General features: G+C 45.3%; 68 protein-coding genes and 1 riboswitch (2 of these 69 only partly in view). Of the genes, 45 read left to right on the forward strand and 23 right to left on the reverse strand.

Going from position 1 to position 54336, the window contains the following annotated elements:
• The 31 genes from tuf to rplQ form a co-directional block, all read left to right on the forward strand.
• Positions 1 to 992 carry the 3' portion of an elongation factor Tu gene (gene tuf, locus MSG34_RS20040; RefSeq protein WP_010435158.1) on the forward strand. Its footprint begins 193 nt before the window's first position, so only the last 992 of its 1185 coding nucleotides appear in the window; its start codon lies beyond the left edge, outside the window; the stop codon is at positions 990 to 992.
• A 314-nt stretch (positions 993 to 1306) separates the two neighbouring features.
• The gene (locus MSG34_RS20045; protein ID WP_017629804.1) at positions 1307 to 1495 is read left to right on the forward strand and encodes a bacterioferritin-associated ferredoxin; all 189 of its coding nucleotides are present in this window, start codon (positions 1307 to 1309) and stop codon (positions 1493 to 1495) included.
• An 81-nt stretch (positions 1496 to 1576) separates the two neighbouring features.
• A complete protein-coding gene (bfr, locus tag MSG34_RS20050) occupies positions 1577 to 2059 on the forward strand; it encodes a bacterioferritin (RefSeq protein WP_048605981.1) in 483 nt (160 codons plus the stop codon).
• 424 nt (positions 2060 to 2483) lie between these two features.
• On the forward strand, positions 2484 to 2795 hold the full coding sequence (rpsJ, locus tag MSG34_RS20055; RefSeq protein WP_004736761.1) for a 30S ribosomal protein S10: 312 nt from the start codon (positions 2484 to 2486) through the stop codon (positions 2793 to 2795).
• Positions 2796 to 2809: 14 nt separating this feature from the next.
• A complete protein-coding gene (rplC, locus tag MSG34_RS20060) occupies positions 2810 to 3439 on the forward strand; it encodes a 50S ribosomal protein L3 (RefSeq protein ID WP_004736763.1) in 630 nt (209 codons plus the stop codon).
• A gap of 16 nt (positions 3440 to 3455) precedes the next feature.
• Positions 3456 to 4058, forward strand: a complete 603-nt coding sequence (gene rplD / locus MSG34_RS20065) for a 50S ribosomal protein L4 (protein ID WP_004738803.1) — start codon at positions 3456 to 3458, stop codon at positions 4056 to 4058.
• Positions 4055 to 4357 (forward strand): 50S ribosomal protein L23, encoded by a 303-nt coding sequence (gene rplW / locus MSG34_RS20070; protein WP_004736765.1) that lies wholly within the window; start codon positions 4055 to 4057, stop codon positions 4355 to 4357. The genes rplD and rplW overlap by 4 nt, the downstream gene beginning before the upstream one ends.
• Before the next feature lie 14 nt (positions 4358 to 4371).
• Positions 4372 to 5196 (forward strand): 50S ribosomal protein L2, encoded by an 825-nt coding sequence (rplB, locus tag MSG34_RS20075; RefSeq protein ID WP_017076297.1) that lies wholly within the window; start codon positions 4372 to 4374, stop codon positions 5194 to 5196.
• Positions 5197 to 5215: 19 nt separating this feature from the next.
• Positions 5216 to 5494 carry a 30S ribosomal protein S19 gene (gene rpsS / locus MSG34_RS20080; RefSeq protein ID WP_004736729.1) on the forward strand — a complete coding sequence of 93 codons (279 nt, stop codon included), beginning with the start codon at positions 5216 to 5218 and terminating at the stop codon, positions 5492 to 5494.
• Between the two features lie 10 nt (positions 5495 to 5504).
• Positions 5505 to 5837 (forward strand): 50S ribosomal protein L22, encoded by a 333-nt coding sequence (rplV, locus tag MSG34_RS20085; RefSeq protein ID WP_004736732.1) that lies wholly within the window; start codon positions 5505 to 5507, stop codon positions 5835 to 5837.
• An 18-nt stretch (positions 5838 to 5855) separates the two neighbouring features.
• The gene (rpsC, locus tag MSG34_RS20090) at positions 5856 to 6554 is read left to right on the forward strand and encodes a 30S ribosomal protein S3 (protein WP_004736734.1); all 699 of its coding nucleotides are present in this window, start codon (positions 5856 to 5858) and stop codon (positions 6552 to 6554) included.
• Between the two features lie 11 nt (positions 6555 to 6565).
• Complete coding sequence (rplP, locus tag MSG34_RS20095) at positions 6566 to 6976, forward strand: 50S ribosomal protein L16 (protein ID WP_004736736.1); 411 nt, start codon at positions 6566 to 6568, stop codon at positions 6974 to 6976.
• Complete coding sequence (gene rpmC / locus MSG34_RS20100; RefSeq protein WP_004736737.1) at positions 6976 to 7167, forward strand: 50S ribosomal protein L29; 192 nt, start codon at positions 6976 to 6978, stop codon at positions 7165 to 7167. The genes rplP and rpmC overlap by 1 nt, the downstream gene beginning before the upstream one ends.
• Entirely contained in the window at positions 7167 to 7421 is a 255-nt protein-coding gene (gene rpsQ / locus MSG34_RS20105; protein ID WP_004736739.1) for a 30S ribosomal protein S17, read from the forward strand. Before rpmC ends, rpsQ begins: the two co-directional genes overlap by 1 nt.
• Positions 7422 to 7583: 162 nt before the next feature.
• The gene (gene rplN, locus MSG34_RS20110; protein WP_004736740.1) at positions 7584 to 7955 is read left to right on the forward strand and encodes a 50S ribosomal protein L14; all 372 of its coding nucleotides are present in this window, start codon (positions 7584 to 7586) and stop codon (positions 7953 to 7955) included.
• Between the two features lie 11 nt (positions 7956 to 7966).
• Positions 7967 to 8284, forward strand: a complete 318-nt coding sequence (rplX, locus tag MSG34_RS20115) for a 50S ribosomal protein L24 (protein WP_004738792.1) — start codon at positions 7967 to 7969, stop codon at positions 8282 to 8284.
• Positions 8285 to 8308: 24 nt separating this feature from the next.
• Entirely contained in the window at positions 8309 to 8848 is a 540-nt protein-coding gene (gene rplE, locus MSG34_RS20120) for a 50S ribosomal protein L5 (RefSeq protein WP_004738790.1), read from the forward strand.
• A 16-nt stretch (positions 8849 to 8864) separates the two neighbouring features.
• Positions 8865 to 9170: a 30S ribosomal protein S14 gene (rpsN, locus tag MSG34_RS20125; RefSeq protein ID WP_004738789.1), complete on the forward strand. Its 306-nt coding sequence runs from the start codon at positions 8865 to 8867 to the stop codon at positions 9168 to 9170.
• A gap of 29 nt (positions 9171 to 9199) precedes the next feature.
• Positions 9200 to 9592, forward strand: coding sequence for a 30S ribosomal protein S8 (gene rpsH, locus MSG34_RS20130; RefSeq protein WP_017061309.1), 393 nt, complete (start codon positions 9200 to 9202; stop codon positions 9590 to 9592).
• A 10-nt stretch (positions 9593 to 9602) separates the two neighbouring features.
• On the forward strand, positions 9603 to 10136 hold the full coding sequence (rplF, locus tag MSG34_RS20135) for a 50S ribosomal protein L6 (RefSeq protein WP_017063712.1): 534 nt from the start codon (positions 9603 to 9605) through the stop codon (positions 10134 to 10136).
• Positions 10137 to 10145: 9 nt separating this feature from the next.
• Entirely contained in the window at positions 10146 to 10499 is a 354-nt protein-coding gene (gene rplR, locus MSG34_RS20140; protein WP_048605977.1) for a 50S ribosomal protein L18, read from the forward strand.
• 14 nt (positions 10500 to 10513) lie between these two features.
• Complete coding sequence (rpsE, locus tag MSG34_RS20145; RefSeq protein WP_004736754.1) at positions 10514 to 11014, forward strand: 30S ribosomal protein S5; 501 nt, start codon at positions 10514 to 10516, stop codon at positions 11012 to 11014.
• Positions 11015 to 11021: 7 nt separating this feature from the next.
• Positions 11022 to 11198, forward strand: a complete 177-nt coding sequence (gene rpmD, locus MSG34_RS20150) for a 50S ribosomal protein L30 (RefSeq protein WP_004736756.1) — start codon at positions 11022 to 11024, stop codon at positions 11196 to 11198.
• A 5-nt stretch (positions 11199 to 11203) separates the two neighbouring features.
• Positions 11204 to 11638 carry a 50S ribosomal protein L15 gene (rplO, locus tag MSG34_RS20155; RefSeq protein ID WP_004736758.1) on the forward strand — a complete coding sequence of 145 codons (435 nt, stop codon included), beginning with the start codon at positions 11204 to 11206 and terminating at the stop codon, positions 11636 to 11638.
• Positions 11639 to 11658: 20 nt separating this feature from the next.
• Positions 11659 to 12993, forward strand: coding sequence for a preprotein translocase subunit SecY (gene secY, locus MSG34_RS20160; RefSeq protein ID WP_004738781.1), 1335 nt, complete (start codon positions 11659 to 11661; stop codon positions 12991 to 12993).
• A 41-nt stretch (positions 12994 to 13034) separates the two neighbouring features.
• Positions 13035 to 13148 carry a 50S ribosomal protein L36 gene (rpmJ, locus tag MSG34_RS20165; protein WP_000868186.1) on the forward strand — a complete coding sequence of 38 codons (114 nt, stop codon included), beginning with the start codon at positions 13035 to 13037 and terminating at the stop codon, positions 13146 to 13148.
• Between the two features lie 148 nt (positions 13149 to 13296).
• On the forward strand, positions 13297 to 13653 hold the full coding sequence (rpsM, locus tag MSG34_RS20170) for a 30S ribosomal protein S13 (RefSeq protein ID WP_004738779.1): 357 nt from the start codon (positions 13297 to 13299) through the stop codon (positions 13651 to 13653).
• Positions 13654 to 13672: 19 nt separating this feature from the next.
• Positions 13673 to 14062, forward strand: a complete 390-nt coding sequence (rpsK, locus tag MSG34_RS20175) for a 30S ribosomal protein S11 (protein WP_004738778.1) — start codon at positions 13673 to 13675, stop codon at positions 14060 to 14062.
• A 31-nt stretch (positions 14063 to 14093) separates the two neighbouring features.
• Positions 14094 to 14714 carry a 30S ribosomal protein S4 gene (rpsD, locus tag MSG34_RS20180; RefSeq protein ID WP_004738777.1) on the forward strand — a complete coding sequence of 207 codons (621 nt, stop codon included), beginning with the start codon at positions 14094 to 14096 and terminating at the stop codon, positions 14712 to 14714.
• A 22-nt stretch (positions 14715 to 14736) separates the two neighbouring features.
• Entirely contained in the window at positions 14737 to 15729 is a 993-nt protein-coding gene (rpoA, locus tag MSG34_RS20185) for a DNA-directed RNA polymerase subunit alpha (RefSeq protein ID WP_004729813.1), read from the forward strand.
• Between the two features lie 24 nt (positions 15730 to 15753).
• On the forward strand, positions 15754 to 16134 hold the full coding sequence (gene rplQ / locus MSG34_RS20190; RefSeq protein WP_248339174.1) for a 50S ribosomal protein L17: 381 nt from the start codon (positions 15754 to 15756) through the stop codon (positions 16132 to 16134).
• Between the two features lie 299 nt (positions 16135 to 16433).
• On the opposite strand, the gene MSG34_RS20195 is transcribed toward rplQ, so the two are convergent.
• Positions 16434 to 16928, reverse strand: coding sequence for a DUF2780 domain-containing protein (locus tag MSG34_RS20195; RefSeq protein WP_017058875.1), 495 nt, complete (start codon positions 16926 to 16928; stop codon positions 16434 to 16436).
• Positions 16929 to 17062: 134 nt separating this feature from the next.
• Positions 17063 to 17683 carry an FKBP-type peptidyl-prolyl cis-trans isomerase gene (locus tag MSG34_RS20200; RefSeq protein ID WP_008220519.1) on the reverse strand — a complete coding sequence of 207 codons (621 nt, stop codon included), beginning with the start codon at positions 17681 to 17683 and terminating at the stop codon, positions 17063 to 17065.
• A 213-nt stretch (positions 17684 to 17896) separates the two neighbouring features.
• Between MSG34_RS20200 and MSG34_RS20205 the strand changes: the two genes are divergently transcribed.
• Positions 17897 to 18481 carry a LysM-like peptidoglycan-binding domain-containing protein gene (locus tag MSG34_RS20205; protein ID WP_248339175.1) on the forward strand — a complete coding sequence of 195 codons (585 nt, stop codon included), beginning with the start codon at positions 17897 to 17899 and terminating at the stop codon, positions 18479 to 18481.
• Between the two features lie 60 nt (positions 18482 to 18541).
• Here MSG34_RS20205 and MSG34_RS20210 read toward each other — a convergent pair whose 3' ends face one another.
• The 11 genes from MSG34_RS20210 to MSG34_RS20260 all read right to left on the reverse strand — a co-directional run bounded on the left by MSG34_RS20210 (position 18542) and on the right by MSG34_RS20260 (position 28488).
• Positions 18542 to 19390, reverse strand: coding sequence for a DMT family transporter (locus tag MSG34_RS20210; protein WP_248339176.1), 849 nt, complete (start codon positions 19388 to 19390; stop codon positions 18542 to 18544).
• Positions 19390 to 19842, reverse strand: coding sequence for a GNAT family N-acetyltransferase (locus tag MSG34_RS20215; protein WP_048618609.1), 453 nt, complete (start codon positions 19840 to 19842; stop codon positions 19390 to 19392). The genes MSG34_RS20210 and MSG34_RS20215 overlap by 1 nt, the downstream gene beginning before the upstream one ends.
• A 57-nt stretch (positions 19843 to 19899) precedes the next feature.
• Positions 19900 to 20466: a Crp/Fnr family transcriptional regulator gene (locus MSG34_RS20220; RefSeq protein ID WP_248339177.1), complete on the reverse strand. Its 567-nt coding sequence runs from the start codon at positions 20464 to 20466 to the stop codon at positions 19900 to 19902.
• 71 nt (positions 20467 to 20537) lie between these two features.
• Positions 20538 to 22292: a lysophospholipid acyltransferase family protein gene (locus tag MSG34_RS20225; RefSeq protein WP_248339178.1), complete on the reverse strand. Its 1755-nt coding sequence runs from the start codon at positions 22290 to 22292 to the stop codon at positions 20538 to 20540.
• 12 nt (positions 22293 to 22304) lie between these two features.
• Complete coding sequence (locus MSG34_RS20230; RefSeq protein WP_248339179.1) at positions 22305 to 22748, reverse strand: hypothetical protein; 444 nt, start codon at positions 22746 to 22748, stop codon at positions 22305 to 22307.
• A 10-nt stretch (positions 22749 to 22758) separates the two neighbouring features.
• Positions 22759 to 23196 carry a YHS domain-containing (seleno)protein gene (locus tag MSG34_RS20235; RefSeq protein WP_248339180.1) on the reverse strand — a complete coding sequence of 146 codons (438 nt, stop codon included), beginning with the start codon at positions 23194 to 23196 and terminating at the stop codon, positions 22759 to 22761.
• Between the two features lie 12 nt (positions 23197 to 23208).
• On the reverse strand, positions 23209 to 23958 hold the full coding sequence (locus tag MSG34_RS20240; protein ID WP_248339181.1) for an NRDE family protein: 750 nt from the start codon (positions 23956 to 23958) through the stop codon (positions 23209 to 23211).
• Between the two features lie 2 nt (positions 23959 to 23960).
• Complete coding sequence (locus tag MSG34_RS20245; protein WP_048618622.1) at positions 23961 to 24503, reverse strand: hypothetical protein; 543 nt, start codon at positions 24501 to 24503, stop codon at positions 23961 to 23963.
• Positions 24504 to 24522: 19 nt separating this feature from the next.
• Positions 24523 to 25656, reverse strand: coding sequence for an ATP-grasp domain-containing protein (locus MSG34_RS20250; protein WP_248339184.1), 1134 nt, complete (start codon positions 25654 to 25656; stop codon positions 24523 to 24525).
• Positions 25653 to 26240: a DedA family protein gene (locus MSG34_RS20255; RefSeq protein ID WP_248339185.1), complete on the reverse strand. Its 588-nt coding sequence runs from the start codon at positions 26238 to 26240 to the stop codon at positions 25653 to 25655. The genes MSG34_RS20250 and MSG34_RS20255 overlap by 4 nt, the downstream gene beginning before the upstream one ends.
• 271 nt (positions 26241 to 26511) lie before the next feature.
• Positions 26512 to 28488: a bifunctional 2',3'-cyclic-nucleotide 2'-phosphodiesterase/3'-nucleotidase gene (locus tag MSG34_RS20260; RefSeq protein WP_248339186.1), complete on the reverse strand. Its 1977-nt coding sequence runs from the start codon at positions 28486 to 28488 to the stop codon at positions 26512 to 26514.
• 414 nt (positions 28489 to 28902) lie between these two features.
• On the opposite strand from MSG34_RS20260, the gene cysD reads away from it, so the two are divergent.
• From cysD to cysC, 4 genes are all read left to right on the forward strand, one after another.
• Complete coding sequence (gene cysD / locus MSG34_RS20265; RefSeq protein ID WP_258954156.1) at positions 28903 to 29847, forward strand: sulfate adenylyltransferase subunit CysD; 945 nt, start codon at positions 28903 to 28905, stop codon at positions 29845 to 29847.
• Between the two features lie 18 nt (positions 29848 to 29865).
• Entirely contained in the window at positions 29866 to 31296 is a 1431-nt protein-coding gene (cysN, locus tag MSG34_RS20270) for a sulfate adenylyltransferase subunit CysN (protein WP_017058887.1), read from the forward strand.
• Between the two features lie 65 nt (positions 31297 to 31361).
• A complete protein-coding gene (locus MSG34_RS20275) occupies positions 31362 to 33086 on the forward strand; it encodes an SLC13 family permease (protein ID WP_248339187.1) in 1725 nt (574 codons plus the stop codon).
• A gap of 24 nt (positions 33087 to 33110) precedes the next feature.
• Positions 33111 to 33731 carry an adenylyl-sulfate kinase gene (gene cysC / locus MSG34_RS20280; protein ID WP_248339188.1) on the forward strand — a complete coding sequence of 207 codons (621 nt, stop codon included), beginning with the start codon at positions 33111 to 33113 and terminating at the stop codon, positions 33729 to 33731.
• A 181-nt stretch (positions 33732 to 33912) separates the two neighbouring features.
• Here cysC and MSG34_RS20285 read toward each other — a convergent pair whose 3' ends face one another.
• From MSG34_RS20285 to MSG34_RS20315, 7 genes are all read right to left on the reverse strand, one after another.
• Positions 33913 to 34821 carry a TIGR03899 family protein gene (locus tag MSG34_RS20285; RefSeq protein ID WP_248339189.1) on the reverse strand — a complete coding sequence of 303 codons (909 nt, stop codon included), beginning with the start codon at positions 34819 to 34821 and terminating at the stop codon, positions 33913 to 33915.
• A 514-nt stretch (positions 34822 to 35335) separates the two neighbouring features.
• Entirely contained in the window at positions 35336 to 35851 is a 516-nt protein-coding gene (locus MSG34_RS20290) for a DUF3299 domain-containing protein (RefSeq protein WP_017058892.1), read from the reverse strand.
• 14 nt (positions 35852 to 35865) lie between these two features.
• On the reverse strand, positions 35866 to 37125 hold the full coding sequence (locus tag MSG34_RS20295; RefSeq protein WP_122082841.1) for an ABC transporter permease: 1260 nt from the start codon (positions 37123 to 37125) through the stop codon (positions 35866 to 35868).
• Positions 37122 to 37838 (reverse strand): ABC transporter ATP-binding protein, encoded by a 717-nt coding sequence (locus MSG34_RS20300; RefSeq protein WP_248339190.1) that lies wholly within the window; start codon positions 37836 to 37838, stop codon positions 37122 to 37124. Before MSG34_RS20300 ends, MSG34_RS20295 begins: the two co-directional genes overlap by 4 nt.
• Before the next feature lie 140 nt (positions 37839 to 37978).
• Entirely contained in the window at positions 37979 to 38716 is a 738-nt protein-coding gene (locus MSG34_RS20305; RefSeq protein WP_248339191.1) for a DUF2796 domain-containing protein, read from the reverse strand.
• A gap of 41 nt (positions 38717 to 38757) precedes the next feature.
• Positions 38758 to 39048 carry a DUF2607 family protein gene (locus MSG34_RS20310; protein WP_017063722.1) on the reverse strand — a complete coding sequence of 97 codons (291 nt, stop codon included), beginning with the start codon at positions 39046 to 39048 and terminating at the stop codon, positions 38758 to 38760.
• A gap of 90 nt (positions 39049 to 39138) precedes the next feature.
• Positions 39139 to 39690 carry a YtfJ family protein gene (locus MSG34_RS20315; RefSeq protein ID WP_048605931.1) on the reverse strand — a complete coding sequence of 184 codons (552 nt, stop codon included), beginning with the start codon at positions 39688 to 39690 and terminating at the stop codon, positions 39139 to 39141.
• 253 nt (positions 39691 to 39943) lie between these two features.
• On the opposite strand from MSG34_RS20315, the gene MSG34_RS20320 reads away from it, so the two are divergent.
• Entirely contained in the window at positions 39944 to 40144 is a 201-nt protein-coding gene (locus MSG34_RS20320) for a DUF1107 family protein (protein ID WP_019821424.1), read from the forward strand.
• A 109-nt stretch (positions 40145 to 40253) separates the two neighbouring features.
• On the opposite strand, the gene msrA is transcribed toward MSG34_RS20320, so the two are convergent.
• Positions 40254 to 40883 (reverse strand): peptide-methionine (S)-S-oxide reductase MsrA, encoded by a 630-nt coding sequence (gene msrA / locus MSG34_RS20325; RefSeq protein ID WP_017058899.1) that lies wholly within the window; start codon positions 40881 to 40883, stop codon positions 40254 to 40256.
• A 195-nt stretch (positions 40884 to 41078) separates the two neighbouring features.
• Here msrA and MSG34_RS20330 point away from each other — a divergent pair, with 195 nt between their 5' ends.
• The 3 genes from MSG34_RS20330 to MSG34_RS20340 are packed head-to-tail and all read left to right on the forward strand — an operon-like array spanning position 41079 to position 46917.
• The gene (locus tag MSG34_RS20330) at positions 41079 to 42791 is read left to right on the forward strand and encodes an autotransporter assembly complex family protein (RefSeq protein ID WP_048605926.1); all 1713 of its coding nucleotides are present in this window, start codon (positions 41079 to 41081) and stop codon (positions 42789 to 42791) included.
• The gene (locus MSG34_RS20335) at positions 42788 to 46546 is read left to right on the forward strand and encodes a translocation/assembly module TamB domain-containing protein (protein ID WP_248339193.1); all 3759 of its coding nucleotides are present in this window, start codon (positions 42788 to 42790) and stop codon (positions 46544 to 46546) included. The genes MSG34_RS20330 and MSG34_RS20335 overlap by 4 nt, the downstream gene beginning before the upstream one ends.
• A 17-nt stretch (positions 46547 to 46563) precedes the next feature.
• Entirely contained in the window at positions 46564 to 46917 is a 354-nt protein-coding gene (locus tag MSG34_RS20340; protein ID WP_248339195.1) for a gamma-glutamylcyclotransferase, read from the forward strand.
• An 89-nt stretch (positions 46918 to 47006) separates the two neighbouring features.
• Here MSG34_RS20340 and fbp read toward each other — a convergent pair whose 3' ends face one another.
• Positions 47007 to 48017, reverse strand: a complete 1011-nt coding sequence (fbp, locus tag MSG34_RS20345; protein ID WP_017097551.1) for a class 1 fructose-bisphosphatase — start codon at positions 48015 to 48017, stop codon at positions 47007 to 47009.
• A 270-nt stretch (positions 48018 to 48287) separates the two neighbouring features.
• Between fbp and mpl the strand changes: the two genes are divergently transcribed.
• The 5 genes from mpl (at position 48288) to thiQ (ending at position 53927) form a co-directional block, all read left to right on the forward strand.
• A complete protein-coding gene (mpl, locus tag MSG34_RS20350; protein ID WP_172380808.1) occupies positions 48288 to 49646 on the forward strand; it encodes a UDP-N-acetylmuramate:L-alanyl-gamma-D-glutamyl-meso-diaminopimelate ligase in 1359 nt (452 codons plus the stop codon).
• Positions 49647 to 49684: 38 nt separating this feature from the next.
• On the forward strand, positions 49685 to 50308 hold the full coding sequence (locus tag MSG34_RS20355) for a flavin prenyltransferase UbiX (protein WP_248339197.1): 624 nt from the start codon (positions 49685 to 49687) through the stop codon (positions 50306 to 50308).
• A 43-nt stretch (positions 50309 to 50351) separates the two neighbouring features.
• A riboswitch (TPP riboswitch) is annotated at positions 50352 to 50471 on the forward strand.
• Between the two features lie 53 nt (positions 50472 to 50524).
• Positions 50525 to 51517 (forward strand): thiamine ABC transporter substrate binding subunit, encoded by a 993-nt coding sequence (gene thiB / locus MSG34_RS20360; protein WP_248339199.1) that lies wholly within the window; start codon positions 50525 to 50527, stop codon positions 51515 to 51517.
• 92 nt (positions 51518 to 51609) lie between these two features.
• Entirely contained in the window at positions 51610 to 53223 is a 1614-nt protein-coding gene (gene thiP / locus MSG34_RS20365; RefSeq protein ID WP_248339201.1) for a thiamine/thiamine pyrophosphate ABC transporter permease ThiP, read from the forward strand.
• Entirely contained in the window at positions 53223 to 53927 is a 705-nt protein-coding gene (thiQ, locus tag MSG34_RS20370; RefSeq protein ID WP_248339202.1) for a thiamine ABC transporter ATP-binding protein, read from the forward strand. The genes thiP and thiQ overlap by 1 nt, the downstream gene beginning before the upstream one ends.
• 108 nt (positions 53928 to 54035) lie before the next feature.
• On the opposite strand, the gene yjgA is transcribed toward thiQ, so the two are convergent.
• Positions 54036 to 54336, reverse strand: the 3' portion of a protein-coding gene (gene yjgA / locus MSG34_RS20375) for a ribosome biogenesis factor YjgA (RefSeq protein WP_017058909.1). 224 nt of this gene lie beyond the right edge of the window; the window shows 301 of its 525 coding nt (coding positions 225–525); its start codon lies beyond the right edge, outside the window; it ends in the stop codon at positions 54036 to 54038.

The raw sequence follows: 54336 nt of genomic DNA on the forward strand, positions 1-54336 counted from the left end.
CTTCTCACGTTGAGTACGACACTCCAGCACGTCACTACGCACACGTAGACTGTCCAGGACACGCGGATTATGTTAAAAACATGATCACTGGTGCTGCACAAATGGACGGCGGTATCCTAGTTGTTGCTGCGACTGACGGCCCTATGCCTCAAACTCGTGAGCACATCCTACTTGGTCGTCAAGTTGGTATCCCTTACATCATCGTATTCATGAACAAATGTGACATGGTAGATGACGAAGAGCTACTTGAGCTAGTTGAGATGGAAGTTCGTGAACTTCTTTCTGAATACGACTTCCCAGGTGATGACCTACCAGTTATCCAAGGTTCTGCACTTGGCGCACTAAACGGCGAGAAGCAGTGGGAAGATAAGATCGTTGAGCTTGCAGAAGCACTAGATTCTTACATTCCTGAGCCAGAGCGTGCAGTTGACCAACCGTTCCTACTACCAATTGAAGATGTATTCTCAATCCAAGGTCGTGGTACTGTTGTAACTGGTCGTATCGAGCGCGGTATCCTACGTGTAGGTGACGAAGTAGAAATCGTTGGTATCAAAGAGACTACTCTTACTACTTGTACTGGTGTTGAAATGTTCCGTAAACTGCTTGACGAAGGTCGTGCAGGTGAGAACGTTGGTGCACTTCTACGTGGTACTAAGCGTGATGACGTTGAACGTGGTCAAGTACTTTCTGCGAAAGGTTCTATCAACCCACACACTAAGTTTGAGTCTGAAGTATACGTACTTTCTAAAGACGAAGGCGGCCGTCACACTCCTTTCTTCAAAGGTTACCGTCCACAGTTCTACTTCCGTACAACTGACGTAACAGGCGACATCACTCTACCAGAAGGCGTAGAAATGGTAATGCCAGGTGACAACGTTCAAATGACTGTTGAGCTAATCGCTCCAATCGCAATGGACGAAGGTCTACGTTTCGCAATCCGCGAAGGTGGCCGTACAGTTGGTGCTGGTGTTGTAGCTAAAATCTTCGCTTAATAGCATTTAGATTTTTGCACACTCTTCATTAGAAGAGCACGCATCTGAAAAGGGGAGCTTCGGCTTCCCTTTTTTATTTTGGTTATAAGGGAAATTCATCGCACTTTATAACAGTTAACTATATTCCAATTTAAATACAGTTATTTACTGACCCACCTTGATCACGCATTTCCGTTATACAACCTTCACAGCCAATTTTTCCAATTACTCGCAAAACACTATAACCAATCGATATAACCAAACAGTAAATATGACTGGTAATAAGAATGATTCCTTTTTATATTTAAGCCTAAGTTAAAGGTTTAGGTTTTAGTATGTACATTTGTTTATGCCATGGGGTTTCGGATAAAAAAATCCGCAAGCTCGTGATAGAAGAGGGCATTACTGACATCAAAGGAATTAAAAAATGTACAGCACTTGGCAGTCAATGCGGCAAGTGTGTACGTTCAGCAAAAGAAGTCATTAACGATACTGCGAAAGACCTGTTCAAACAGGCAAGCTAGTTTTGCCCCAAGGGCATTAGCTTTTTTGACACTTCTCGATTTGGTTCTACAGTTAGAAGAGCCAAAGAGGAGGGCTATGTCATGAAAGGCGATCCAATCATCATTCAACATCTCAATAAAATTCTTGGTAACGAACTCGTCGCGATAAACCAATACTTCTTGCATGCTCGCATGTACAAAGATTGGGGTTTAAAGCATCTGGCCGATAAGGAATACCACGAATCTATCGACGAAATGAAACATGCTGACCATTTAATTGAACGCATACTATTTTTAGAAGGCCTCCCAAACCTTCAAGATTTGGGTAAGTTGAAAATTGGTGAAGATACTGAAGAGATGCTTCAGTGTGATTTATCTCTTGAGATGGAAGCTATACCTGATTTGAAAAATGCCATCGCGTACGCAGAAGATATTCACGACTATGTATCGCGAGATCTATTTCAAGACATCTTAGAAGACGAGGAAGATCACGTCGATTGGTTAGAAACTCAACTTGGTTTAATCAAAATGACTGGGATCCAAAATTATCTACAAGCTCAATATGTGGATGAAGATGACGGTTAAAATACCATAAATAAAAGAGGTAACAGCTGAGGCTTAACCGAGCTGTTACCTTGCTTTCAATTTCCAGCGGTAGGGCACTACCGCACAATACAAACTCCCCAGTTGTCCCCGTAAATAGATTCTGCGTTTATTTTTCAAACACCGCTTGCAACTTAAAGTGTGATCTGTATAATGCATCGCACTGGCTAACGCTGGTTGTGAACCAATGAGCACTGAGGAGTAGGTCTTACCTAGTAATGTATACTCAGCTTATGTTCGCGGTTAATAAAAATAGTAAACTTCTTGTTTGCTTCAAAAGTTAACTGACAATGCGTCCTAATTTTGGATGCTACGGTTTCACATAAATCAATCGGCATTCTCTCGTTTTATCGGGTTTGAGTGGCGATATTGTTTGTGTAATTTTTAATAATTGGAGCTCTGTCTCATGCAGAACCAACGTATTCGTATCCGCCTTAAAGCGTTTGATTACAAGCTAATCGATGCTTCAACTGCGGAAATCGTTGAAACAGCAAAACGTACTGGCGCACAGGTTCGTGGTCCTATTCCACTACCTACTCGTAAAGAGCGTTTCACTGTTCTTACCTCTCCACACGTCAACAAAGATGCACGTGACCAGTACGAAATTCGTACTCACAAGCGTTTGATCGACATCGTTGAGCCAACAGATAAAACTGTTGATGCTCTAATGCGTCTTGATCTTGCAGCTGGCGTTGATGTTCAAATCAGCCTAGGTTAAGGGAGATAAGAATAATGATTGGTCTAGTCGGACGTAAAGTGGGTATGACCCGCGTATTTACTGAAGAAGGCGTTTCTATCCCAGTAACTGTTGTTGAGGTTGAAGCGAACCGTATTTCTCAAGTTAAAACTCTTGAGACTGATGGCTACGCAGCAATCCAAGTAACTACTGGTGCTAAGAAAGCTAACCGTGTAACTAAACCTGAAGCTGGTCACTTCGCGAAAGCGGGTGTAGAAGCAGGTCGCGGTCTTTGGGAATTCCGTTTAGAAAACGGCGAAGAGTTTGAAGTTGGCGCTGAGCTAAACGTAGAACTTTTCAACGAAATTAAAAAAGTAGACGTTACTGGTACATCTAAAGGTAAAGGCTTCCAAGGCGCTATCAAGCGTTGGAACTTCTCTACTCAAGATATGACTCACGGTAACTCTTTGTCTCACCGCGCACCGGGTTCAATTGGCCAATGTCAAACTCCAGGCCGCGTGTTTAAAGGCAAGAAAATGGCAGGTCACATGGGTGCTGAGCGTGTAACGACTCAAAACCTAGAGATCGTACGTGTTGACGCTGAGCGCAATCTACTCCTTATTAAAGGTGCAGTACCGGGCTCAACAGGCGGAAACGTGATCGTAAAACCTGCTGTTAAAGCATAACGTCTAGGAGTAAGTAATGGAATTGATGGTTAAAGGTGCTGATGCACTAACTGTTTCCGAGACTACTTTCGGACGTGACTTCAACGAAGCTCTTGTACACCAAGTAGTTGTTGCATATGCAGCAGGTGCTCGTCAAGGTACTCGTGCTCAAAAGACTCGTTCTGAAGTATCTGGCGGTGGCGCTAAGCCATGGCGTCAAAAAGGTACTGGCCGCGCACGTGCTGGTACAATTCGTAGCCCAATCTGGCGTACAGGTGGTGTTACTTTTGCTGCGAAACCACAAGATCACAGCCAAAAAGTAAACAAAAAAATGTACCGCGGTGCTATGAAGAGCATTCTTTCTGAGCTAGTTCGTCAAGAGCGTTTAATCGTTGTTGATAACTTCTCTGTAGAAGCACCAAAAACAAAAGAACTTGTAGCTAAGCTTAAAGAGCTTGAGCTAAGCGACGTTCTGATTGTGACTGGCGAAGTAGATGAAAATCTATTCTTAGCTGCTCGTAACCTATACAAAGTAGATGCACGTGATGTTGCTGGTGTTGATCCAGTATCACTAATCGCTTTCGACAAGGTTCTAATGACTGCTGACGCAGTTAAGCAAGTTGAGGAGATGCTAGCATGATCACTGAAGAGCGTATCTTAAAAGTTCTACGTGCTCCGCACATCTCTGAAAAAGCAACTATGGCAGCTGAGAAAGCGAACACTATCGTTTTCAAAGTAGCTAAAGATGCAACTAAGAAAGAGATCAAAGCAGCTGTAGAAAAGCTATTTGAAGTTGAAGTTAAGTCTGTAAATACTCTTGTATTAAAGGGTAAGACCAAACGTCAAGGTATGCGTGAAGGCCGTCGTTCAGACGTTAAGAAAGCCTACGTTACTTTGAAAGAAGGTCAAGATCTTGACTTCGTTGGCGGCGCGGAATAACAGGAGTAGTAAAAATGGCTATTGTTAAATGTAAGCCGACTTCCCCTGGTCGTCGTCACGTCGTTAAAGTTGTTAACGCTGACCTACACAAGGGTAAGCCATACGCACCACTTCTAGAGAAAAACTCTAAGAACGGTGGTCGTAACAACAACGGTCGTATTACAGTACGTCACATCGGTGGTGGTCATAAGCACCATTACCGTCTGATTGACTTCAAACGTACTAAAGATGGCATCCCAGCGAAAGTTGAGCGTCTAGAATACGATCCAAACCGTAGTGCTAACATCGCTCTAGTTCTGTACGCAGACGGTGAGCGTCGTTACATCATTGCACCTAAAGGTGTTAACGCAGGCGACCAGATTCAATCTGGCGTAGATGCTGCAATCAAAGCAGGTAACACTCTGCCGATGCGCAACATCCCAGTAGGTTCTACTGTACACTGTGTTGAACTTAAGCCTGGTAAAGGTGCTCAACTAGCTCGTTCGGCTGGTGCTTATGCTCAAATCATCGCTCGCGATGGTGCATACGTAACTATCCGTCTACGTTCTGGTGAGATGCGCAAAGTTCTTTCTGAAGGTCGTGCAACGATCGGTGAAGTTGGTAACTCTGAGCATATGCTACGTGAACTTGGTAAAGCTGGTGCTTCACGCTGGCGCGGCGTACGTCCAACCGTACGTGGTGTAGTAATGAACCCGGTGGATCACCCACATGGTGGTGGTGAAGGCCGCACATCTGGTGGTCGTCACCCAGTTTCTCCTTGGGGCGTTCCTACTAAGGGCTTCAAGACTCGTAAGAACAAGCGCACTGACAAGTACATCGTACGTCGTCGCACTAAATAATTTATAAAGAGGAATCGCCATGCCACGTTCTCTCAAGAAAGGTCCTTTTATTGACCTACACTTGCTGAAGAAGGTAGAGAAAGCGGTGGAAAGCGGAGACAAAAAGCCTATTAAGACTTGGTCCCGTCGCTCAATGATCATCCCAACAATGATTGGTTTGACCATCGCTGTCCATAATGGTCGTCAGCACGTTCCAGTTTTCGTTACCGAAGAAATGATCGGTCACAAACTGGGCGAATTTGCACCAACTCGTACTTATCGCGGTCATGCTGCAGATAAGAAAGCTAAGAAGAAATAAGGAGTAGATGATGGAAGCTTTAGCTAAACATAACTTTGCTCGTATTTCTCCACAGAAAGCTCGCTTAGTTGCAGACCAAATTCGCGGTAAGTCGGTAGACCAAGCTCTAGAAATTCTAACTTTCAGCAACAAAAAAGCTGCTGTATTAGTTAAGAAGGTTCTTGAGTCAGCTATCGCTAACGCGGAACATAACGAAGGTGCAGATATCGACGATCTAAATGTCGCTAAAATCTTCGTAGATGAGGGCCCTATCATGAAGCGTATTATGCCTCGTGCTAAAGGTCGTGCGGATCGTATCTTGAAGCGTTCAAGCCACATCACTATTGTTGTAGCAGATCGCTAAAGACTAGGAGAGTAAGCAATGGGTCAGAAAGTACATCCTAATGGTATTCGTCTTGGCATCGTTAAGCCTTGGAATGCTACATGGTTTGCTAATACCAACGAATTCGCTGACAACCTAGACGGCGACTTCAAGGTACGTCAGTTCCTTACAAAGGAACTACAAAAAGCATCATTATCTCGTATCGTTATTGAGCGTCCAGCTAAGAGCATCCGTGTGACTATTCACACTGCTCGTCCTGGCGTTGTTATCGGTAAGAAAGGTGAAGACGTAGAGAAGCTACGCGCAGCTGTAGCTAAAATCGCAGGTGTACCAGCGCAAATTAACATCGCTGAAGTACGTAAGCCTGAGCTAGATGGTCAGCTTGTAGCTGATAGCATCGCGTCTCAACTAGAGCGTCGTGTTATGTTCCGTCGTGCAATGAAGCGTGCGGTACAAAATGCTATGCGTCTAGGCGCTAAAGGCATCAAAGTACAAGTAGGCGGCCGTCTTGGCGGTGCTGAAATCGCACGTTCTGAGTGGTACCGTGAAGGCCGTGTGCCTCTACACACTCTACGTGCAGACATTGATTACGCAACTTCTTCGGCTCACACTCAATACGGTGTGATCGGCATTAAAGTTTGGATCTTCAAAGGTGAGATTCTAGGCGGTATGCCAGCTGCTAACGCAGTAGAGCCAAAAGGCGATAAGCCTAAGAAGCAGCGTAAAGGCCGTAAGTAAGGAGTCGAACGATGCTACAACCAAAACGTACTAAGTTCCGCAAGGTTATGACTGGTCGTAACCGTGGTCTAGCTAAAGGTACTGAAGTAAGCTTCGGCGAATTCGGTCTTAAAGCTGTTGGCCGTGGTCGTCTGACTGCACGTCAAATCGAAGCGGCACGTCGTGCTATGACACGTCACATTAAGCGTCAAGGTCAAATCTGGATCCGTGTATTCCCAGACAAGCCGATTACTGAAAAGCCTCTTGAAGTTCGTCAAGGTAAAGGTAAAGGTTCAGTTGCGTACTGGGTTGCTCAAATCCAACCAGGCAAAGTTATGTACGAGATGAATGGCGTACCTGAAGAGTTGGCACGTGAAGCGTTCCGCCTAGCGGCACGTAAACTGCCTGTTAAAACTACTTTTGTAACTAAGCAGGTGATGTGATGAAAGCACAAGATCTACGCGAAAAGAACGTTGAAGAGCTTAACGCTGAGCTATTGAATTTGCTACGTGAACAGTTCAACTTGCGCATGCAAGCTGCAACTGGTCAACTACAGCAAACTCATACTCTAAAAGCTGTACGCCGTGACATCGCACGTGTGAAAACTGTTTTGACTGAAAAGGCAGGCGCATAATGAGCGAAACTAACCGCATCCAGCAAGGCCGTGTAGTAAGTGACAAGATGGACAAGTCTATCGTTGTTGCTATTGAGCGCACTGTAAAACACCCAATTTACGGTAAGTTCATCAAACGCACGACTAAAGTACACGCACACGACGAAGACAACACTTGTGGCCTAGGCGACAAAGTTGAAATCGCTGAGTGTCGTCCTCTGTCTAAGACTAAGTCTTGGACATTGGTTAAAGTTCTAGAAAAAGCGAAGATTTAATCTTTGTAATTCTATAACTTATAAGCGGCTCCAAATAATTTTTTGGAGCCGCTTGTTTTTTGTCTACCCAATTTAAAAAAAGGGTGGTACAATTCGCGTCCCTTTTAAAGAGGCAGCCCGACCCGAGAGGGTCTAGTTTTAATATTTAGCGGAGCACTAACAATGATCCAGATGCAAAGTACACTTGACGCAGCAGATAACTCTGGCGCGCGCAAGGTAATGTGTATTAAGGTTCTGGGTGGCTCTCACCGCCGTTATGCACATATCGGTGACGTCATCAAGGTTACAGTGAAGGAAGCGATTCCTCGCGGTAAAGTAAAGAAAGGTGATGTTCTGAAGGCGGTAGTAGTGCGCACCCGTAAAGGCGTTCGTCGCCCAGACGGTTCTGTCATTCGCTTCGACAGTAATGCTTGTGTATTGTTAAATGACACTACTGAGCAACCAGTCGGCACACGTATCTTTGGTCCTGTGACTCGTGAACTTCGTAACGCGAAATTCATGAAGATTGTATCACTAGCACCTGAAGTTCTGTAAGGAGCGGCAACATGGCAGCTAAAATCCGTCGTAATGACGAAGTAATCATTCTTGCTGGTAAAGATAAAGGCAAGAAAGGTAAAGTAACTAAGGTTCTGACAACTGGTAAAGTTATCGTTGAAGGCATCAACCTTGTTAAGAAACACCAAAAGCCGGTTCCGGCTCTAGGTCAACAAGGTGGCATCGTTGAACAAGAAGCAGCTATTGATGCTTCTAACGTTGCTGTTTTTAACGCGGCTACTGGTAAAGCAGACCGTATCGGTTTCCGTATCGAAGATGGCAAGAAAGTTCGTTTCTTCAAATCTAACGGCGAAACTGTTTCTAACTAATTAGAAGTAATTTGGAGTTCTACTATGGCGAAACTGCATGATTACTACAAGTCGTCTGTAGTCGCTGAGCTTACCAAAGAGTTCAGCTACACAAGCGTCATGCAAGTCCCTAGGATTGAGAAAATCACCCTAAACATGGGCGTTGGTGAAGCAATCAACGATAAGAAACTGCTAGAAAACGCAGCAGCTGATATGGCAACGATCTCTGGTCAAAAGCCTCTTATCACTAAAGCGCGTAAATCTGTAGCTGGTTTCAAAATTCGTGAAGGCTACCCAATTGGTTGTAAAGTAACCTTGCGTGGTGAGCGCATGTGGGAATTTTTAGAGCGTTTAATCTCTATCGCACTTCCACGTGTACGTGATTTCCGTGGTGTTAGCGCTAAGTCTTTTGACGGTCGCGGTAACTACAGCATGGGCGTTCGCGAGCAAATCATCTTTCCGGAAATCGACTACGATAAAGTCGATCGCGTCCGCGGTCTTGATATCACTATCACGACTTCTGCGGGTTCCGATGAGGAAGGCCGAGCTCTGCTGGCTGCCTTTAACTTCCCATTCCGTAAGTAAGGGTAGGGTTACTGTTATGGCTAAACAATCAATGAAAGCACGTGAAGCTAAACGTGCAAAACTAGTAGCTAAGTTCGCTGAAAAGCGTTCTGCGCTAAAAGTTATCATTAGCGATGTAAACGCATCTGAAGAAGATCGTTGGAATGCGGTTCTTAAACTGCAATCTCTTCCACGTGATTCAAGTGCATCACGTCAGCGCAACCGTTGCAACCAAACTGGTCGTCCACACGGTTACCTACGTAAATTCGGTCTAAGCCGTATTAAGGTTCGTGAAGCTTGCATGAAAGGCGAGATTCCGGGTCTTCGTAAGGCTAGCTGGTAATTGCCACTTAATCATTTGGAGTAAATCTTATGAGCATGCAAGATCCGATTTCGGATATGCTGACCCGAGTTCGTAACGGTCAGGCAGCAAACAAAGTTGCTGTAAAAATGCCTTCTTCAAAGCTTAAAGTTGCAATTGCTGCATTACTTAAAGCTGAAGGTTACATCGTAGACTTCGCTGTTAACAGCGAAGCAAAACCTGAGCTAGAAGTTACTCTTAAGTACTTCCAAGCTAAACCTGTAATCGAGCAAATCAAGCGTGTATCACGTCCTGGTCTAAGAGTTTATAAAAATAAAGACTCTTTACCTACAGTGATGGGTGGTCTTGGTATTGCAGTTGTTTCTACTTCCAAGGGTCTGATGTCTGACCGTGCTGCTCGTAAAGCAGGTCTTGGCGGTGAAATCATCTGTTACGTAGCTTAAGGAGTAGATTATGTCTCGTGTTGCTAAAGCACCTGTCGCTATTCCAGCTGGCGTAGAGGTGAAACTAAACGGCCAAGAAGTTACTGTAAAAGGTAGCAAAGGTGAGCTTACTCGCGTTCTTAACAGCGCCGTAGTTATTGCACAGGAAGAAACCAACCTAACTTTCGGTCCGAAAGAAGGTGTTACTAACGCATGGGCACAAGCTGGTACAGCTCGCGCTCTAGTTAATAACATGGTTGTGGGTGTTACTGAGGGCTTCACTAAGAAGCTAACTCTTAAGGGTGTTGGTTACCGTGCTGCTATGAAAGGCAACTCTGTAGCTCTAACACTTGGTTTTTCTCACCCAGTAGAGCACGCTCTACCTGAAGGTATTAAAGCTGAGTGCCCTAGCCAAACTGAGATCATCATTACTGGTTGCGATAAGCAAGTAGTAGGTCAAGTTGCGGCTGACATTCGTTCTTACCGTGCTCCTGAGCCTTACAAAGGCAAAGGTGTTCGTTACGCAGATGAAAATGTGCGTACTAAAGAAGCTAAGAAGAAGTAAGGTATCACTATGGATAAGAAAGCATCTCGCATCCGTCGTGCTACACGTGCACGTCGTAAGATTGCAGAACTTGGTGCAACTCGCCTGGTAGTACACCGTACTCCTCGCCATGTTTACGCACAAGTTATCGCGGCAAACGGCTCTGAGGTTATCGCAGCTGCTTCTACTGTAGAAAAAGCGATCCGTGAGCAAGTTAAGAACACTGGTAACGTTGATGCAGCTAAAGCAGTTGGTAAAGCTGTTGCTGAGCGCGCTCTTGAAAAAGGCGTAGCTTCAGTTGCATTCGATCGTTCTGGTTTCCAATACCACGGTCGAGTAGCGGCGCTAGCAGATTCTGCTCGCGAAGCTGGTCTGAAATTCTAAGGTAGGGTTGGAAGATGGCTAAAGAACAACAACAAGCTAATGATTTGCAAGAAAAGCTGATCGCAGTTAACCGTGTATCTAAGACGGTTAAAGGTGGTCGAATCATGAGCTTCACTGCACTAACAGTAGTTGGTGACGGTAATGGTCGTGTAGGTTTCGGTTACGGCAAAGCTCGTGAAGTACCTGCTGCGATTCAAAAAGCAATGGAAAAAGCGCGTCGTAACATGGTTACTGTTGCGCTTAACGAAGGCACTCTTCACCACCCGGTGAAAGGTCGTCATTCGGGCTCTAAAGTTTACATGCAGCCAGCTGCTGAAGGTACAGGTGTTATTGCCGGTGGTGCAATGCGTGCCGTACTTGAAGTTGCAGGCGTACATAACGTACTTTCTAAAGCATACGGTTCAACGAACCCTATCAACGTTGTTCGCGCAACGATTGGTGCTCTAGTAGACGTTAAGTCACCAGAAATGGTTGCTGCTAAACGTGGTCTAACTGTTGAATCTATTTCGGAGTAAGCACACGATGGCAACTATTAAAGTAACTCAAACTAAAAGCTCAATTGGTCGCCTACCTAAGCACAAAGCGTGTCTTAAAGGTCTAGGTCTTCGTCGCATCAACCATACAGTAGAACTTGAAGATACACCGTGCGTACGCGGTATGATCAACAAGGTTTACTACATGGTTAAGATTGAGGAGTAATCAGAATGCGTTTGAATACTCTATCACCGGCTGCTGGCTCTAAACCTTCTAAGAAGCGTGTAGGTCGTGGTATCGGTTCTGGCCTTGGTAAAACAGGTGGCCGCGGTCACAAAGGTCAAAAGTCACGTTCTGGCGGCTCTGTTCGTCCAGGTTTTGAAGGCGGTCAAATGCCTCTAAAACAACGTCTACCTAAATTCGGTTTCACTTCTCGTAAGAGCCTAGTGTCTGCTGAAGTTCGTCTAGCTGAGCTAGCGAAAGTAACAGGTGACGTAGTTGATCTTAACAGCCTTAAAGCTGCTAACGTTATCACTAAGAACATCGAGTTTGTTAAGATCGTTCTTTCTGGTGACCTAAGCAAAGCTGTGACTGTTAAAGGTCTACGCGTGACTAAAGGCGCTAAAGCTGCAATCGAAGCTGCAGGCGGTAAAATCGAGGAATAATCTCGAGGAACGAGGTACAGATGGCTAAGAAACCAGGACAAGATTTTCGTAGTGCTCAGAGCGGCTTAAGTGAACTAAAGTCGCGCTTATTATTCGTAATTGGTGCACTTTTAGTATTCCGAGCCGGCTCTTTTGTGCCGATCCCTGGTATTGACGCAGCTGTACTTGCCGATTTGTTCGATCAGCAAAAAGGTACCATCGTAGAAATGTTTAACATGTTCTCCGGTGGTGCTCTTGAGCGTGCATCTATATTAGCATTGGGTATCATGCCGTACATTTCGGCATCGATCGTAGTCCAATTGCTAACTGTAGTTCATCCAGCGTTAGCGGAACTCAAGAAAGAGGGTGAAGCAGGCCGTCGTAAGATAAGCCAATATACACGCTACGGCACGCTTGTACTTGCAACATTCCAAGCTATTGGTATCGCAACAGGCTTACCAAACATGGTCGACAATCTGGTTGTTATCAACCAAACCATGTTTACGCTTATTGCTACCGTGAGTTTAGTAACTGGTACCATGTTCTTAATGTGGTTAGGTGAACAAATCACTGAGCGAGGAATCGGTAATGGTATTTCCATTCTGATTTTTGCAGGTATTGTTGCTGGATTGCCTTCTGCAATCGGTCAAACAATCGAGCAAGCGCGTCAAGGTGAATTGCATGTGCTTCTTCTGCTGTTGATTGCTGTATTGTCTTTTGCTGTTATTTACTTCGTAGTTTTCATGGAACGTGGTCAACGTCGTATCGTCGTTAACTATGCGAAACGTCAACAAGGTCGTAAAGTTTTTGCAGCACAAAGCTCTCACTTGCCTCTTAAGATTAATATGGCAGGTGTTATTCCAGCGATTTTCGCATCAAGTATTATTTTGTTCCCAGGAACATTAGCGCAGTGGTTTGGTCAAAATGGTGAAAGCAGCGCGTTCGGTTGGTTAACTGACGTGTCATTAGCTCTTAGCCCAGGTCAACCTTTGTATGTAATGCTTTATGCAGCAGCTATAATCTTCTTCTGTTTCTTCTATACAGCGTTGGTGTTTAACCCACGTGAAACAGCTGATAACTTGAAGAAGTCTGGTGCATTCGTACCCGGTATCCGCCCAGGTGAGCAGACAGCGAAATATATCGATAAAGTGATGACTAGACTAACCCTTGCGGGCGCTCTATACATTACTTTTATATGTCTGATTCCTGAGTTCATGATGGTCGCGTGGAACGTTCGTTTCTACTTTGGCGGCACATCACTACTAATCGTAGTGGTAGTTATCATGGATTTCATGGCACAGGTACAGACTCATCTGATGTCACAACAGTATGATTCTGTGTTAAAGAAAGCGAATCTGAAGGGTTACGGCCGTTAATTCGGTGGTAACAATTTCGATTCCATTTACGGAGTTTAGCAATGAAAGTTCGTGCTTCCGTTAAAAAAATCTGCCGTAACTGTAAAGTTATCAAGCGTAACGGTGTCGTTCGCGTGATTTGCAGTGAGCCAAAGCATAAGCAACGCCAAGGCTAATTAGCAGAAATTTTTACTTGAAATACAAGGTAGAGTCGAGTATATTCCTCGGCCTACCTTTTGCGTGCAAAAGAAGTAGTATGCCGCAGCGTATCCATAACGGGCTTTGCTGCGGATAATTCTTTTATGAACCCCTTAGGAGTGAATAATGGCCCGTATAGCCGGCATTAACATTCCTGATCATAAGCATTCTGTAATTGCACTTACTGCAATCTACGGTATCGGTAAAACTCGCTCTCAAGCTATTCTAGCTGAAGTGGGTATTGCTGAAGATGCTAAGATCAGTGAACTAACTGAAGAGCAGATCGATCAACTGCGTGATGGTGTAGCTAAGTACACTGTAGAAGGTGATCTACGTCGTGAAGTATCGATGAACATCAAGCGTCTTATGGACCTTGGCTGTTACCGCGGTCTTCGTCATCGTCGCAGTCTACCACTACGTGGACAGCGTACTAAAACCAACGCTCGCACCCGTAAGGGTCCGCGCAAGCCGATCAAGAAATAGTCGGATAAGGTAGAGTACAATGGCAAAACAACCAACTCGCGCGCGTAAGCGCGTACGCAAGCAAGTAGCTGATGGCGTAGCGCACATTCATGCTTCTTTCAACAACACAATCGTAACTATCACTGACCGTCAAGGCAACGCTCTTGCATGGGCTACAGCAGGTGGTTCAGGTTTCCGTGGTTCTCGTAAATCTACTCCGTTCGCAGCACAAGTTGCAGCTGAGCGTTGTGGTGAAATGGCTAAAGAATATGGCCTAAAGAACTTGGAAGTTATGGTTAAGGGTCCAGGTCCAGGTCGCGAATCTACTGTTCGTGCACTGAACGCTGCTGGTTTCCGTATCACTAACATTGTTGATGCGACACCAATCCCTCATAACGGTTGTCGTCCACCTAAGAAACGTCGCGTTTAAGTTTCGTTTCTAGGAATATTGGAGAAAGATCATGGCAAGATATTTGGGTCCTAAGCTGAAGCTTAGCCGTCGCGAAGGTACTGACTTATTCCTTAAGTCTGGTGTCCGTGCGATCGATACCAAGTGTAAAATTGATAACGCACCAGGTGTACACGGCGCTCGTCGCGGTCGTCTATCTGAGTATGGCGTTCAGCTTCGTGAGAAGCAAAAAGTTCGTCGTATCTACGGCGTTCTAGAAAAACAATTCCGCAACTACTACAAAGAAGCTGCACGTCTTAAAGGCAACACAGGTGCAAACCTGCTTCAGCTTCTTGAAGGTCGTCTTGATAACGTAGTTTACCGTATGGGCTTTGGCGCTACTCGTGCTGAATCTCGTCAACTAGTTAGCCACAAGTCTATTCTAGTTAACGGTAAAGTTGTAAACGTTCCTTCTTTCAAAGTAGCGGCAAACGACGTTGTTTCTATCCGCGAGAAAGCTAAACAGCAATCTCGTATTAAAGCGGCTCTAGAAGTTGCTGAACAACGTGAAAAGCCAACTTGGATTGAAGTAGATGCTGGCAAAATGGAAGGTACATTCAAGCGTATGCCTGAGCGTTCTGACCTATCAGCTGACATCAATGAACACTTGATCGTCGAACTTTACTCTAAGTAAGGTTAAAAAAAGAGAGGACACAATGCAGGGTTCTGTAACAGAATTTCTTAAGCCGCGTCTTGTTGACATTGAACAGATCAATACGACACACGCGAAAGTAACTCTTGAGCCATTAGAGCGCGGTTTCGGCCACACTCTAGGTAATGCTCTTCGCCGCATTCTTCTATCTTCTATGCCGGGTTGTGCCGTAACAGAAGTTGAAATTGAAGGTGTGCTACACGAATACAGCACTAAAGAAGGCGTTCAGGAAGATATCCTGGAAATCCTTCTAAACCTTAAAGGTTTGGCTGTACGCGTTGCTGAAGGCAAAGATGAAGTGTTTATTACACTGAACAAATCAGGCTCAGGCCCTGTTGTTGCAGGTGACATCACCCACGATGGTGATGTAGAGATCGCTAACCCTGAGCACGTAATTTGTCACCTAACGGATGACAACGCTGAGATCGCTATGCGTATCAAAGTAGAACGTGGTCGTGGTTACGTTCCAGCTTCAGCTCGTATCCATACTGAAGAAGATGAGCGTCCTATCGGTCGTCTACTAGTTGACGCTACTTACAGCCCGGTTGATAAAATCGCTTACGCTGTAGAAGCGGCACGTGTAGAACAACGTACTGATTTAGACAAGCTTGTTATCGATATGGAAACGAACGGTACTCTAGAACCTGAGGAAGCAATCCGTCGTGCAGCTACAATTTTAGCTGAACAACTGGATGCGTTCGTAGATCTTCGTGATGTACGTGTACCTGAGGAGAAGGAAGAGAAGCCAGAATTCGATCCTATCCTACTACGTCCTGTAGACGATCTTGAACTAACAGTTCGCTCTGCTAACTGTTTGAAAGCAGAAGCGATTCACTACATCGGTGATCTTGTACAGCGCACTGAGGTTGAGCTACTTAAAACGCCAAACCTTGGTAAGAAATCTCTTACAGAGATTAAAGATGTGCTTGCTTCACGTGGTCTTTCTCTAGGCATGCGCCTAGAAAACTGGCCACCAGCGTCAATCGCTGAAGATTAATCGAAAAGTTAGAAGGATTAGGTCATGCGCCATCGTAAAAGTGGTCGTCAACTCAACCGCAACAGCAGTCATCGCAAAGCGATGTTCAGCAACATGGCTAGCTCTCTTGTTCGTCACGAAGTTATTAAAACTACCGTGCCTAAAGCAAAAGAACTACGTCGCGTAATTGAGCCATTGATTACCCTAGCTAAGACAGACAGTGTTGCTAACCGTCGTCTTGCATTTGCTCGCACTCGTGATAACGAAGTTGTGGCAAAACTATTTAATGAACTAGGCCCGCGTTTCGCGGCTCGCCAAGGTGGTTACACTCGCATTCTTAAATGTGGTTTCCGTACTGGTGATAAAGCTCCAATGGCTTACATTGAGCTTGTAGACCGCCCAGCTGTTGAAGAAGCTGCTGAGTAATCTATACTAGATTCTTAATACAAAAGCCGAGCATTAGCTCGGCTTTTTTGTGTCTGTAGAACACGGAATAGATAATCGAAATTGCACCATGATGTTTGGCACTTTTTGCTTGTCTTATCTGCTCTATTTTTCAAAAATATCTCGTATCTCGTATCTCGTATCTCGTATCTCGTATCTCGTATCTCGTATCTCGTATCTCGTATCTCGTATCTCGTATCTCAAATATCTTTTCTTCCACGCACAAAAAAGAGCACCGAAGTGCCCTTATCAAATTTTAAGCTAGCTATTAATACTAACGATTATTGCCATATAGCTGAAAGTGAATCCATCAGGCCGCTCGTTGCACCTTGTGACTGCAGTGCTTGAAGAATGATGGGTGCAAATGTTGTAACCATTGATGGATCCATACCTAATCCAGAAAACGCACTTTCAACGGCACCTTGTGAGCTTAATAGCGATGATAGACCTGTAGACTCAAGGCTCGACATACCCGGAATTAGCGTTGCGAGTTCTTTGTTGTCAGCAGTGCCAAGTGAGTTTTGTGCAAGGGCCAGCATTGAACCAATACCGCCAACTGCTTGGTCGCTGGTAACAGAAGCTTGGTCAGCTACCGTATCCACAAGCGGTGTTGTTTCGTTCTGCTGAGACCACATATTCACTGCTGCCATCAGTGCAGTTTGGGATAGTTGGGAATAGTTGGTATCTGATGATGAACTGGTTTGTTCAGAGTCGCTAGTGCTAGCGCAAGAGACAACAGCAAGGCTGCTTAAAACTGTGATGAGTACTTTCTTCATTATTCGTCCTTAAGTAATAAAGTAATTTACTCTTTCACTATAAACGAAAAACGGCGATGTAGTCACATCGCCGTTGGATTATTTCAATTTTATTTGCCTATAGTATTTTGTTTTACTAAAGGTTTTTATAAAAATTAAAGAATAGCTAGAAGTTCTACTTCAAATACTAGAGCAGCAAATGGTGGGATTGCAGCACCTGCGCCACGCTCACCGTATGCTAGATCTTGAGGGATGTATAGCTTCCACTTAGAGCCAACAGGCATCATTTGTAGAGCTTGTACCCAACCTTGAATTACGCCAGTTACTGGGAATTCAGCAGGTTGACCGCGAGATACAGAGCTGTCGAAAACAGTACCGTCAGTTAGTTCGCCGTGGTAGTGAACACGTACTTGCTTGTCTGCAGTTGGGATTTCGCCAGTACCTTCAGTTAGTACTTCGTACTGAAGACCAGACTCAAGAACCGTTACTTCTGAACGAAGAGCGTTGTCAGCTAGGAAAGCTTCGCCGTCAGCAGCAGCAGCTTTAGCTAGTTCTTGACGTGCAGCTTCACCACGAGTGTGTAGCTCTTGTAGTGCGTTGTTGATTTCGTCAACTTCGATAGCTGGCATGTCGCCAACTAGAGCTGTTGCGATACCAGCAGCGATTGCGTCAACGTTTAGGCCTTCAAGACCAGAACCAGCAAGTTGTTGGCCCATTTGTAGACCGATACCGTAGCTAGCTTTTTGCTCTACAGTTTCAAATTTTACTTCAGACATGAAAAGTCACTCTTTTTGTCAGTACGAAAAGGGTAAGAATACCAGTATTAGCAGCGTGAAGAAACGGCTAGTCCCTGATCACTTGCGCTTTACCGTGCCCAAATCACAGCCATGTCAATTTTCTCGCTTTGGGCCTTGTTGTGACGGAAAGATCTATACTGTTGGTACTTTGGTTTTTATACTGTAGTTATTCAATGTATAGGACGCAGTGGTATGAATCGTCGTCAAAAGAAAAAACAGAAAGTTGACCACTTAGCAGAATTCAAGGATCGACTGAATCAGGTCAAAGAGAAATTGAGTTCGATCGATGTGAAGAAAATGAAAACCTCAACAGCGCAAACTTGGGGTTCATTGCCGAAGTTACACCAAAGACTATTGATGGTGATTTCTCCGATCGTACTGATATTACTTTTTGTGCCGCTACCAGAACCAAAAGTAGACGCAGCTCCAACAACATCGCGCGTTGAGCTTGAAATAAACACAGTTGGCTTAAGCGAACAGCAAAATGCCAAGAGCAGTTCATCAGAACAGAGCAACAAAAATTGGCAGGAGTACCTTGTTAAGCAAGGGGATACGTTAGCGCAGGTTTTTCGAAACAACGATTTACCATTGTCTGACTTGAATGCGTTAGTGCGTATTGAAGGTGCAGATAAGCCACTTAGTCAGATTCGTAAAGGCCAGCTGGTTCGTTTCAAACTTGCTGAGACTGGGCAGTTGGACATTCTTCAGCTAGAGAAAGGTGACACTTCGGTGATGTTCTTCCGCTTATCCGATGGTGGCTTCGGTCGCAGTAAGTAGATGAACAGTAAGCCTGAGTTAAAAGCACTTCACCATACACAGATAAACGATAGAAAAGAGCTAAGCATTAGCTCTTTTTTTTGGTCGCTTGAAAGGGGCGAGTGGCAAGATGATAAGCATGATTCCGATAAAGGTTAATGTATCCGGAATCTCATCGAACCATATTGCACCTATTAGCGCGACAAACACCAATCCTGAATACTCAGCCAAGGCAATTTGGCTAGAGTGTGCTTTTTGATAGGCAGCAACCGCAAGGCCGTTGTAGCTTAATATAAGTGTTGCACTCAGGGCTATGTACCCCAAGTGTTCGACAGACACGGGTTGCCAGTATAAAAAGCACAATACCAATGATGCTGGAATAGAGAATAAGGTTGTCCACCACAGCGTAGTGACCACCGTTTGCTCACTAGGAAGCTTTCTTACGAGTACATTAAATAGTGCGAGAGTGAGTGCTGTCCCCAAAGCAAACAGTGCTGCCCAATGAAATTGTGATGGTCTTAAGACAATCAGTGCACCGATGAAACCTATGGTAGTGGCGATCACCTTGCCAAGTGCCGGTTGCTCTTTCAATAGCAACATTGAGAGCGGCAGCATCAGTAAAGGCGCGACATAAAATACTGCGTTGGCGGTTGCCAAAGACAAGTGAGTGATCGCGACCACCATACATCCACTGCCGATTAGAATTAACTGACCTCGAATGAAGGTTACCTTAGCCTGCTGTAAGCGCCGTTGTTCTTTTTTCTGTTGTAGCCACAAAGGGGTGATGATGAGCAGAGATATCAACTGTCGGAAAAAAATATACTGCAAGGGCGGTACTTCGCCATTTAACAGCTTTACCGCTACGTCGGAAAGTGAGGCAAACAAGTTACCTGCAACCAACAGTAGAATACCGGCAGTGATATTCGTCATTATTTTTCTAATCTCATGTCTATATGAGGAATGTCATCTTCGAGGTACATATCCGAGATGGTGTTGAAGCCATGGCTCGCATAGAAGTTTTCTAGGTGTTGCTGCGCGCCAATATCAATGGCCGTATTTGGCCAAAGAGCCTCGCAGCGTGTTAATGCTTCTTTTATTAATTGATGCCCCAAGCCATCACCTCTTGCTGATTGCTTGGTTGCGACTCGGCCGATGCTGGTGTTGTCGTAAGAGGTACCTGGTGGTAATAAACGTGCACACGCAACCAACTCTTCATCAGAATAGCCAAGCAGGTGCTCAACACCTGCGAGTGTATCTTTACCGTCGAGTTCTGGATAAGGACAAGTTTGCTCCACCACAAATACATCGACTCTTAATTTAAGTAGTTGATAAAGCTGTTGTGTTGAGAGTTCAGAAAAGGGAATTGAGTGCCAAGTGATCATGTTTACATCCAGAGGTTATCGATGCTCTGAATGTACTATGCGCGATGATTGTTGGCATTAACTATTGTTAATTCGACCTTTAATTCTGCTCAGGCTGATTGCGGTTATTCCTAGGTAGGCTGCAATTTGATTGTCGTTGAGGCGCTGCTCGAGGTCGGGATAGTGTTCGCAGAACAGCTGATAGCGTTGCTCTGGTGTATAGAGCAGCATGAAGCGTTCTTTGTTTTCCTTATGCATCAGCTGTGTTTCTAACAGCTTTAAATACAAAGGATTATTTAAAGCACGCCACTCGATAACGGCATTCATTGGCAGCTCTAACATGGTGATGGGAGTCAGCGTTTCTAATAGGTAAGGGGACGCTTGGCTTTTTATCAGACTCTCAAAGCCGATGATCCAATCTTGTTCCCAATAGAACTCTTTACTGTATTGCTTGCCGTCATTGGTCAAGTAGCAGGCATGGCACAAGCCTTCAAGTACAAAGTAGATTGAACTCGCCATCTCACCTTGATTGATCAGGATGTGTCTGGTTGGCAGCTCAAGTGGCTTGGCAACAGCGAGTAGAGATTCAATCTGGCTTTCAGAGAAGTCGAAGCTTTGCAGTTGTTCGATAAAAGAGGTGTGCATGAAAATAACCTATCCCAAATAAGTGCCGAAATCATCGCACTTATTTGGAGAGAGGTACAGAGTAGGATGGATCAGCGTCGTGCGTGTTGCTCTAGATAGTCTTGAGCAAGCTCTCTGCCCATGTATTTACCCAGGGTTTTCAGTGGTACCTTTTTAAGGTTCACCACAATCAAGCCATCCAAGGCATCATTAAACGATGGGTCGACATTAAAACACACCAGTTTACCGTTCATCCCTAGATATTGGCGCAGCAGTACCGGCAGGCCTTTACCTTGCTCCATGCGTGCTAACACTTTAGAGAGCAGAGGCACACTCGCCAGTGAAGAGAGCAGGTGATTTTGCCAGAACACATGACTGGTGGTATTGAGTGGTGACGAAGGTGAAACCAAATTCGCCTTTTCCTCATCGTAGTGATGGATTGATAAGGTGGTCGCGATCAACAGACGCGCATTGTGGCTGTAATCATTACTGATACTGACAGGGCCGAAAAGATGGGTGTATTGAGGGTGACGAGACACAAAGGTCGCGATGCCTTTCCACAATAGTAGCAGAGAGTTCAGGCTCTTTTGGTAAGGCTTACTTACCACTGATCGCCCAAGCTCAATGCTGTTTTCTAGAGTATCAATGAATTCTTGGTTGTAGTTAAACAGGCTACGAGAGTAGAGTTGATCAAGCCCGTGATCTGCGATGAGTTTGTCGACCATACCGAGTCGATATGCACCAACCAGCTCTGCCTTAGTTTTATTCCACACAAACAGTTGATGGTAGTAAAGGTCATACTCATCTAAATCGCAGGCCAGCCCGCTGCCTTCTCCGACTTCTCTAAAGCTCTCTTCTCTGACTCGACCAATCTCGCGCATTAAGTTAGGAATAGATTGGCTAGGCGTGCAGTAGACCTCGAAGTCCCCTTGCTCGAGCAGTTTCGTCTCTTCAGGGAGTGAGTCTATCTCTATTGATAAGACTTCTGGCGGAATAGGCGCTACCACTTGGGTATCGAAAGAGGGGGCGTGGATTGGCGTGTTCGGGCTGTCTTGTTGACTCATTAGGTAGGTATTGAGTCGTAGGTAGTTGACGATATCCATCTCTTTTTCAAATGATTTTATCTCTGAATACGGAATCGATGAGCCAATCGAGATAGAGATAGTCGTCGCCTGTTTATTAAGAAGTTCACGCCCGAGTAGAGCGGTTCTTAATAGTGGATGAACACGTCCTGCTTGGTAGAAAAGCTCGCTGTTTTTACCATTGATAAAGATAGGCACTGTGGTGGCTTGATGACGTTTTACGAATTTCGCGACAGACTTGCTCCACTCGATGTCTGTCAGTGTTTTTGCCCCTTTACGGTAGCTCGAAACTTCACCCGCAGGGAATACAATCAAAAGCCCACCATCAGCTAAATGACGATTGGCATCTCGAATGGCTTTAGCATTGGTGCGTTTTGACTCTTTACTGTTAAAGACATCGACACCGATGAAAAGATCATCCAGTTCAGGCAGGCGCTTAAGTAACTCATTGGCCAGCACCTTCACATCCTTCCTTACTGATCCTACGAGATCGGCAAGGATCACGCCTTCAATTGCGCCAAGTGGATGGTTAGCCACAATCACAACCGGCCCTTCTTCCGGGATATTCTCTGTGGTGCCAGATGAAACCGAGTAGTCGATATTGAGCGCCGACAGAGTGTGATGCATGAATTCAAAGCTAGATAACTCGTTTGGTCGATCTTGATAGAGTCGGTCTAGCTTAGATAGCCCAGTTGCCCACTCGACAACAGACTCACCTAAACCAAAAGGCGTGTAACGTGGTAAACGAAAAGGACTATCAATCATAATGAAGCTACCTTATTGACTAAAGTTGTTTAGGAAACCGTCTTGATTCTTGAAATCTTTCACACTTAAAAATGCACCGCATAACCACACTAGGCATGCCATACCAAACAGTAATCCACCGTCATAACCGACAATTTCACCCGCTGCATTAAACTCAGGCATTTGAATACCGAGTGGCGTAAACAGGTGGAAGAAAATCGCACCACTCATAATTCCCACACTCATGATGGCACCTAGGCCATGCCAACGAGTAAACAGTAAAATAGCCGCAATCAATTCAGCGAACCCAATCAAGTAGCCGCCAAACGAGCCGAACCAACTGAACCCTGACCATGTCGCGAGCGTGCCAAAGATATGCTCTGTCTCGTATGAGCCAGTGAACTTAAAGAACAGCGACTGAATAAACACAAACGCGATAAATGCCGCAGGGATATGTTTGGCTGGAGTGAATATCATCGTTATTCCCTTACTTAATCAGTTGCGGCCAAACTTTATCGGCTTGTTGAATATGCTGTGCTTGGTCTTGTTCCCAACGCTGCTTAATCTCTTGGTCGTAGTTGAGGTAAAGCTTGTTATCAACAATCGTCCATTGATGTGGGTCACCCGGTGCAAAGTCACTCTTCGCGGATACTGCCCAAGCGCAATAACCACCATATTGAGGGGCATATTTTTCAGGATTATTAACAAATAAAGTCAGATTCTTTTCAGAAGAGAAATACCAATCCGCGCCTTTGTACTCGGTGCTGAATTTTTTACTGCCTTCAATAGGCTTACCTGAAGTGAAATAAGCCACAGTGTCGTAGCCATCGAGCGCCTTACTGCTAAAGAACCCGGTGTAGATTTCATCGGCGGCAAATACGTATGGGCTAACAAGTAGCATGACCATGGTTAATAGTTTTCTCATGATGGACTCCATCTATAGATTGATTGCTGGTGATAAATCGAAGGTAAAACGCTGTTGATTTATCTGGCATGGTTTAATGGGTTCACAAGGCGAGCCGGGTGCGTAAAACATAGAGGCTTGGCCGTGTAGATTGCGTAAATGTGTAAAGCTCACGGTGTGCGCGTCTTCACGATGCATACAGGTCGCTAAATGAGGTTGTTCGCTGTGATGGTGAGAGTGAAACTGAAGTAAGTTCTGTTGATTCTTACCTGTTGCCATAAGCTGATCGTATTTTGCTTGTCGGTAGGCTTGCACTCGCTCTAAATCAACACCGGATGAGAACAGTGGAGAATCAGTGTCGACTATTTGCTGTTGAATACCATCCCACATGTAGGCGATAACCAGACCATTGTATTGGGTTAGGTTGGGCGCGAAAGCCAGCAAGGTAAATGGGGCAAAAGAGTGTAGGTCTAGCTTGTGAAATGCTTCAGAGAGCTGACTGATATTACGACTCGATGATAGGTTTTTAAGTAGCAAACCGCGGCTGACTAAAGGCCCAACAGGCACTGAGCCTTGATAGTTATTGAGTAGGCATAATGAAAGTCCGAACTCGTTAATACTTATCCAACTACCGCCGCCAGTTGGGTCGAGTGGCATGATGATATCGACACCGTTGACTCGATATTGTTTAGGTGGCATTGCGAGTGCTCGCGTCTTTTGTTCATCACGATTAAAAAAGACCTGATAACCATTCTCTTCAAGCAGCCAAGATACTGAACACATGATTATTGCTCCCTCAGATAGCTGTTGGTGGTTGGGGCATAACCAAAGGTGTTGCAGGTCTCGACGTCTAGGAAGGTGGTGATCACCTTGATCATCGCGTAATGATGATTGGCATGCAGCGCGGCAAAGGTGACCTCTCTTTCGAGCGTTGAAGGCAGGCTTGCGAACACTTGAGCATCCATCGAAACCTCAGTTTGGATCATGATAGGCGCTTCGAGATCTCGACGGTCTAATCGTTCAAGCCAGTTGATCACGTAGTGGATCTCTTTGACTGCAATAGAGCGGTCGTATTCGACGGGATGACCACGACGACGAGTGTTGTAATCAACGGTCTCATCCTCTTTTAAAATCAAAGCGTGAAAAAGATCCAGTGTGTGACGAGTATGTTCACCGATAGAGCTTGTAACGTGTGGCTTTGCTCGTGTCAGGTAATCGCTGTCAGAAATCGCTAACAAAAACTCTAGACCCTGATTCAATATCTCTACCGCTCCCTTGATACTAGGAGAGAAAGAAGTAAGGGCGCTCGGTTGGGCTATGGGGTTCATTCATGATCCTCGTGCAAAGTTAGTCGGTAGTCGGATATTGTTGAACAAGACGTCGCTCTTCTTGCCACGCCGCAAATAAGCTCTTGAAAGAAGGGGATTGGTGGCCTCGTTGTTTTTGCTGAGCGCCAATATCAAAAAGAATGCGATATTGCAGGAGTAGCGTAGAAAATATCTCTCGTAATGGGGTGTTGCGATCCCAGATATGTCCAGCCTCACTGCTTGCGCCGTTGACCTCAAGAATCGTGAAATCCTCACCGTTCATTAGGCTGTGCATGTCTTTAAACTTGACGTCGAGTCGACCAAAGTGAAAGCCATCGAAGTCGTCGAATATCTCGTCTAAGCGTTCTGTTAAAGCCTGAGTGATGTATTGATTACCGTCTCGGAAGATACAGCCACGACTATGGCTGCCTGCAAACGCGAGTTGGAACTCTTCGCCCTCTGCGAGCACTTGATCCAATTTATCTTCATGTCTCGGTAGATACAGGTGGCTGAGTTGCCCAGCGCGCGGGCTGTTTTCAATTAACTGCTTGAGTGTCGACTTGCCATCACCCATCACCATTGGCGCATATTTGAGTGTGATCGAGATGATCTCACCTTGCTTTTTATTTGGGTAACGAACGTAGAAAACACCCGCTTCGGCTTGATAAGGCGCCTTTTTCTGCAGTAGAAATCGAGCATTATTTGGGAAAGATTCGACATATTGCTCAAGTTGATCTTGGTTGTTGATCAGCTTAACGCCAACACCTCGACAACCAAGATCCGGCTTCGCCACGATTGGGAAATCAAGAGCTGATTGTATGAGTGCGCTACGTGCGTCTTCGGCTTGTTTTTTACTGCTGAGATCCGTTTTAGTTAGGGTAATAAACGGTGAGATCCAACGCTGACTTGAAGATCCGGCAAGGCTCAATATCTCATGTTTTGATTCGCCGACCATGCCGCTTAACTTAATGCTTGGATTGGCGATGAGCGGAAGTGCCCAGTCAAAGTGCCGTAACCCTTGCATCAGGCTTTGAATGACCACTGGCGTGTAGAAAAACCAAGTCGGAAGAAACTCATAAGGAGAGACACTGCGCACGGTATCTTTTTCAAGCAGAGGCATGCCTGCATTAATTTGATGTGCGGGAATGATGCGAATATCTTGCGGTGAACTCATGATAGCCCTCTAGAGTAGGTTTTATTCATTAATCGATTGCCGATAAACAGCAAAACGATGGCACACGGGATGATGATCCATTGATATTCAGAGGCTTGCAGCCACGCTGATGTCCCTAAATAGTAGATGGCAGAGAAGACAATGCCAGTCCAGAGCGCAGTTGCGCTGATGACGGCAAACAAGAAAGTAGGCAGTGGGATGGCGAAAAAGCCACTCAGAGTAAAACCAACGGTGCGTAGCCCAGGAATAAAGCGGATAACAAAAAGGCTGCTGAATGCGTTTTGGCGTAATTTGGTACGAAGCGAACGAAAGTACTTATTGGTGAGGGCGTTGTAACGAACGCCACGGAAGTAACGTCCTGATTTTCCTAGGTAGTAGAGGCCCAAGTCACCTGTGGCAATACCGATGAAAATGGCAAGCAGAGCATATTGAGGAGGAATGAGCCCTTGAGTGGCCAAACCGGCAGCGGTAACAATGGCAAGATCTTCAAGCAGGTAAGAAAGCGCGATAATGCCAAGCATCAGCCATAGCAGCGACTCCTCCCCTGAATGTAACCATGCTTGAATGCTCTCGACCGTGCTCATCAAATGTCCTTTTCTATCCTATAGATGAATGGCTTAATGACCATTCATTGAGTGTAGTAAATTAAATAGACACGAGGAGCAGAGAAAAACTTACAGACAATTAGCGCTTTTTTATGTTGATTGGGTGCAATGAGTGGTTAGAACTATGCAGAATCAGAGGATGTTAAAGGGTTAGAAACCTAAGGTTTTGGAGTGAATATTGAGAGAAAACAAAAAGGCTGAGTCGTTAAACTCAGCCTTTAGAAGGTTAACTATGGATTACTTAAGTAATCTATTTAGTTAGGTCAATCTGGTAAACAGCGAAACCAACATCGTCAGTCGCAACACGTTTCATCGGGTATTGACCCTTCTCTTTGATGAACTCTGCTGCTTTTTCGCTTGGCGACGTTTCAAAGCGGATATCTAACTTGTTATCTGTTTTGATTGGTGCAAATGACCAGTTGTTGTCAGCCGTTGGGCTTACTTGACCTTGCTCTTTGCTTACGCGAGAGATGTAGTTTGCAAGAACAGTACGGTTCTCATCTGGTGCATCAAATGCGATGAAGTCTTCACCTGTGCCTGGGAATTTAGCGCTGTATGCACGGTAGTTGTTGGTTGCGATCAGGAAGTCTTGCTTCATGTCGATTGGCTTACCTTGGTAAGTTAGGCCAACAATACGCTGTGAATCAGGGTTAACCACTTTACAGTTCGCATCGTATTTCGCAGGTTGAGTTACGTCGATTTGGTAATCAACACCGTCGATAACATCGAAGTTGTAAGTACGGAAGTTATCCCACTCGATCAACTGTTGTGGTGCGGTTGAGTTAACATCCACTTGGTTGAACTGACCTGCAGAACACTCAAGCCACTCTTTTACTTCGTGACCTGTTACCTTCATTGCAACTAGCGTGTTCGGGTAAAGGTACAAGTCAGCTGCGTTACGGAATGTCAGTTGGCCAGATTCAACTTCAGTGAAGTTTGCTGGGTCATTCTTACGGCCGCCCGCTTTGAATGGTGCAGCAGCAGAAAGTACAGGTGTACCATCTAGGTCTGGGTCACCTTGGATGAACTGTTCAACGTAATCTTTCTGTGCAAGGTTAACAATCTGCACTGTTGGATCGTCTTGTACTAGAGACAGGAAGCTGTACATCACGTCGTCTGCTTTACCAATCGGTTGGTTAACAAACTCACGAGTACCTGCGTGGTCTTTTTCTAGTGCTGTTACGATGCCCTCATCAGCTGCAGCAAGCGATTTCTTCTCGATTTTGTCGTAGATAGGACGCGCTTCTGATTGGCCTTTTACTACTTCCCACTTACCGTCTTTTTGTGCAAGTGTTAGGTCCATAACACCAACGTGGCTACCCCAACGACCTGGCATTACTGCCGCAACACCGTTCATTGTACCCGTTTCGTTGTCGATGCCTTGGATGTCATCAAAACCTTTACCTGGGAACACGGCGTGAGAGTGGCCGAACGCGATTGCATCAATGCCGTCTACTTCAGATAGGTAGAACGTTGAGTTTTCTTCGCCATTTTTGTATGGGTCCGTTGATACGCCTGAGTGAGGGATAGCAACGATAACTTCAGCGCCTTCCGCTTTCATTTGAGGCACTAAGTCGTTAGCCGTCTCAATGATGTCACGAGCGATTACTTTGCCTTCAAGGTTCTTCTTATCCCACGTCATGATTTGTGGTGGAACGAAACCGATGTAGCCGACTTTTACTTCATGCTCTACGCCTGCAGTATCTTCAAACGTGTGCGTCTTAATGATGTATGGCGTGAAGTAGTGTTCTTTGGTTTTTGCGTCGTAAACGTTAGCACTGATGTACGGGAAATCAGCGTCGTTGATTGACTCTTCTAGGAACTCAAGACCGTAGTTGAATTCGTGGTTACCTAGGTTTGCAGCGTCGTAGCTTAACTGGTTCATAGCTTTGTATGCAGGGTGAACTTCACCAGCTTCGATGCCTTTGTCTGCCATGTAGTCACCCATTGGGCTACCTTGCAGCAAGTCACCGTTATCAACTAATACGCTGTTGGTTACTTCGTTTTGAGCTTCTTTTACTAGAGTTGCAGTACGTGCTAAGCCGATTTTTTTCGATGGCTTGTCTTTGTAGTAATCGTAATCCATTAGGTTGGTATGGATGTCCGTTGTCTCTACGACACGTAGTTTAATCACTTCATCGGTATCTGGTGTTATTGTACAGCCTGCTAGAGTCAAACCAAGACCCGCAAGTACAGCCAATGACAAAGGTTTCATTGCAACTTTCATTTTGTAGCTCCAAAGTGGATAGTAGAAAATTCGTTGCGTAATGTAACAAAATGGAATGAAACAATGATTACAACGAATGTTAATTCGTGACTTAGATCGATTACTTTATGGTGTTCTGCAAGATGCCTCCCAAACCTGCTTAATCGATGCGCAACTGATATCGATAATATTAGTCCATTCATTTCACCTGCTTATCGATAAATTAAATCCCTTATCAGCTTTTCGAATAAAAAATGAAATTTTAGAATTTCCAGTAATATGAGAGGCTCGTCATAATGCCTATATCAAGGACGTATCAGGCAGACGAATAGCAAGGATAGCTCAACACGAAGCTTCTGTTTTCTTCTAGTGCCAATACTCCCATTCACTCAAGTGGATGAGTTAAATCCCATGCTTGGCAAGACCAAGTAATGAATTGCTCGTAACGCGAGCCTTAAAGGAAGCACTGAAATGGACCAAGAACGTTTAACCCACCTAAAACAGCTCGAAGCGGAAAGTATTCATATTATCCGTGAAGTGGCGGCTGAGTTTGATAACCCAGTGATGATGTACTCCATCGGTAAAGATTCTTCTGTGATGCTTCATTTAGCTCGCAAAGCGTTTTACCCAGGCAAGATTCCATTCCCACTATTACACGTTGATACGGATTGGAAATTCCGCGAGATGATTGAGTTTCGTGACCGCACAGCAGAAAAGTACGGCTTTGACCTTTTGGTACATAAGAACCCTGAAGGTATCGAGATGGGTTGTAGCCCATTCGTACATGGTTCTTCGAAACACACAGACATCATGAAAACTCAGGGCCTTAAGCAGGCGTTAAACAAGTATGGGTTCGATGCGGCTTTCGGTGGCGCGCGTCGTGATGAAGAGAAATCTCGAGCGAAAGAGCGTGTTTACTCTTTCCGCGATAAGAACCACACATGGGATCCAAAAAACCAACGTCCAGAGTTGTGGCACACCTACAACGGTCAGGTGAATAAGGGCGAAAGTATTCGTGTATTCCCTCTGTCAAACTGGACTGAACTGGATATCTGGCAATACATCTATCTAGAGAGCATCGATATTGTTCCGCTTTACCTTTCTGATAAACGCCCAGTTGTTGAGCGTGATGGCATGCTGATCATGGTTGATGATGACCGAATGGAGCTGCAAGAAGGTGAAGTGATTGAAGAGAAAAGCGTTCGTTTTCGTACTTTAGGCTGTTACCCACTAACCGGAGCGGTTGAATCTGAGGCGAATACGCTAACAGGCATTATTGAAGAGATGCTGGTGGCGACGTCTAGTGAGCGTCAAGGTCGAGCGATTGACCATGATCAGTCGGGCTCTATGGAGCTGAAAAAGCGCCAAGGTTATTTCTAAGAATCTAAGGAAAGAAAAATGAATAGTGCAGTAGAAGCCGAATTGGCTGAACTAGGGATTGAAGGTTATCTAAGTCAGCATCAGCATAAATCTATGCTTAGATTTTTAACTTGTGGCTCGGTAGATGACGGTAAAAGTACGCTAATCGGTCGCTTGCTCCATGATACAAAACAGATTTATGAAGATCAGCTAGCTGCGGTTCACTCGGATAGCCAACGAGTGGGTACCACAGGTGAGAAACCTGATTTGGCACTGCTTGTTGATGGTCTGCAGGCTGAGCGTGAGCAAGGGATTACCATCGATGTGGCTTACCGCTATTTCTCGACGCAAAAACGTAAGTTCATTATTGCTGATACCCCAGGGCATGAGCAGTATACGCGCAACATGGCAACAGGTGCTTCAACGTGTGATCTAGCGGTGATCTTGATTGATGCTCGCAAGGGCGTTCTTGATCAAACCCGTCGTCACTCGTTTATTTCTAATCTGCTTGGTTTGAAGCATTTCATCGTCGCTGTAAATAAGATGGATCTGGTGGATTACGCACAAGATCGTTTTGAAGAGATTCGCGATGAATACCTAGAGTTTGCAGAAAACCTAGAAGGCGAAACTAATATTCAGATCTTGCCAGTATCGGCGCTTGAAGGCATCAACGTTGCTGCACCAAGTAAAGAGCTTGCATGGTTCGAAGGCCCATCTCTGCTAGAAGTGCTAGAGAACGTCGACATCGATCAAAAACGCTCTGCAGGTGAATTCCGATTCCCTGTGCAGTACGTCAATCGTCCTAACTTAGATTTCCGCGGTTTTGCTGGCACCGTTGCCTCTGGCCGTGTCAGTGTCGGTGATGAAATCAAGGCACTGCCGTCGGGTAAAACCTCTAAAGTTGCACGCATTGTAACTTTTGATGGTGATTTGGAGTCTGCACAAGCGGGCTTGGCGGTAACACTGACCCTTGAAGATGAGATTGATATCAGCCGTGGTGATTTGATTGTGCTAGAAAACGCGCAGATTGAATCCACTAACCACGTATTGGCTGACATCGTGTGGATGACAGAGCAACCACTGCAACCGGGCAAAGCTTACGACATCAAGATCGCAGGCAAGAAAACCGTTGGTCAGGTTGAAACAGTTCGTCACCAATACGACATCAACAACCTATCGACTCACGCTGTCGATGAGTTGCCACTGAATGGCATTGGCTTGTGTGAATGGTCACTGAACGAGACTGTCGCGCTGGATAAATACCGTGAGAGTGCGGATACCGGTGGCTTCATCGTTATCGACCGACTAACCAACGTGACGGTTGGCGCGGGTTTGATTCGAGACCGTTTGGACTCTGTTGAACAGCAAGTCGGTAACTTCTCTGCATTTGAACTTGAGTTCAACGCATTGGTTCGCAAACATTTCCCTCATTGGGATGCCAAAGATCTAAGCCAACTACTGAAGTCATAAACGACCAAGTAACTGCTTATTGAATCAGGCGGAAACCGATCGTTTCCGCCATAAAGGACGGGTATATGTGGCAACAAGGATTTGTATTAGCGATTTTGCTCGGCATCATTACTTGCCTGCTCGTTACCCGTATTAAGCCAAGTTTTATCTTTGCTGGCGCGGCGTTTATTGCTTTTATGGCTGGCATGATCGATTTGTCGAGCCTAGCCAATAACTTCACTAACTCCTCGTTACTGACTTTAATTCTTCTTATCCTCGCATCAAGTGCGTTGGAGAAAACTCGCTTAATCAGTTGGGTTAGCCGCAATATCTCTGAAGGTAGGCTAGGCACCGTGGTTGCGAAGTTGGGTATTTCCACAGCGTTACTTTCTTCTTTTACCAATAACACGGCAGTGGTGGTTTCTTTGATCGGTGCGATCAAACGTAATCAACAGCACGCGCCATCTAAGTTACTTATCCCTTTGTCATACGCTGCCATTTTAGGTGGCACCCTGACATTGATCGGCACATCAACCAACTTGATCATCAATAGCTTTGTTGAAGATGCCGGATTGCCGAGCTTAAACTTTTTCACACCTACCTTGATCGGTTTAGCGGTTTTGGTCGGTGGCGTGTTGATCCTCATTCCTCTTAGCTATTTTCTACCCAGCTACGCTGATGGTTCTCAAGATGATCTGCCTTACTTTTTAGAAGCCAGAGTGGAGCCAGGTTCTCCATTAGTTGGCCGTAGTGTTAGCGAGAACAACCTAAGAGCTTTGAGAAAATTGTTCTTAGCAGAAGTGATTCGAGACGGTAAAACAACAGCGTCTATAGACCCTGACTTCATACTTCAAGCTCGTGACCGACTGCTGTTTTGTGGCGATGTCGAGAGTGTGGCGACACTGCAAGAAATTCAAGGACTGACTCTGTTTGGTCAGCACCACTTGAACGGCCAGAGCTTCGTTGAAGTGGTGGTGAGTTCATCAGCAAGTTTTTGTAACAAAACCCTGAAAACTAGCCAGTTTAGAGACCGTTTCGATGCGGTTGTGGTTGCTATTCGTCGTGGCCATGAACGCCTAGAAGGTGGGCTAGGGAATATCACATTGACCGCTGGTGATACCTTAATTTTGGTTCCCGGCAAACGCTTTGAAGAACAGCGCCAGCAACACAATAAAGAGTTTGTGTTGATGAATGACTTGGATTCGAGTGCCAAACTTGATGCTGACAAATCGACGTTCGTGTTGCTCGGCTTTGCTAGCGTGATTGGTTTAGCCCTTGTCGATGTAGTACCGATTATCAAAGGCTTAGCTGGTTTCCTACTGTTGCTGGTGGCATTTGGCGTGGTACAACTGGGTGAGCTCCGCCGTCGTTTCCCAGTCGATATTGTGGTGATCGTGGGCTCTGCTCTGTCTATTGCTCAACTGATGATTTCATCGGGTTTGTCTGAGCGAATGGGGCTGATGTTCATGGAAGCGTTTAATGGTTGGGGAGTGTTCGGAGCGTTAGTCGCGACTTATTTCATGACCTTGGTTCTGACTGAACTGGTGACCAATAATGCGGCTGCAGCGCTTTCATTTCCGATTGGCTACAGCATGGCGGTAGGTTATGGCGTCGACCCAATGCCGTTCATCATGGCGGTTTTGTTTGGTGCGAGTGCTAGCTTCATTTCGCCATACGGCTACCAAACCAACTTACTTGTTTATAGCGTAGGTAATTACCATCTTACGGATTATCTACGTATCGGTATCCCAATCTCGATCGTCTATTCGGGCTTGGTGCTGACTCTAATTCCTTACTTTTTCCCATTTTAATGCTGTTTATTTAAAGGACTAATTATGACCGCAGTACTCAAACCAAAAGATGAGAATGTTGTGTGGCATCAACACTTGATTGATAAAACATTTCGCGCGGACCTGAAATCACAAAAGCCAGCCGTGCTCTGGTTCACGGGGTTGTCTGGTTCTGGTAAATCGACAGTCGCTGGCGCATTAGAAAATCGCTTGGCACAGCTTGGTTACCATACTTATTTATTGGATGGCGACAATGTGCGTCATGGATTATGTAGTGACCTTGGCTTCTCTGAGCAAGATCGTCGAGAGAACATCCGTCGTATTGGTGAGCTTGCTAAATTGATGGCAGATGCAGGCTTGATCGTGCTGTCAGCCTTTATTTCTCCGCACCAAGCTGAAAGGCAACTCGTGAGGGATTTATTGCCGGAAGGTGAGTTTCTTGAGGTGTTCGTCAATACGCCATTAGAGGTTTGCGAACAGCGTGATCCTAAAGGTCTGTATAAGAAGGCACGTGCCGGAGAAATCCCGAACTTCACAGGTATTAGTTCAGTGTACGAAGCGCCTCAGAACCCTGAGATTGATCTACCCGCAGGTGAGAAGACACTCGATGAATTGGTTGAACTGTGTATTGATGCGTTGGAAAAGCGAAATATTTTAGCCAACTGAGATCGTTGGTATGACTGAGGCTGTTCACTTACTTATCGACTTAATCTTGACTGATAAGTAGTACAGCCTTGGTTTACCGAGACAAGAAACCTATCCTCTAGATTCTCTTTATTCCTCTCAATACTCTTCACTTTTACACCGTCTACTCTTTACACCGTCTACTCTTTACACCGTCGAGTGTCTAGACGGTGTAATTAACGGTGCTTTTCACTTCTGTCTGAACCGTGAATTTCTGGCTCAGTAGAACAATCAGTTGGTCGTAGTACTGCGTGTTTGGCTTATTGCCAAGCAAGGTACAAAGCTCATTGCCTGTAGGGCTGAATCGATAGTAAACCAGCTTTACCCCTTTTGATAACGGTGCCAGCGACATGCTCTTACCTTGATAGGTTAGGTGCAGGGCTGGATCGAAATCAATCTCTCCGGATTCTAATTCTGTACCCAGAATAATCCCTAGCTCTATCAAGTGGAGCAGGCTGGAGTAGGGTAGGTTGTGTCCACCAAGGTTGATGGTGTTGGTAGTGTCCCTTTTGCCAAAGCTGAATAACCCAGCATGAGATTTAAAACCGAGTAAGAGCTTTCTGCTGTTATCGCTGCCAAAGCTACAACCCAACGATGCCGCCCTTTGTAGGGTTAAAGCTTCTTTTGGTGTCATGTCTTTTAAGATCTGAAGTGCCTTCATCGACGTCGAGCCTGGGTTGGTGACTTCTCGTTTCAGTACTTGAGCCCATAGCCTCTGCATCGATGTATTGTGGATCTCTTGTGCCATATCGAAGAAACGGTATAGCCAGTCCTGATCTGGGTCTCCAGCCGCTTCATCCTTACATGAAGAGTGCGCCAACTTTAGAATCTGTTCTAGGTTCTTTTGGCGAAGCTCTCTACGTTTTTTCTCTCGCAATAGTGCCCGTTCGATAAGCGTATTCTCAGCTTTATCCTTTGGCTTTGCACTATGACTAATTAAGGCGTCGAGGCCGAAGCTTTGTGCGATGTGCAGCATTCTGCTGGCACTGTCGGCAATATGAGGCTTTTTCTCATGCTTTTGCTGTGTTTCGCTAGCATGCTCAATGATCACTGGCTGTTTGGTTTCTGACATAAGAGTACCGTTAGGAGACGACTCAATACCAATCGTAGTAAATAATTGCTCGCTCTAGCTTGTTAAAACGCTCGATAACTGCGTTAGAATTTTTGATTGTAGAATAACTACTTATCAAAAAGCTCCGCCTGGTCCTCAAGCCTTTTTCCTACGCTATTTCTGAACACTTACTTATTGTGATTGGTATAACTGTCTAAAATGTAACTCTTTATCTTATTGGTGGCTAGATTTTGCGTGCAGAGTTGAAGGTTTCAACAAAATTTTACTTTTGCTAATGATAATAAAATGTTAAATTTGTTGTAATTCTCAAGGAGGAGTTATGAATCAAGCCAATGATAACAAGCTGAAGAAACAGCTTAGTATAGGGTTATTACTCGCGACTTATGTCGCTGTTCTAGCTTACTTATCTAATTACATCGCGTAATTAAGAAGAAAATTATCGTTATTAAACTGTTATTGAATGATCACACTCGTTCAGTGACGGCAGCTCATCCTTGAGCCACCCTTCTAATGACTACATGTCGTCATATTCTTCAATCGCAGTACCTTCAATAAGATAACCGGTTTGCGCTAAGTCATGGCTGATCGACTCAGTTTTCAGCGTTCCGACCAAATAGATCACATCCCATAACTGCTGTATTGGTGCACCTTTCGGGAACTTCACGTAGATGATTTGGTTCGGTGGCGGCGGTGGCACGTGGATACATGCGCCAAAGTACGGTACCAGCAGAAACTCAGTGATCATATTCTCATCACCTTCCAATGGAATCACAAAGCCAGGAATCTTCACTGTGCTGCCATTCAATTCTGGGCGAACAGCACCAAGTGTCGATTGTTGAGGTTTGTCCATACTATTGTGGTCAACCATCGGCATACCAAATGAATCTAGCTGAGCGCGCTCTGATTCCGGAATCAAATCAATCCATTCAAGTGTTAATACCGATTCGTCATTCTGAGTGGTTTCAGCGTGAGCTGTACTGATAAATGGGAACAGAAGTAGCCCAAGTATCAGTAGGAATTTGCGTTGCATCGTAGGTTCCTATTTTAGATTCGAATCGTCATGCCATCAGACAATGACTGGCGGTAAGCCCTGAAAGCGGGAATAAAGCCGATAATGATTCCGGCAACTTGTACCAGCATAAGCAGTTTCCACTCATGCGGTGTGATTGCGGATATCGATATGTTGATACCATAGCTTTGTTGCACAATAGGAGCAACCACTGCGATCAGCGCAAACAACACCGCAACACCTAATGTAATGCCAAGGAAGGTTAGCGCACTGGCTTCACTGATCAGTAAACCAAACACATGACGAGGTCTTGCGCCCATCGCACGCAGGATAGCCATCTCTCGACGCCTTTCTTGCAAGCTAGTGAGTAGGCTACTGAGCATGCCCAATAAACCGGCGACAACAACAAACCCTGAAACAATCAGTAGTGCTTGTTCTGCTACAGCCATCATTCCCCACAATTCGTGAAGCGCAATGCCCGGCATAATGGCGCTCAAAGGTTCTTGGCGGTAGTTATTGATTTCTCGTTGCAGTGCGAAGGTTTGAATCTTCGAATTCAGCCCGAGCATCATCGCGGTAATCTGCTTCGGTTGGAAATCAAAAGTCTTTAAGGTTTCGGCATCCGGTGTGTGTCCTAGATTGGCACCTGACTCCCAGCCAACGTGAATCGCTTCGATTGCCTCGAGCGAAACGTGTACGGTTTTGTCTACTGGTGTTCCTGTTGGTGCGAGTATTCCCACTATCTTGAAGGGCAGATTATCGTGACGGCTAAACGCAACATCACTGATACCGTGCGCAAGAATGATTTGGTCACCAATCGTATAGTCCAACTTCTTCGCGACATCGGCACCAATCACGACATCAAATAGCTGTTCAAATTCTTTACCTTGTTGGAAAGTAAGTAGTTGCTTACTTCCATAGCGATAGTTTTCAAAGTAACTATGATTTGTACCCATCACACGGAAGCCTTTGTGAGAGTCGCCCAATGAGATTGGTATCGCCCACTTTACTGCGTTGTGCTGGCTAAATTCTTCATAGCTTTTCCAGTCGATGTTGTTGGTCGCATTACCGATTCTGAATACTGAGTAAAGCAGCAGGTTGACCTGACCAGAACGGCCACCAACGATAAGGTCAGTACCTGAAATCGTATTGGCGAAGCTGCTTTTTGCTTCGGTTCTAACGCGTTCTACGCCGAGCAAGAGAATGACAGATACAGCTACCGTGAGAATAGTGAGAATAGCCGTGGCTTTACGGTTGAGTACGCTTTTTAAGGCTAAGTGAGTAATTACTTTCATACGACAACCTTAGCTTGGTTAACGGTTTTTAAATCTATGGTTCGAGTGAACAACTTTTCTAGTGTTGGATCATGGCTAACAAAGATAAGAGTAGACCCTGCCTGGTTGGCTTGTTCTAACAACAGTTCGATAAAAGCTTCTCGGTTGTCATGATCCAAAGCCGAGGTTGGCTCGTCGGCAATAATGATTTTGGGTTGGCCAATCAAAGCACGAGCGGCAGCAACACGTTGTTGTTGACCTATGCTCAACTCGGTAACGGGCTTGTCCATTAAAGCTTGAGGTAGCTTTAATCGGAGTAACAACTCTCGAGCCGTCTCTTGTAAGCTTTTCTGGCTTTCAGCGACTTGCTGTTTACGTATCTGTGAAAACTGGCAAGGAAGCGTCACGTTATCGATAACTGATAGATAAGGAAGCAGGTTAAATTGTTGGAAAATATAACCAATATGATCGGCTCTGAATTTATCTCTTTGACGAGGTGTAAGCTGAGTGAGGTCTTGATCAAGGATAGAGACTTCTCCTTGCTCAGCTTGGTTGATTCCGGTCAGTAGCCCTAACAAAGTTGATTTTCCACAACCACTTGGCCCTTTAATAAAAAGGTGCTCTTGGGCTTGGATGTGAAGAGAGGGGATCTCTAGCGTTGGTGGTAATTCAGGCTTCCAACGAAAGCTGATATTTTCGAGTTTGACCACAAATGATGAACTGTCAGAAGACATGCTAGCTCCAATAATTAAAGCGGTGTATCTACTGGACAGTAATTTGAAGCATAAATTCCCCAGACACACCGATTTGAACAGCCAAGTAAGCGATGACTTACCTGACTGTTTATTTTACGTTTAATCCGATCTAGGAGTGATTAGAATCGGAAACTAATACGCTCTGCGTTAAGCACTTCTTGTACTTGAGCTGTGTCTGTTAGTAAGTTCACAGTCATTTTTTCTGTATTATCGAACTTAGAGAACCATTGAGTGCTAACTGTGTCTAGCTTAGCAACGTCTGAACATTGGTAATGGTACTCAACGGTGAATTCGCCGTGGCCACCTTCAGAGTGGTCATGACCTTCGTGGTCATCATGATCGTGTTCAGCGTGGTCATGGTCTTTGTGGTCGTCATGATCGTGCTCAGCGTGGTCATGGCCTTCGTGGTCGTCATGACCGTGTTCCGCATGGTCATGGCCTTTGTGGTCGTCATGATCGTGCTCAGCATGGTCATGGCCTTCGTGGTCGTCATGACCGTGTTCTGCATGGTCATGGCCTTCATGGTCGTCATGATCGCCTTCTAAGGTGTTTGCCACTGACTTGAACTTCAGAGTACAACTCGCATTGTTAAAACTAAACAGCTCTTCTGGCTTGTTTAATTGTGCGATAGCCTGCTCAAACACTTTCTTCTGTTCTGCAGTTTCTGGAGCATGTTCAAACCCAACCACATCCGCGCCTGGAGCTGTTACTTCAACAAGCAGTTCTTGCCCATCTTGCGCGATGTTTACTTCAACTTGACCATGTACGTGTGCATCATGAGAGCGGAACTCTTCGTTAGCTAGAACATTTGTAGAGACAGTCATGCCGATAACAACGGCTAAAATAGTAGGTTTCATGTTTTTTTCCTGAATAAAGGTTAATTAAAAAGTAGTGGTAATTAAGCGATATTTACAGGAGGTGAGCGTGCCAAATAAGCGAAATATAGCCGCTGTAGTGAAGTTACTGACTCTGTGATAGCGACAGTAAATTCCGAATGGAACTCTGGAATCTGTGGTAGTGAGTGCGCTGTGATGAACTGATTAAGCGAAAACAGCTCACAATGGTGTGAGGTGTGGTGCTCTGGTGCGATATCCACGATGTGTGTTGCGGCTAACACGCTTAACATGAGCATAAGCCCAAGCAAGAAGCCTGTTTTGCGTTTCACATTGTTGGGTGTGTTTTGCCACATCAGGATGATTAACCACAGAATTAAAAAAGGATACTGTTATAATATAACAATATCCTTTGGTTAGGTCTCGAAAAAGACGCGAATATCTTATTAAAGACTCGCTTTAATCAACTCAATGACTTGAGTGACTTCTGATTCGTTTAATGCACCTTCTTTTACAAACAAGATTTTACCTTGCTTGTCTTGAACGATAATCGCTGAACTTTCTTCTTTTAGAGCCCATGATGACGCAACGGCGCCGTCTTCATCTAGGACCATAGAAGACCATGGAAATTCTTCTTTGCTGCTTTCGGCTGATGACTTAACAAAAGACCCAGTCCCCCAAATCGCATCATCTTGGTTGATGATGGTGGTGGTTTGGTAGCTGTCTTCTGAGAACTTCGATGCGGTAATGGCTGCCATCAGTGGTGCGTTGAGCTCTTTAGAGCTGCTGCGGCCAGCGATAGCTTGAACGACGCGAACTTTACCTAGAAGATCATTGGTTGCCCAAGCTTGATATCCAGTATTTCCGTCGTTTAGAACAATCTCACCATAGTTACTCACATCGACGGCAGGCAGGGTAGCGCCTACTGATAGGTTGTGAGCATTGGCGAAGAGTGGAGAGGCTGCGGCTAGAAAAGCCAGTAGAGTTTTGTTTTTCATTATATTTTTGTTCCGCTTATTGGTTTGCACAGGAAGTATAATATGAAATTTGAAAAATGCCTCTTTAACTTTTTTATCGTACGACGTAGAAAGAAGTTGCAGGCTTGTTACCAAAAGGTATAATGCATCAATATCGAGATGAACAATAGATTATCTTGCTGTTTGCTAAAGGAATTAGCGATTAAATGTGCTTTGAACAGCGACGCTGTTCAGGTATGTGACTGTAGTACTCAAATGGAATTGAGGTTGTATTATGTTAAGAAAATTTTCTACTTACCGTCCACATCAGGTGGCGCGTTTCGTTAAAGTCCTGTTCAAAGGCCAATTTGCTATTGAAGGTGTTGGAGAGTTTCGCTTCGACCAAGGCAAGGTGCTTCTTCCTGAAGTTTCAGACAAACAAAAGCTCACTATTTTTAAAGAAGTTAACGGCACGATTGCAGCGTTGCCGGTGTAACTGCGCTTTATCGATTTGTTTGCACTGAATAGATTAACAATGAAAAGGGCTTCCTAATGGAAGCCCTTTTTTAATGCGTGTCGTTCTCGCTGGTATGTCGAACGGCACTTTATTGTGGAGGGAAGCAGACACCGGTTCCACCCAACCCGCAATACCCATTCGGATTTTTAGCCAGGTATTGCTGGTGGTAGGTTTCTGCGAAAAAATATTTTCCAGCAGGCAGAACTTCCGTCGTGATCTCGTTGCCTAAAGATTCAGTCATTGCTCGTTGATATTCACGTTTAGAGTGCTCAGCGATAGATTGTTGTTCTTCACTGAAGGTGTAAATCGCAGAACGGTACTGAGTTCCTAAATCGTTGCCTTGGCGCATTCCTTGAGTTGGGTCATGACGCTCCCAAAAGGTCTCAAGTATTCGAGCTAGAGAGGTTTGTTCACTATCAAATATGACACGAACGACTTCGGTATGGCCGGTTTGCCCAGTACATACTTGTTCATAAGTGGGATTAACTGTGTATCCGCCAGCGTAACCAACGGATGTTGAAATAACGCCATCCAATTGCCAAAACAAACGCTCAGCTCCCCAGAAGCATCCCATACCAAACAGGACTTCTTGTTGAGAGCCCGTAGGCGCATCGAGCAGGTCGGTTTGGTTGACGAAATGGCGCTCAGTGATTCGAATTGGGTCAGCATTTCCCGGTAGTGCGGTTGCTGCAGAAACCAGTTGTTGTTTGTTTAGCATGTTATATTCCTTTTCGCATACGTTTACCGCGCTGGCTTTTATTTAACGTGGGTTCATATTAACTGTTGGTCAATATTGAATAAGTCTTTAAATTAGACCGTGTTATTCCAGGATTTATTACAGACTCAATGCCTATTTAGCGGTATTATTTCTTTTCACTTATTAACGTATTGATAACTTCTTCACCAATTAAACATGATAAGAAAAACTTTACCAGTTCTGATTGGCACTCTATTGTCATCGACGCTCGCTTTCGCTGACGTTTCCCTTGAAATCAAAGGGCTAGATGGAGCGCTTGAGGATAATGTTGATGCTTATCTGAGTGCGATCCCTGAAGAAGAGTATTCGGTTTCACTAAGATTCCAATCCCGCTTGGAATCTATGATTAAAGAAGCTCTGAATGCGTTAGGCTACTACCACCCTAAAATCACATTTACTCACTCCGAAGATGATACCGAAATGACCGTTACGGTTGAGCCGGGAGAGCCTGTTGTTATTTATACTTCAGATATCGTTCTGACGGGTGAAGCCAAAGATGACCCAGACTTTTTAGCCTTGATAGCGAAGAGTAGCTTGTCTAAAGGTTCGACTCTGAATCATGGTAATTATGACTCTTTGAAATCGTCGATCCGCAACCTTGGCTTAGCGAAAGGCTACTTCGATGGGGCTTATGATCTTAGTAAGCTAGAAGTCGCTCCTGAATTGAATCGCGCTTATGTTCGTCTTCATTATAACAGTGGTATCCGCTATCACTTTGGTACTACTCAGGTTACTGGTAGCCAGATAGAAGAAGATAAGGTGCAGTCACTTAAACCATTTGAGGATGGCGAACCTTACTCAATCACCAAAGTCGGTGAGTACAACCAAAACCTGTCTAATACGGATTGGTTCTCCTCGGTATTTGTTGAACCAGATTTAAGCCAGTTAGGCGAAGGCCGAGAAATCCCGATGAAGGTTAGCCTTGCTCCGCAAGCTCGTAACCAAATCGAAACCGGTATCGGTGTCTCAACCGACCTTGGTGTGAAAGGCACTCTCAAATGGAAAAAACCTTGGGTTAATGATCGAGGCCATAGCTTTAATAGTAGCTTGTCGATCTCGAAGCCTGAGCAGACGATCACGGCTGCTTATAAAATCCCATTGGATGACGTACTTAATGACTACTACCAAGTTAAGTACGGTATGAAGAATTTGGATAATCGTGATACCAAGAGTTTGGAATCAAACTTAGCGCTAGAAAGATATTGGCGCCTGGATAACGGCTGGCAACGCACGGTGTTCATTCGATACTTGGTCGAAAACTATGAGCAAGGTTTGCAGGATGACTTGGCGCAATTTGTGCTGCCGGGTATTGCTTTCTCACGCACTCGAACACGAGGTGGTTCGATGCCGATGTGGGGCGACAAACAAACCATTATGTTTGAAGCTGCTGATGATACCTTGTTATCTGCAACTAAGGTTGTCCGTTTTCAAGGTCAAACCGCTTGGATTCGAAGCATTGGCGACAATCACCGAGGCTTAACTCGACTTCAATTTGGCGGCAACTTTGCTGACGAGTTTGATAAGCTATCTCCCTCCCTAAGATTCTTTGCTGGTGGTGACAATAGCATTCGTGGTTATGGTTATGAGTCGATCTCTCCTCGAGATGAAAGTGGTGCACTAACGGGTGCAAAATTCATGGCAACCAGTTCGTTTGAATACCAATACCGCTTGGTTGGAAACTGGTGGGGCGCTGCATTCTACGACATTGGTGATGCATTTAATGATAAACCTGAATGGAAACACGGCACTGGTGTCGGTGTTCGTTGGGCGTCACCTGTTGGTCCAGTGAGTTTAGATTTTGCTTGGGGTCTAGATGCAGCAAAAGGTGATGAGTTCCAGTTACACTTTAGTTTAGGGCCAGAATTATGATCAAAGTGATGGGCAAGTGCATCAAGTGGACGTCGATCTCATTGACGTCTATTTTGCTGTTGTTGGTAGCCCTGCTAGGTTTTGTTTTGTTCACCAACCCAGGGTTGAACACTGTGCTGTGGGGCGCTGAAAAAGCATTGCCACAACTTAAAGTGGAAAGCACCAAAGGGGCACTTTTTCCAAGTTTTACGCTTAATAATGTCCAGTTCAAAGATGATAGCCTTCATATCGACACCAAGGTTCAAAAGCTGAACTTGGCTATTAATCCTCGCTGCCTGCTTGACCCTAAGCTGTGTGTCGATCGTTTAGCGATTCAAGGATTGGACTTCGCATTTACTGAACTGCCTCCTGCCTCTACAGAAGAAACAGAACCGACTCCGCCCGTAACATCGGTAAAAACACCGCTGCCAATCGTAATCAACCGTATCGCTTTATCTGATATCAAGTTGAATATCTTAGGGCATGAAATTGAATGGAGCCTGTTCTCTACGGCTTTGAGCATGCAGGGCGAGAAGCTAACGGTATCGCCAACATTATTCAATGATCTTAAGGTTAAACTCGCGGAGTCGACAGAAGAACCGCAAGCAGAAAAGGTTGAGCCAGAGGCTACCGAGAAAACGGCTATCGCATTGCCGGAAGTCTGGATTCCTTTACAGGTTGTGTTGGAGCGTTTTGATCTCAACCGTTTCACCTTAGAACAAGAAACACCAATCGTTGTGAACCACCTTGGGCTAGAAGCTCGCGTGGGCAAACACACGGTTGATGTTTCAACTCTCGAACTCGATATGCCACAAGCCAGCGCAAACCTAACGACTAAGGTTGAGCTCAAGGGCGGTTATCCGTTAGAGCTTTCTTTGGATGCGTTAGTGAAAGAAACCGACCTTGCTGGTCAGAAGTTGTCTCTGAAAGCACAAGGCAGCGTGGCTAAGCTAAACCTAGACTCCCAATTTTCTGAGCTGATTGAGGCAAAGTTGTCTGGGGACATTCAACCGCTAGAGCCGACTCTGCCATTTGACCTTCTTTTAGAGGGGGGACAAGCGCAGTGGCCCCTTACCGGAAAAAGCGATTACCAAGCGACAATTGAACAATTCAAAGCTGATGGCTCACTAGATGGTTTTAATGTTCTACTTAAAGGTGAAGCCGATGGTAAGGAAATCCCTGAATTAGCCATCGAACTACAGGGTAAAGGCACAACGGAACAGATTGAGCTCGAGCGTCTAAATCTCAACACGCTAGGCGGTGAGCTTAACGGCGTCGTTAAAGCGAATTGGAAGAGTCTCGTTAACTGGCAAGCTGACGTGACACTCAAAGACATTCAGCCGGGCCTGCAATGGCCAGAAGCCGAGGGTAACATTAGTGGAAGCATCGTCACCTCTGGTGAGTTGACGGAAGCGGGCGGCTGGGCGATTGAACTGCCTAAATTGGATATTGAAGGGATCTTGCGAGAATACCCTCTGGATATCGAAGGTCAGTTGTCAGCGTCGGATCGCAGCGCGAGCGGTGAACCAAAACTGAAAACCAGTGGTTTGAGCTTAGCTCACGGTGTTAACTCGATTAAGGCTCAGGGTGAGCTTGATAAGAAATGGGATATGGGCGTTGAGATTAATTTCCCTGAGCTTGTAAAAAGCGTCCCTGATTTGAAAGGTAAAGTGATTGGTAACATCCAGCTCAGTGGTCCAACGAAAGAGCCTGAAGTCGATCTCGCTCTAAATGTGGATAAGGTAGATTGGAATAACGAAGCAACACTAGAATCCTTGTCGCTTAATGGTTCTGTGGTTCCTCTGCCGTTGCCTGAAGCTCAAGCTGATCTTGAATTAAAAGCTAACAACCTAACCTATCAAGATCAGAGCGTAGAAAGCATTGATCTCACGGTGAGTGGTGGTGAGAAGAAACACACAGTGACACTTGATGTGATATCCGACATCGTGTCTACAAGCTTAGCTATTTCCGGAGAGTTGATTCAAAAGCCTTCTCTTATTTGGGATGGGTCGTTAGATAGAGTCAAAATCACCACTCAGCAAGGCCCTTGGGTATTAGACCAACCTGTCGCGATAAAGGCGGATGTTGATAAACAGTTTGCCGATGTTCAAGCGCACTGTTGGAAACAATCGGGTTCGAGCGTGTGTTTGGATGAAGACGTTCGTGTCGGAAAATCGGGTGAGGCCAAGGTAGCCATCAATCAATTCGATTTCGATCAGATTAAAGCCTTTGTGCCTAAAGAGACGCAATTACAGGGCTTAGTCAATGCGACCGCTCATGCTAAGTGGTCTGAACAAGGTGAGCCTGAGGTTACGGTAAGCGTTGATATGCCGAAAGGTCAGGTTGTTCAACAAGTGGGTGAGCCAATTACACTGGGTTGGGAAAGCGTTGCATTGAATGCCCAACTGAAAGACAACAAACTGGATGCCGACTTTAAGTTGGATGTTTCCGACAATGGTGACCTGTCTGGCACGGTGTCGTTACCGAATATTCTTGCCGAAGACAAAATGGTCGATGCAGCAATTAAGTTGACCACGTTCCATCTTGATTTCTTACAGCCAATTCTAGGTGAATACAGCTTATTGAAAGCCGACCTTGAGAGTGATCTTCAAGTTAAAGGCTCTTTGATGCACCCTCAAGTCTTTGGCCAATTCTCTGTTGATGGTATTCAAGTGAAAGGCGATGTTACGCCTGTTGATGTGAAAGATGGCCGCATTGACCTCGACTTTGATGGTTATAGTGCAAAACTGGATGCGAATGTCGAAACGCCTGATGGTCACCTTGATATTGAGGGAACCGGAGATTGGCAAGATCTTAAAGCATGGCACTCTAACGTTAGAGTTTTCGCTGATGAGTTGATGGTTGATATCCCACCGATGGTCAAGGTCAAGGTTGTGCCTGATATGACCATTGATGTCACACCAGAGCTGGCGAAAATTACCGGTGATATTGCATTACCATGGGGACGAATTGTTGTTGAAGACTTACCACCGTCAGCGGTTGGCGTCTCTTCTGATCAGGTTATTCTGAATAAAGATCTAGAGCCAGAAAACGAAGATACGATCCCATTCAACGTGATGACGAATATTAATATCTCCATTGGTGATGATTTTAAATTGTCTGCCTTCGGTCTTGAAGGTGATTTGGTCGGTAAGCTCAACGTGGCTCAAAAAGACCAAGGTCCATTTATTACAGGTGAAGTGAACATCGTCGATGGTACTTACCAATCATTCGGGCAAGACCTCTTAATCGAAGAGGGTAAGATTCTAATGAATGGTCCACCGGATCAGCCATACGTAGCCATCAATGCGATTCGTAATCCTGATAATACTCAGGATGATGTGACCGCAGGTATTCGAGTGACAGGCCCTGCGACAGAGCCGACCATCGAGATTTACTCTGACCCTGCGATGCCACAAGCGAACGCGCTGTCTTATATTCTGCGTGGCCAAGATATCGATGGTGAGTCGAGCGGCTCGATGACAACGACCTTAATCGGTTTGAGTTTAGCGAAGAGTGGTAAGGTTGTCGGCGAAATTGGTGAAGCCTTTGGTGTACAAGATTTGCAACTGGATACCGCAGGCTCTGGCGATGACTCTCAGGTGACGGTAAGTGGCTACATCCTGCCTGGTTTACAGGTGAAGTATGGTGTGGGTATCTTCAACTCGCTCGGTGAATTTACTGTTCGTTATCGATTGATGCAGGATCTCTATGTTGAAGCAGTTTCTGGCCTAGATAGTGCCGTAGACCTTCTGTATCAATTTGAGTTCGAGTAAAGCCGCATGGAGGGCGTATGCAGCATCTTGTTTTTGTCTATGGAACCTTGAGGCAAGGTCAGTCCAATCACCACTATTTGAAGGGCTGCGATTTATTAGGGCAGTTTGATACACCTATGGAATACGCACTTTTTGATTTAGGTGCCTATCCGGCGATGATTTTGGGAAAGAAAAGTGTCGCAGGTGAGGTCTATATCATTAACGACGAAATTTTAGAGTCGCTCGATCTGCTAGAAGATGTTCCTGTTGAGTATCGTCGCGAGAAAATAGAGACTATATTTGGATTAGCATGGGTATATTTGTATCAGCTTGATCTAACAGCTAATAAAGAAATACTTTCGGGTAACTGGTGTAAGCGGAACAACGCTTAGTCGCTATATATTCTGAGTTATCAAACAAAAAGCCAGCATGTGAATGCTGGCTTTTTTAATGACGCTATTTTGAGAAATGAACGAGGGGTTTAGTCTCGGTTCAGCTCAAGAAACTCTTCTACTTTGCGAACCATGTCTGTTGAACCAACAAAGAAAGGTACACGTTGGTGCAGCTCAGTTGGTTTGATATCCATGATACGTTGAGCACCGTCTGAAGCGATGCCGCCCGCTTGCTCCATAAGGAAAGCAATTGGGTTGCACTCGTAAAGCAGGCGCAGTTTACCTTGAGGGTGACTTTGCGTGCTTGGGTACAAGTAGATGCCGCCTTTCAGCAGGTTACGGTGGAAATCTGAAACTAGAGACCCGATGTAACGTGATGTGTAAGGGCGGTTGTCGCTTGGCTCATTCTCTTGGCAGTACTTAATGTACTTTTTCACACCCGTAGGGAAGCGGATGTAGTTACCTTCGTTGATTGAGTAAATCTTACCTTCATCTGGAATCATCATGTTTTCATGAGATAGGCAGAAGGTACCCAGTGATGGGTCGTAGGTGAAGCCATTTACGCCAGCACCTGTTGTGTATACAAGCATGGTTGAAGAACCGTAAATCACGTAACCCGCGGCTACTTGCTTGTGTCCTGGCTGTAGGAAATCTTCTTGTGTTGGTGGCGTACCGATCGGTGATACTCGACGGTAGATAGAGAAAATTGTACCAACCGATACATTCACGTCGATGTTTGAAGAGCCATCAAGTGGATCCATCAGTACAACGTATTTTGCGTTTTTGTTGAGCTCTTTATTGAAGGCGACAGCTTCGTCTTCTTCTTCACTTGCAACACCACAAACTTGGTCACGGGCTTCTAGAGCCGCTTTAAATTTGTCGTTCGCGTAAAGGTCTAGCTTTTGTTGCTCTTCACCTTGCACGTTGTCTGTACCAACAGCGCCAGTGATGTCGACTAGGCCAGCCTTGTTGATCTCACGGTTAACAATTTTTGCAGCAAGTCGAATAGACGACAAAAGGGATGATAGATCACCGCTTGCATGGGGGAAGTCACTCTGTTTCTCAACAATGAACTCACCAAGGGTGCGCATCTCAGACATGTTATTTCCTTAAACTTCTCTCAATATTAGGGGGGATTTGAGCACTGTAGATTCGGCCTCTTTAGTGGGCTTTATTCATCTAGACGCTTACCTAAATTCTAAAGGTTAGATCTTTTTAATGGTAATGAACTAAGCGACACAGATCTCACTTACTATGTCGACTCAATTTGTTTTGCATTGCCGCTCGCTTTTAATCGCCATTTAATGATAATGAGTGCAAGCCGTTTTAATTAGGCATCGTTTATTTAGCCAAGCGTTTGGAAGCAATTTATGCATATTCATATCTTAGGAATTTGTGGCACCTTCATGGGTGGTGCTGCGGTATTGGCTCGTCAATTAGGTCACAAGGTTACGGGTAGTGACGCGAATGTTTACCCGCCAATGAGCACCTTGTTGGAATCACAAGGGATTGAAATTATTGAAGGGTTCGACCCTAGCCAATTAGAACCAAGGCCAGATCTCGTGGTTATCGGTAACGCAATGAGCCGCGGTAATCCGTGTGTTGAGTATGTGTTGGATAACAACCTTAGATACACCTCTGGCCCTCAGTGGTTGCAAGAGTTCCTGCTGCATGACCGTTGGGTGTTAGCGGTATCGGGAACGCACGGTAAGACCACGACATCAAGTATGCTGGCTTGGATCTTAGAAGACTGTGGCTATGCACCGGGCTTCTTAGTTGGCGGTGTGTTAGGTAACTTTGGTATCTCTGCTCGCCTTGGTGAAAGCATGTTCTTCGTGGTAGAAGCCGACGAATATGATAGTGCTTTTTTCGATAAACGATCTAAGTTTGTTCATTACCACCCAAGAACCTTGGTGATGAATAACCTAGAGTTCGATCATGCGGACATCTTTGACGATCTTGAAGCGATTAAGCGACAATTCCATCATTTGGTGCGTACTGTGCCAAGCAATGGTCGAATTTTCTCACCTAAGCAAGACACCGCGATTCAAGATGTTTTAGCTCGCGGTTGCTGGAGCGAAACTGAATCGAGTGGTGAGCAAGGCGACTGGGATGCCAAGAAACTGGTCAAAGATGGCTCTCAATTTGAGGTTTACTTCCAAAATGAATGTGTTGGTACCGTAAATTGGGACTTGGTTGGCGATCACAATGTCAACAATGCCCTAATGGCGATAGCAGCTGCACGACACGTGGGCGTAACACCAGATCTCGCTTGTGAATCGCTAGCTACCTTTATTAATACTAAGCGTCGTTTGGAGTTTAAAGGCGAGGTCGCAGGTGTTTCTGTTTATGACGATTTTGCTCATCACCCAACGGCGATTGAACTTACTCTGGGCGGATTACGTAATAAGGTCGACACTAAGAAAATCATTGCCGTTTTAGAGCCTCGTTCTGCCACCATGAAACGTGGTGTGCACAAAGAAATACTGGCTGATTCGTTGAAGCAGGCGGATTCTACCTACTTATTCCAACCGGATAACATTGATTGGTCAGTTCAAGATGTTGCAGACGCTTGTCACCAACCTGCACACGTGAGTGATGACATGGATGCATTCGTTGCTAAAATTGTCTCAGAGGCACAAGCGGGCGACCAAATCTTGGTAATGAGTAATGGTGGCTTTGGTGGCATTCACCAAAAACTGTTGGATGGATTGGCACTCAAAGGCTAACGGCATCCACGACCTTATAATTTGAAGTAATTGAGAACATGACAAAACACGATAAAGTGATAACTCTTGCTTTCACTGGCGCATCCGGTGCGCCTTATGGCCTGCGTTTACTTGAATGCCTTTTGGCAGCCGATTATCAGGTCTACTTGCTGATTTCATCGGCAGCGCGAGTGGTATTGGCGACCGAGCATGAACTTAAGTTACCTGCTGGGCCAGATGCGGCGAAACAAGCTTTGGTTAAACATCTTGGCTGCGACCCTGAAAAGCTAGTGGTGTGTGGCAAAGATGATTGGTTCTCGCCGGTTGCCTCTGGTTCAGCAGCGCCGAAGCAGATGGTAGTGTGTCCATGTTCAGCGGGAAGCTTGGCTTCGATTGCACATGGCTTGTCGGATAACCTGATTGAGCGAGCAGCAGATGTGGTCATGAAAGAGCGAGGCCAATTGTTGTTGGTGGTTCGTGAGACGCCATTTTCGACGCTTCATCTAGAGAACATGCACAAGCTTTCGACCATGGGCGTGACGATCATGCCTGCAGCCCCGGGTTTTTATCATCAACCTAAGTCAATTGAAGATCTGGTCGACTTTATGGTGGCGCGTATTCTGGATCATCTTGGTATCGAACAAGGTTTAGTGCCACGTTGGGGCTACGATCAACGTAATTGATCCAAACTTGATAGCTTATTGTTAAAAATCAAATTACAATTCTGAACACTCATCGGGGAGCGAACCATTCAAATAATGAATGCGAGCTGAGATCAAGCAGATGCTTGGGACCCGTAAACCTGAACCAGATAATGCTGGCGTAGGAATTGAGTTAGGAACAACCTCTACCGTTCTCCTCCCTCAAACCTGTGCCGCTCAGACCATGGAGAGCGTCCAGTGAAATTCACATTAACTACCCTTGCTGTTACTACAGCTATCTCTTTTTCTGCCTTTGCTGCAGACAACACTTTGACCGTATACACCTATGACTCTTTTGCTGCGGATTGGGGCCCTCGTCCTGCCGTTGAAAAAGCATTCGAAGAGAAGTGTGGCTGTGATGTGAATTTTGTCGCTCTAGAAGATGGCGTGTCTATTCTGAACCGTTTACGTCTTGAGGGCGGCAACAGCAAAGCCGATATCTTGCTAGGTCTCGACAACAACCTGATGGCTGAAGCGAAAGCGACGGGCTTATTGGCTGAGCATAATGTTGATACTTCATCAGTAACGCTTCCTAATGGTTGGAGCGACAGCACTTTTGTACCCTATGACTTTGGCTACTTTGCTTTTGTTTACAACAAAGAGAAGTTGGCAAACCCACCAAAGAGCCTTAAAGAGTTGGTTGAGCAGCGTGATGACCTTAAGGTTATCTACCAAGACCCACGTACATCAACACCAGGTCAAGGCATGATGCTTTGGATGAAGTCGGTATATGGTGATGAAGCAACTACAGCATGGAAGAAGCTTGCCCAGAAAACAGTGACTGTAACCAAAGGTTGGTCTGAAGCTTACTCTATGTTCCTAGAAGGCGAGTCGGATTTAGTGTTGTCTTACACAACGTCTCCTGCTTACCACATTATTGCTGAGAGCGATTCTAAGTACGCAGCAGCAAGCTTTGAAGAAGGGCATTACACTCAAGTGGAAGTGGCCGCCAAGGTTAAAGGCAGTAAGAACGAGAAACTTGCTGATGAGTTTATGGCGTTTATCCTAAGTGATGAATTCCAAACGGCGATGCCAACAGGTAACTGGATGTACCCAGTGACGGATGTTGAGTTACCAAAAGGGTTTGAGCAACTTACGGTTCCTCAGAAAGCGCTGAGCTTTAGCTCAGAAGAGGTCGCCGAGAAGCGTAAGCCTTGGATTCGTGAATGGCAGAGTGCACTTACTTTTTAATTTGCTTTTAAAAAATTAGCTTTCTAACTTTCTGTATTTAAGGGTTCGTTCGAGATTAACTGAGCGAACCATTTACGGTAAAAAATCAATCTATGATAAAGAAAACACCTAAGGTTGGGATTTGGGTAGCGATACTTATTACCGCCTTCGTGGTTTCAGCAGTTGGGGCATTGCTTAGCAATGCCCCTTCTCTTGATATCAGCCAAGTATGGTCCGACCCCTACTATTGGCATGTAACGAAATTCAGTTTTTATCAGGCGACACTCTCAACGGTGCTGAGTGTTGGCTTTGCTATACCTATTGCTCATGCGCTGTGTCGTAGGCAGTTTTTTGGACGAGCTTTATTGTTAAGGCTGTTCGCGTCGACCTTAGTCCTGCCGGTGTTAGTCGGTGTATTTGGTTTACTTGCGATCTATGGTAATAGCGGTTGGTTAGCTAAGCTTTTGGCTAACTTCGATATTGAATTGCCATTTTCCATATACGGATTGAATGGTATTTTGCTGGCGCACGTTTTCTTTAACTTGCCTTATGCCAGTCGCTTACTTCTGCAAGCGTTAGATACCGTGCCTGCCGAGCAACACAAGCTTTGTGCTCATTTGGGTATGAGTCATTGGAACAAATTCAGATGGGTTGAATGGCCTCGCTTAAGGCAGCAATTGCCACATGTGTGTGGCTTAGTCTTCATGTTGTGTTTTACCAGCTTTGCTACCGTGATGGCGCTAGGCGGTGGACCAAAATCAACCACTATCGAGCTCGCTATTTATCAGGCGATTAAATTCGACTTTGACCTTCAAGCTGGCGCCTTACTCGCGATATGGCAAATGCTGCTGTGTGGTGTGCTAGCGGTGAGCATTCAACGGCTATCGAAACCTATTTCAGTGGCGGCCAGTCAGCTGTCGGAAGAGAAATATTTGGTTAAGGACAGCTGGTGGTCAAAAGCTTGGGATAGCTTTTGGATCATCATAGTCTCAATGCTGGTATTGCCGCCATTAGCTATGGTTATCGTCAGTGGAATTAACTCGCAGGCATTAACCGTACTCAGCAGCGAGCCGTTTTGGGCGGCGTTAATGACCTCGGTTAAAGTCGCGTCATTAGCAAGTGTTATCGCCGTTGGTATTGGTATTGCGATACTGCTGACTAGCCGAGCATGGCGTTTACAGAACAAGAATTTTCGAGCCGATAAAATCGAGCTGATTGGCACTATTATCTTAGTGACTCCGGGGCTGGTGATCAGTACGGGTATCTTCTTATTACTGCGTTCATTCACCGATGTATTCAGTTTAGCTTTCTTTATCGTGATTGCCGTCAACAGCTTAATGGCGCTGCCTTACGTAATTAAAACCTTGGCTCAACCTATGCTGCATTTGTCTCAGCAGTACCAGTATGTGTGTGCAAGCTTGGGAATGACAGGTTTCACGCGTTTTAGGTTAGTGGAGTGGCGAGCACTGCGTAAGCCGATGGCGCAAGCCTTCTCGATCAGCTTTATGTTGGCGATGGGGGACTTAAGCGCGATTGCTTTGTTTGGTAGCCAAGATTTTAGAACTCTGCCTTTGTACCTATTTCAATTGTTAGGCAGTTATCAAATGGAAGCGGCGGCGGTAGTTTCTGTGAGCTTACTGTTATTGAGTGTCGGCAGCTTTAGCTTAATAGAATTCTTATTTACTCGAAGATCTAAGCTCGATGCTAAAGAATTAAGGAACCGATGATGTTAGTGATGAAAGATGTGGATTACCACTATCACAGAGAGTTGTTTAGCTTTGATTTTCAAGCTGAGCAGGGTGATATTGTTGCGCTTATGGGGCCGAGTGGTGCGGGTAAATCTACACTGTTGGCGCTAGTTGCGGGGTTTATCGAGCCTACATCGGGTGAGATCTCAGTAGCTGGGCAGTCGCTTATTGGTAAAGAGGCACACCAACGCCCGTTGGCGATGTTGTTTCAAGAGCACAACCTGTTTGCTCACCTTACGGTGCGAGAGAATATTGGTTTAGGTCTGCATCCAGGTTTAAAGCTTACTGCAACCCAAAAGCAAGCTGTGGAGCAAGCCGCAGCACAAGTTGGTGTTGCTGAGTATTTGGATAGATTGCCTGAGCAATTATCCGGTGGTCAACGCCAGCGTGTCGCACTAGCGCGTTGTTTTGTTCAGCCACATGACATTTGGCTGCTTGATGAACCTTTCTCTGCGCTTGACCCTTTGCTTCGCGAAGAGATGCTTAGTTTAGTGAAGCGATTAGCGGCAGAGCGAAATATTACGGTCTTGATGGTGACTCACCATTTAGGTGATGCACGCAGTATCGCGAATAAGTTTGTGTTTGTGGCGCTAGGTAAGGTGTTGGTTGAAGACTCGATAGAGGCACTGACGGCGGATCATCCACAGACAGAATTAAGCTCATTTGTTAAAGCGGGTGAGTGACGACTCATCACTCCTGTTTAATCTCTCTGATATTGAGTACGTAGAAAACAAAAAGACCTAGCATGCGCTAGGTCTTTTATTCACTCTATGAGTAAAGCGAGATAACGATTAGTCTTCTAGCTTTAGCTCTTTTAAGATTTGGAAGATCTCACGAGAAGACTTTGCAGGCTTGTTCGCTGATTTCTCTTTGTTAGCTTGGCGAGCTAGCTGACGAAGACGCTGACGGTCTGCTTCAGGGTACATTTCCATTACTTCTGAAATAGCCGCATCACCTTCAGCAACAACACGATCACGCAGTTGCTCAAGCTTATGTAGCTCAGCTGTTGCTTGTGAGTGTTTGTTACGTACTTTATCCAAAGCCGCTTGAATTGGCTCAGGATCGACATTACGCATTACTTTACCAATGTAT

This window comes from Vibrio sp. 1CM2L, from assembly GCF_023161695.1.
GTDB classification, from domain to species: Bacteria; Pseudomonadota; Gammaproteobacteria; order Enterobacterales; family Vibrionaceae; genus Vibrio; species Vibrio coralliirubri.

What these genes read in the sequence shown, in the direction of transcription:
- MSG34_RS20045 (WP_017629804.1), top strand. Translation starts at nt 1,307, where the DNA reads ATGTACATTTGTTTATGCCATGGGGTTTCGGATAAAAAAATCCGCAAG.
- MSG34_RS20320 (WP_019821424.1), top strand. Translation starts at nt 39,944, where the DNA reads ATGTTAAGAAAATTTTCTACTTACCGTCCACATCAGGTGGCGCGTTTC.
- MSG34_RS20285 (WP_248339189.1), bottom strand. Translation starts at nt 34,821, where the DNA reads ATGTCAGAAACCAAACAGCCAGTGATCATTGAGCATGCTAGCGAAACA.
- rpmC (WP_004736737.1), top strand. Translation starts at nt 6,976, where the DNA reads ATGAAAGCACAAGATCTACGCGAAAAGAACGTTGAAGAGCTTAACGCT.
- MSG34_RS20330 (WP_048605926.1), top strand. Translation starts at nt 41,079, where the DNA reads ATGATAAGAAAAACTTTACCAGTTCTGATTGGCACTCTATTGTCATCG.
- rpmD (WP_004736756.1), top strand. Translation starts at nt 11,022, where the DNA reads ATGGCAACTATTAAAGTAACTCAAACTAAAAGCTCAATTGGTCGCCTA.
- rplV (WP_004736732.1), top strand. Translation starts at nt 5,505, where the DNA reads ATGGAAGCTTTAGCTAAACATAACTTTGCTCGTATTTCTCCACAGAAA.
- MSG34_RS20215 (WP_048618609.1), bottom strand. Translation starts at nt 19,842, where the DNA reads ATGATCACTTGGCACTCAATTCCCTTTTCTGAACTCTCAACACAACAG.
- MSG34_RS20210 (WP_248339176.1), bottom strand. Translation starts at nt 19,390, where the DNA reads ATGACGAATATCACTGCCGGTATTCTACTGTTGGTTGCAGGTAACTTG.
- MSG34_RS20300 (WP_248339190.1), bottom strand. Translation starts at nt 37,838, where the DNA reads ATGTCTTCTGACAGTTCATCATTTGTGGTCAAACTCGAAAATATCAGC.
- rpsK (WP_004738778.1), top strand. Translation starts at nt 13,673, where the DNA reads ATGGCAAAACAACCAACTCGCGCGCGTAAGCGCGTACGCAAGCAAGTA.
- MSG34_RS20205 (WP_248339175.1), top strand. Translation starts at nt 17,897, where the DNA reads ATGAATCGTCGTCAAAAGAAAAAACAGAAAGTTGACCACTTAGCAGAA.
- cysC (WP_248339188.1), top strand. Translation starts at nt 33,111, where the DNA reads ATGACCGCAGTACTCAAACCAAAAGATGAGAATGTTGTGTGGCATCAA.
- rpsC (WP_004736734.1), top strand. Translation starts at nt 5,856, where the DNA reads ATGGGTCAGAAAGTACATCCTAATGGTATTCGTCTTGGCATCGTTAAG.
- rplN (WP_004736740.1), top strand. Translation starts at nt 7,584, where the DNA reads ATGATCCAGATGCAAAGTACACTTGACGCAGCAGATAACTCTGGCGCG.
- rplQ (WP_248339174.1), top strand. Translation starts at nt 15,754, where the DNA reads ATGCGCCATCGTAAAAGTGGTCGTCAACTCAACCGCAACAGCAGTCAT.
- bfr (WP_048605981.1), top strand. Translation starts at nt 1,577, where the DNA reads ATGAAAGGCGATCCAATCATCATTCAACATCTCAATAAAATTCTTGGT.
- MSG34_RS20240 (WP_248339181.1), bottom strand. Translation starts at nt 23,958, where the DNA reads ATGTGTTCAGTATCTTGGCTGCTTGAAGAGAATGGTTATCAGGTCTTT.
- rplR (WP_048605977.1), top strand. Translation starts at nt 10,146, where the DNA reads ATGGATAAGAAAGCATCTCGCATCCGTCGTGCTACACGTGCACGTCGT.
- secY (WP_004738781.1), top strand. Translation starts at nt 11,659, where the DNA reads ATGGCTAAGAAACCAGGACAAGATTTTCGTAGTGCTCAGAGCGGCTTA.
- MSG34_RS20200 (WP_008220519.1), bottom strand. Translation starts at nt 17,683, where the DNA reads ATGTCTGAAGTAAAATTTGAAACTGTAGAGCAAAAAGCTAGCTACGGT.
- msrA (WP_017058899.1), bottom strand. Translation starts at nt 40,883, where the DNA reads ATGCTAAACAAACAACAACTGGTTTCTGCAGCAACCGCACTACCGGGA.
- thiQ (WP_248339202.1), top strand. Translation starts at nt 53,223, where the DNA reads ATGTTAGTGATGAAAGATGTGGATTACCACTATCACAGAGAGTTGTTT.
- MSG34_RS20305 (WP_248339191.1), bottom strand. Translation starts at nt 38,716, where the DNA reads ATGAAACCTACTATTTTAGCCGTTGTTATCGGCATGACTGTCTCTACA.
- MSG34_RS20355 (WP_248339197.1), top strand. Translation starts at nt 49,685, where the DNA reads ATGACAAAACACGATAAAGTGATAACTCTTGCTTTCACTGGCGCATCC.
- MSG34_RS20315 (WP_048605931.1), bottom strand. Translation starts at nt 39,690, where the DNA reads ATGAAAAACAAAACTCTACTGGCTTTTCTAGCCGCAGCCTCTCCACTC.
- rpmJ (WP_000868186.1), top strand. Translation starts at nt 13,035, where the DNA reads ATGAAAGTTCGTGCTTCCGTTAAAAAAATCTGCCGTAACTGTAAAGTT.
- MSG34_RS20310 (WP_017063722.1), bottom strand. Translation starts at nt 39,048, where the DNA reads ATGTGGCAAAACACACCCAACAATGTGAAACGCAAAACAGGCTTCTTG.
- MSG34_RS20245 (WP_048618622.1), bottom strand. Translation starts at nt 24,503, where the DNA reads ATGAACCCCATAGCCCAACCGAGCGCCCTTACTTCTTTCTCTCCTAGT.
- MSG34_RS20290 (WP_017058892.1), bottom strand. Translation starts at nt 35,851, where the DNA reads ATGCAACGCAAATTCCTACTGATACTTGGGCTACTTCTGTTCCCATTT.
- MSG34_RS20275 (WP_248339187.1), top strand. Translation starts at nt 31,362, where the DNA reads ATGTGGCAACAAGGATTTGTATTAGCGATTTTGCTCGGCATCATTACT.
- MSG34_RS20195 (WP_017058875.1), bottom strand. Translation starts at nt 16,928, where the DNA reads ATGAAGAAAGTACTCATCACAGTTTTAAGCAGCCTTGCTGTTGTCTCT.
- rpsJ (WP_004736761.1), top strand. Translation starts at nt 2,484, where the DNA reads ATGCAGAACCAACGTATTCGTATCCGCCTTAAAGCGTTTGATTACAAG.
- MSG34_RS20295 (WP_122082841.1), bottom strand. Translation starts at nt 37,125, where the DNA reads ATGAAAGTAATTACTCACTTAGCCTTAAAAAGCGTACTCAACCGTAAA.
- rpsE (WP_004736754.1), top strand. Translation starts at nt 10,514, where the DNA reads ATGGCTAAAGAACAACAACAAGCTAATGATTTGCAAGAAAAGCTGATC.
- MSG34_RS20255 (WP_248339185.1), bottom strand. Translation starts at nt 26,240, where the DNA reads ATGAGCACGGTCGAGAGCATTCAAGCATGGTTACATTCAGGGGAGGAG.
- rplW (WP_004736765.1), top strand. Translation starts at nt 4,055, where the DNA reads ATGATCACTGAAGAGCGTATCTTAAAAGTTCTACGTGCTCCGCACATC.
- MSG34_RS20250 (WP_248339184.1), bottom strand. Translation starts at nt 25,656, where the DNA reads ATGAGTTCACCGCAAGATATTCGCATCATTCCCGCACATCAAATTAAT.
- rpsQ (WP_004736739.1), top strand. Translation starts at nt 7,167, where the DNA reads ATGAGCGAAACTAACCGCATCCAGCAAGGCCGTGTAGTAAGTGACAAG.
- rplX (WP_004738792.1), top strand. Translation starts at nt 7,967, where the DNA reads ATGGCAGCTAAAATCCGTCGTAATGACGAAGTAATCATTCTTGCTGGT.
- MSG34_RS20220 (WP_248339177.1), bottom strand. Translation starts at nt 20,466, where the DNA reads ATGCACACCTCTTTTATCGAACAACTGCAAAGCTTCGACTTCTCTGAA.
- rplE (WP_004738790.1), top strand. Translation starts at nt 8,309, where the DNA reads ATGGCGAAACTGCATGATTACTACAAGTCGTCTGTAGTCGCTGAGCTT.
- MSG34_RS20225 (WP_248339178.1), bottom strand. Translation starts at nt 22,292, where the DNA reads ATGATTGATAGTCCTTTTCGTTTACCACGTTACACGCCTTTTGGTTTA.
- rpsN (WP_004738789.1), top strand. Translation starts at nt 8,865, where the DNA reads ATGGCTAAACAATCAATGAAAGCACGTGAAGCTAAACGTGCAAAACTA.
- rpsS (WP_004736729.1), top strand. Translation starts at nt 5,216, where the DNA reads ATGCCACGTTCTCTCAAGAAAGGTCCTTTTATTGACCTACACTTGCTG.
- MSG34_RS20340 (WP_248339195.1), top strand. Translation starts at nt 46,564, where the DNA reads ATGCAGCATCTTGTTTTTGTCTATGGAACCTTGAGGCAAGGTCAGTCC.
- fbp (WP_017097551.1), bottom strand. Translation starts at nt 48,017, where the DNA reads ATGTCTGAGATGCGCACCCTTGGTGAGTTCATTGTTGAGAAACAGAGT.
- rpsH (WP_017061309.1), top strand. Translation starts at nt 9,200, where the DNA reads ATGAGCATGCAAGATCCGATTTCGGATATGCTGACCCGAGTTCGTAAC.
- MSG34_RS20260 (WP_248339186.1), bottom strand. Translation starts at nt 28,488, where the DNA reads ATGAAAGTTGCAATGAAACCTTTGTCATTGGCTGTACTTGCGGGTCTT.
- rplF (WP_017063712.1), top strand. Translation starts at nt 9,603, where the DNA reads ATGTCTCGTGTTGCTAAAGCACCTGTCGCTATTCCAGCTGGCGTAGAG.
- mpl (WP_172380808.1), top strand. Translation starts at nt 48,288, where the DNA reads ATGCATATTCATATCTTAGGAATTTGTGGCACCTTCATGGGTGGTGCT.
- cysN (WP_017058887.1), top strand. Translation starts at nt 29,866, where the DNA reads ATGAATAGTGCAGTAGAAGCCGAATTGGCTGAACTAGGGATTGAAGGT.
- rpsM (WP_004738779.1), top strand. Translation starts at nt 13,297, where the DNA reads ATGGCCCGTATAGCCGGCATTAACATTCCTGATCATAAGCATTCTGTA.
- MSG34_RS20230 (WP_248339179.1), bottom strand. Translation starts at nt 22,748, where the DNA reads ATGATATTCACTCCAGCCAAACATATCCCTGCGGCATTTATCGCGTTT.
- thiP (WP_248339201.1), top strand. Translation starts at nt 51,610, where the DNA reads ATGATAAAGAAAACACCTAAGGTTGGGATTTGGGTAGCGATACTTATT.
- rplO (WP_004736758.1), top strand. Translation starts at nt 11,204, where the DNA reads ATGCGTTTGAATACTCTATCACCGGCTGCTGGCTCTAAACCTTCTAAG.
- rplB (WP_017076297.1), top strand. Translation starts at nt 4,372, where the DNA reads ATGGCTATTGTTAAATGTAAGCCGACTTCCCCTGGTCGTCGTCACGTC.
- rpsD (WP_004738777.1), top strand. Translation starts at nt 14,094, where the DNA reads ATGGCAAGATATTTGGGTCCTAAGCTGAAGCTTAGCCGTCGCGAAGGT.
- MSG34_RS20235 (WP_248339180.1), bottom strand. Translation starts at nt 23,196, where the DNA reads ATGAGAAAACTATTAACCATGGTCATGCTACTTGTTAGCCCATACGTA.
- rplD (WP_004738803.1), top strand. Translation starts at nt 3,456, where the DNA reads ATGGAATTGATGGTTAAAGGTGCTGATGCACTAACTGTTTCCGAGACT.
- rpoA (WP_004729813.1), top strand. Translation starts at nt 14,737, where the DNA reads ATGCAGGGTTCTGTAACAGAATTTCTTAAGCCGCGTCTTGTTGACATT.
- rplP (WP_004736736.1), top strand. Translation starts at nt 6,566, where the DNA reads ATGCTACAACCAAAACGTACTAAGTTCCGCAAGGTTATGACTGGTCGT.
- MSG34_RS20335 (WP_248339193.1), top strand. Translation starts at nt 42,788, where the DNA reads ATGATCAAAGTGATGGGCAAGTGCATCAAGTGGACGTCGATCTCATTG.
- rplC (WP_004736763.1), top strand. Translation starts at nt 2,810, where the DNA reads ATGATTGGTCTAGTCGGACGTAAAGTGGGTATGACCCGCGTATTTACT.